At 73.4% G+C, this 57127-nt stretch carries 47 protein-coding genes and 1 riboswitch (2 of these 48 cut by a window edge); of the genes, 29 read left to right on the top strand and 18 right to left on the bottom strand.

The window, feature by feature from the left end; genetic code table 11:
- From ACZ6C1_RS06045 to ACZ6C1_RS06035, 3 genes are all read left to right on the top strand, one after another.
- A protein-coding gene (locus ACZ6C1_RS06045) for a DUF4247 domain-containing protein (RefSeq protein ID WP_469238109.1) crosses the window boundary here: on the top strand, nt 1-52 show its 3' portion. 362 nt of this gene lie to the left of the window's left edge; only the last 52 of its 414 coding nucleotides appear in the window; its start codon lies off the left edge, out of view; the stop codon is at nt 50-52.
- A 74-nt stretch (nt 53-126) separates the two neighbouring features.
- Nucleotides 127-564, top strand: a complete 438-nt coding sequence (locus ACZ6C1_RS06040) for a DUF350 domain-containing protein (RefSeq protein WP_469238107.1) — start codon at nt 127-129, stop codon at nt 562-564.
- A gap of 7 nt (nt 565-571) precedes the next feature.
- The gene (locus ACZ6C1_RS06035; protein ID WP_469238105.1) at nt 572-2173 is read left to right on the top strand and encodes a polyamine aminopropyltransferase; all 1602 of its coding nucleotides are present in this window, start codon (nt 572-574) and stop codon (nt 2171-2173) included.
- Nucleotides 2174-3056: 883 nt separating this feature from the next.
- Here the strand turns inward: ACZ6C1_RS06035 and ACZ6C1_RS06030 are convergent.
- The 6 genes from ACZ6C1_RS06030 to ACZ6C1_RS06005 all read right to left on the bottom strand — a co-directional run bounded on the left by ACZ6C1_RS06030 (nt 3057) and on the right by ACZ6C1_RS06005 (nt 14918).
- Entirely contained in the window at nt 3057-3944 is an 888-nt protein-coding gene (locus ACZ6C1_RS06030) for a peptidoglycan-binding protein (protein WP_469238103.1), read from the bottom strand.
- An 845-nt stretch (nt 3945-4789) separates the two neighbouring features.
- The gene (locus tag ACZ6C1_RS06025; protein ID WP_469238101.1) at nt 4790-5566 is read right to left on the bottom strand and encodes a transglycosylase SLT domain-containing protein; all 777 of its coding nucleotides are present in this window, start codon (nt 5564-5566) and stop codon (nt 4790-4792) included.
- Between the two features lie 4 nt (nt 5567-5570).
- Nucleotides 5571-5736: riboswitch (cyclic di-AMP (ydaO/yuaA leader) on the bottom strand.
- Nucleotides 5737-6356: 620 nt separating this feature from the next.
- Complete coding sequence (locus ACZ6C1_RS06020) at nt 6357-6998, bottom strand: helix-turn-helix domain-containing protein (RefSeq protein WP_469238099.1); 642 nt, start codon at nt 6996-6998, stop codon at nt 6357-6359.
- 79 nt (nt 6999-7077) lie between these two features.
- A complete protein-coding gene (locus ACZ6C1_RS06015; RefSeq protein WP_469238097.1) occupies nt 7078-9870 on the bottom strand; it encodes a SpoIIE family protein phosphatase in 2793 nt (930 codons plus the stop codon).
- A gap of 111 nt (nt 9871-9981) precedes the next feature.
- On the bottom strand, nt 9982-14472 hold the full coding sequence (locus tag ACZ6C1_RS06010; RefSeq protein ID WP_469238096.1) for a caspase, EACC1-associated type: 4491 nt from the start codon (nt 14470-14472) through the stop codon (nt 9982-9984).
- Nucleotides 14473-14474: 2 nt separating this feature from the next.
- A complete protein-coding gene (locus ACZ6C1_RS06005) occupies nt 14475-14918 on the bottom strand; it encodes an effector-associated constant component EACC1 (RefSeq protein WP_469238094.1) in 444 nt (147 codons plus the stop codon).
- 199 nt (nt 14919-15117) lie between these two features.
- Between ACZ6C1_RS06005 and ACZ6C1_RS06000 the strand changes: the two genes are divergently transcribed.
- On the top strand, nt 15118-16230 hold the full coding sequence (locus ACZ6C1_RS06000; RefSeq protein WP_469238092.1) for a S1 family peptidase: 1113 nt from the start codon (nt 15118-15120) through the stop codon (nt 16228-16230).
- A gap of 160 nt (nt 16231-16390) precedes the next feature.
- Here the strand turns inward: ACZ6C1_RS06000 and ACZ6C1_RS05995 are convergent, their stop codons facing one another.
- On the bottom strand, nt 16391-16564 hold the full coding sequence (locus ACZ6C1_RS05995; RefSeq protein WP_469238090.1) for a hypothetical protein: 174 nt from the start codon (nt 16562-16564) through the stop codon (nt 16391-16393).
- Between the two features lie 192 nt (nt 16565-16756).
- On the opposite strand from ACZ6C1_RS05995, the gene ACZ6C1_RS05990 reads away from it, so the two are divergent.
- On the top strand, nt 16757-18145 hold the full coding sequence (locus ACZ6C1_RS05990; protein WP_469238088.1) for a DUF3419 family protein: 1389 nt from the start codon (nt 16757-16759) through the stop codon (nt 18143-18145).
- On the opposite strand, the gene hpnR is transcribed toward ACZ6C1_RS05990, so the two are convergent.
- Nucleotides 18081-19592, bottom strand: coding sequence for a hopanoid C-3 methylase HpnR (gene hpnR, locus ACZ6C1_RS05985; RefSeq protein WP_469238086.1), 1512 nt, complete (start codon nt 19590-19592; stop codon nt 18081-18083). The two genes, ACZ6C1_RS05990 and hpnR, sit on opposite strands and share 65 nt — an antisense overlap.
- 225 nt (nt 19593-19817) lie before the next feature.
- Between hpnR and ACZ6C1_RS05980 the strand changes: the two genes are divergently transcribed.
- Together ACZ6C1_RS05980 and ACZ6C1_RS05975 are read left to right on the top strand one after the other, a co-directional pair.
- Entirely contained in the window at nt 19818-20594 is a 777-nt protein-coding gene (locus ACZ6C1_RS05980; RefSeq protein WP_469238084.1) for an alpha/beta fold hydrolase, read from the top strand.
- A complete protein-coding gene (locus ACZ6C1_RS05975; protein ID WP_469238082.1) occupies nt 20591-21832 on the top strand; it encodes a cytochrome P450 in 1242 nt (413 codons plus the stop codon). Before ACZ6C1_RS05980 ends, ACZ6C1_RS05975 begins: the two co-directional genes overlap by 4 nt.
- 12 nt (nt 21833-21844) lie before the next feature.
- Here the strand turns inward: ACZ6C1_RS05975 and ACZ6C1_RS05970 are convergent, their stop codons facing one another.
- The gene (locus tag ACZ6C1_RS05970) at nt 21845-22777 is read right to left on the bottom strand and encodes an AraC family transcriptional regulator (protein ID WP_469238080.1); all 933 of its coding nucleotides are present in this window, start codon (nt 22775-22777) and stop codon (nt 21845-21847) included.
- A gap of 101 nt (nt 22778-22878) precedes the next feature.
- Between ACZ6C1_RS05970 and ACZ6C1_RS05965 the strand changes: the two genes are divergently transcribed.
- Nucleotides 22879-23793 carry an MBL fold metallo-hydrolase gene (locus ACZ6C1_RS05965; protein ID WP_469238078.1) on the top strand — a complete coding sequence of 305 codons (915 nt, stop codon included), beginning with the start codon at nt 22879-22881 and terminating at the stop codon, nt 23791-23793.
- A gap of 17 nt (nt 23794-23810) precedes the next feature.
- Here ACZ6C1_RS05965 and ACZ6C1_RS05960 read toward each other — a convergent pair whose 3' ends face one another.
- The 5 genes from ACZ6C1_RS05960 to ACZ6C1_RS05940 form a co-directional block, all read right to left on the bottom strand.
- Nucleotides 23811-24578, bottom strand: coding sequence for a class E sortase (locus ACZ6C1_RS05960; RefSeq protein ID WP_469238076.1), 768 nt, complete (start codon nt 24576-24578; stop codon nt 23811-23813).
- A 375-nt stretch (nt 24579-24953) separates the two neighbouring features.
- Nucleotides 24954-25214 carry a WhiB family transcriptional regulator gene (locus tag ACZ6C1_RS05955; protein ID WP_469238074.1) on the bottom strand — a complete coding sequence of 87 codons (261 nt, stop codon included), beginning with the start codon at nt 25212-25214 and terminating at the stop codon, nt 24954-24956.
- Between the two features lie 97 nt (nt 25215-25311).
- Entirely contained in the window at nt 25312-26481 is a 1170-nt protein-coding gene (locus ACZ6C1_RS05950; RefSeq protein ID WP_469238072.1) for an anhydro-N-acetylmuramic acid kinase, read from the bottom strand.
- A 29-nt stretch (nt 26482-26510) separates the two neighbouring features.
- Nucleotides 26511-27833 carry an MFS transporter gene (locus ACZ6C1_RS05945; RefSeq protein ID WP_469238070.1) on the bottom strand — a complete coding sequence of 441 codons (1323 nt, stop codon included), beginning with the start codon at nt 27831-27833 and terminating at the stop codon, nt 26511-26513.
- Nucleotides 27834-27857: 24 nt separating this feature from the next.
- Entirely contained in the window at nt 27858-28601 is a 744-nt protein-coding gene (locus ACZ6C1_RS05940; protein ID WP_469238068.1) for a TetR/AcrR family transcriptional regulator, read from the bottom strand.
- Nucleotides 28602-28692: 91 nt separating this feature from the next.
- Here ACZ6C1_RS05940 and ACZ6C1_RS05935 point away from each other — a divergent pair, with 91 nt between their 5' ends.
- Together ACZ6C1_RS05935 and ACZ6C1_RS05930 are read left to right on the top strand one after the other, a co-directional pair.
- Entirely contained in the window at nt 28693-33381 is a 4689-nt protein-coding gene (locus ACZ6C1_RS05935; protein ID WP_469238066.1) for an aminotransferase class I/II-fold pyridoxal phosphate-dependent enzyme, read from the top strand.
- The gene (locus tag ACZ6C1_RS05930; protein ID WP_469238064.1) at nt 33378-34154 is read left to right on the top strand and encodes a class I SAM-dependent methyltransferase; all 777 of its coding nucleotides are present in this window, start codon (nt 33378-33380) and stop codon (nt 34152-34154) included. Before ACZ6C1_RS05935 ends, ACZ6C1_RS05930 begins: the two co-directional genes overlap by 4 nt.
- 54 nt (nt 34155-34208) lie before the next feature.
- Here ACZ6C1_RS05930 and ACZ6C1_RS05925 read toward each other — a convergent pair whose 3' ends face one another.
- Complete coding sequence (locus ACZ6C1_RS05925) at nt 34209-35309, bottom strand: glycosyltransferase (protein ID WP_469238062.1); 1101 nt, start codon at nt 35307-35309, stop codon at nt 34209-34211.
- Between the two features lie 84 nt (nt 35310-35393).
- Between ACZ6C1_RS05925 and ACZ6C1_RS05920 the strand changes: the two genes are divergently transcribed.
- Nucleotides 35394-35600: a hypothetical protein gene (locus ACZ6C1_RS05920; RefSeq protein ID WP_469238060.1), complete on the top strand. Its 207-nt coding sequence runs from the start codon at nt 35394-35396 to the stop codon at nt 35598-35600.
- A 541-nt stretch (nt 35601-36141) separates the two neighbouring features.
- Nucleotides 36142-38049: a glycoside hydrolase family 15 protein gene (locus ACZ6C1_RS05915; protein WP_469238058.1), complete on the top strand. Its 1908-nt coding sequence runs from the start codon at nt 36142-36144 to the stop codon at nt 38047-38049.
- Between the two features lie 12 nt (nt 38050-38061).
- Here ACZ6C1_RS05915 and ACZ6C1_RS05910 read toward each other — a convergent pair whose 3' ends face one another.
- Nucleotides 38062-39681: a hypothetical protein gene (locus tag ACZ6C1_RS05910; protein ID WP_469238056.1), complete on the bottom strand. Its 1620-nt coding sequence runs from the start codon at nt 39679-39681 to the stop codon at nt 38062-38064.
- Between the two features lie 276 nt (nt 39682-39957).
- On the opposite strand from ACZ6C1_RS05910, the gene ACZ6C1_RS05905 reads away from it, so the two are divergent.
- From ACZ6C1_RS05905 to ACZ6C1_RS05875, 7 genes are all read left to right on the top strand, one after another.
- Nucleotides 39958-40146 carry a hypothetical protein gene (locus ACZ6C1_RS05905; RefSeq protein WP_469238054.1) on the top strand — a complete coding sequence of 63 codons (189 nt, stop codon included), beginning with the start codon at nt 39958-39960 and terminating at the stop codon, nt 40144-40146.
- Between the two features lie 273 nt (nt 40147-40419).
- Nucleotides 40420-40608, top strand: coding sequence for a hypothetical protein (locus tag ACZ6C1_RS05900; RefSeq protein ID WP_469238052.1), 189 nt, complete (start codon nt 40420-40422; stop codon nt 40606-40608).
- A gap of 11 nt (nt 40609-40619) precedes the next feature.
- The gene (locus ACZ6C1_RS05895; RefSeq protein WP_469238051.1) at nt 40620-41318 is read left to right on the top strand and encodes a hypothetical protein; all 699 of its coding nucleotides are present in this window, start codon (nt 40620-40622) and stop codon (nt 41316-41318) included.
- A complete protein-coding gene (locus ACZ6C1_RS05890; protein ID WP_469238049.1) occupies nt 41315-42280 on the top strand; it encodes a DUF6895 family protein in 966 nt (321 codons plus the stop codon). Before ACZ6C1_RS05895 ends, ACZ6C1_RS05890 begins: the two co-directional genes overlap by 4 nt.
- Nucleotides 42277-43206, top strand: a complete 930-nt coding sequence (locus ACZ6C1_RS05885; protein WP_469238047.1) for a DUF6895 family protein — start codon at nt 42277-42279, stop codon at nt 43204-43206. Before ACZ6C1_RS05890 ends, ACZ6C1_RS05885 begins: the two co-directional genes overlap by 4 nt.
- On the top strand, nt 43203-44225 hold the full coding sequence (locus tag ACZ6C1_RS05880; protein ID WP_469238045.1) for a serine hydrolase domain-containing protein: 1023 nt from the start codon (nt 43203-43205) through the stop codon (nt 44223-44225). Before ACZ6C1_RS05885 ends, ACZ6C1_RS05880 begins: the two co-directional genes overlap by 4 nt.
- Nucleotides 44219-45019, top strand: coding sequence for a VOC family protein (locus ACZ6C1_RS05875; RefSeq protein WP_469238044.1), 801 nt, complete (start codon nt 44219-44221; stop codon nt 45017-45019). The genes ACZ6C1_RS05880 and ACZ6C1_RS05875 overlap by 7 nt, the downstream gene beginning before the upstream one ends.
- A 16-nt stretch (nt 45020-45035) precedes the next feature.
- Here ACZ6C1_RS05875 and ACZ6C1_RS05870 read toward each other — a convergent pair whose 3' ends face one another.
- Nucleotides 45036-46010, bottom strand: a complete 975-nt coding sequence (locus ACZ6C1_RS05870; protein ID WP_469238042.1) for a transcriptional regulator — start codon at nt 46008-46010, stop codon at nt 45036-45038.
- Nucleotides 46011-46091: 81 nt separating this feature from the next.
- Between ACZ6C1_RS05870 and ACZ6C1_RS05865 the strand changes: the two genes are divergently transcribed.
- The 6 genes from ACZ6C1_RS05865 to ACZ6C1_RS05840 all read left to right on the top strand — a co-directional run bounded on the left by ACZ6C1_RS05865 (nt 46092) and on the right by ACZ6C1_RS05840 (nt 53343).
- The gene (locus ACZ6C1_RS05865; protein ID WP_469238040.1) at nt 46092-47315 is read left to right on the top strand and encodes an MFS transporter; all 1224 of its coding nucleotides are present in this window, start codon (nt 46092-46094) and stop codon (nt 47313-47315) included.
- 127 nt (nt 47316-47442) lie between these two features.
- Nucleotides 47443-48420 (top strand): thiopeptide-type bacteriocin biosynthesis protein, encoded by a 978-nt coding sequence (locus tag ACZ6C1_RS05860; protein ID WP_469238038.1) that lies wholly within the window; start codon nt 47443-47445, stop codon nt 48418-48420.
- A 1-nt stretch (nt 48421) separates the two neighbouring features.
- Nucleotides 48422-51031 (top strand): lantibiotic dehydratase, encoded by a 2610-nt coding sequence (locus ACZ6C1_RS05855; RefSeq protein WP_469238036.1) that lies wholly within the window; start codon nt 48422-48424, stop codon nt 51029-51031.
- 20 nt (nt 51032-51051) lie between these two features.
- Nucleotides 51052-51210, top strand: a complete 159-nt coding sequence (locus tag ACZ6C1_RS05850) for a hypothetical protein (protein WP_469238034.1) — start codon at nt 51052-51054, stop codon at nt 51208-51210.
- Between the two features lie 90 nt (nt 51211-51300).
- Nucleotides 51301-52473 carry a lanthionine synthetase LanC family protein gene (locus ACZ6C1_RS05845; protein WP_469238033.1) on the top strand — a complete coding sequence of 391 codons (1173 nt, stop codon included), beginning with the start codon at nt 51301-51303 and terminating at the stop codon, nt 52471-52473.
- A 24-nt stretch (nt 52474-52497) separates the two neighbouring features.
- Nucleotides 52498-53343, top strand: coding sequence for an arylamine N-acetyltransferase family protein (locus ACZ6C1_RS05840; RefSeq protein ID WP_469238031.1), 846 nt, complete (start codon nt 52498-52500; stop codon nt 53341-53343).
- A gap of 56 nt (nt 53344-53399) precedes the next feature.
- On the opposite strand, the gene ACZ6C1_RS05835 is transcribed toward ACZ6C1_RS05840, so the two are convergent.
- Complete coding sequence (locus tag ACZ6C1_RS05835; protein WP_469238029.1) at nt 53400-54464, bottom strand: MGDG synthase family glycosyltransferase; 1065 nt, start codon at nt 54462-54464, stop codon at nt 53400-53402.
- A gap of 180 nt (nt 54465-54644) precedes the next feature.
- Here ACZ6C1_RS05835 and ACZ6C1_RS05830 point away from each other — a divergent pair, with 180 nt between their 5' ends.
- The 4 genes in view from ACZ6C1_RS05830 to ACZ6C1_RS05815 are tightly spaced (at most 33 nt apart) and all read left to right on the top strand, a layout consistent with a single transcriptional unit that may run on beyond the window.
- The gene (locus ACZ6C1_RS05830) at nt 54645-55472 is read left to right on the top strand and encodes an SDR family NAD(P)-dependent oxidoreductase (protein ID WP_469238027.1); all 828 of its coding nucleotides are present in this window, start codon (nt 54645-54647) and stop codon (nt 55470-55472) included.
- A gap of 5 nt (nt 55473-55477) precedes the next feature.
- Nucleotides 55478-56356, top strand: a complete 879-nt coding sequence (locus ACZ6C1_RS05825) for a DMT family transporter (RefSeq protein ID WP_469238026.1) — start codon at nt 55478-55480, stop codon at nt 56354-56356.
- Nucleotides 56350-57069, top strand: a complete 720-nt coding sequence (locus tag ACZ6C1_RS05820; RefSeq protein WP_469238024.1) for a polysaccharide deacetylase family protein — start codon at nt 56350-56352, stop codon at nt 57067-57069. Before ACZ6C1_RS05825 ends, ACZ6C1_RS05820 begins: the two co-directional genes overlap by 7 nt.
- A gap of 33 nt (nt 57070-57102) precedes the next feature.
- A protein-coding gene (locus tag ACZ6C1_RS05815) for an alpha-ketoglutarate-dependent dioxygenase AlkB (protein WP_469238022.1) crosses the window boundary here: on the top strand, nt 57103-57127 show its beginning. Its footprint extends 602 nt past the window's final position; only the first 25 of its 627 coding nucleotides appear in the window; its start codon is at nt 57103-57105; its stop codon lies off the right edge, out of view.

Here is a 57127-nt window from a genome sequence, read left to right as displayed (position 1 = left end):
GGACCCCGACAGCGCCGCGTTCCGCGGTGGGGGCCCCGGCTCCGGGAAGTGACCCCCGGCCGCCCGGCACGCCCTGATTTCCCACTTCCTCACGCATTCCCCGACGACGACCCCGAAAGGCACACCGTGGCAGAGATCTTCGAGTCGGCAGGCACCGCCCTGCTCTACGGCCTGGTCGGCTTCGTCGTGATGGCGGTCGGCTTCATCGCACTCGACCTCGTCACCCCCGGAAAGCTCGTCCACGTCGTATGGACCGAGCGCAACCGTGGCGCCGCCGTACTCCTCGCCGGCCAGACGGTCGCCATCGGCCTGGTCATCGAGCAGTCCATCCGCGCCAGCGAATCCGAGCAGGGCCTCACCGAGGGGCTGGTCAGCACCCTGCTGTACGGCCTCGCCGGAGTCGCCGTGATGACACTGATCTCCATCATCGTCGGTCTGCTGACCCCCGGCCGCCTGGGACACGCCGTGCTCGACGACAACGGCACCAGCCCCCACCCCGCCGCCTGGGTCCAGGCGGCCATGTACCTCGGCACGGCCTTCATGGTCGGCGCCGCCGTGTCGTGACCCCCTGATGAGCACCACCGTCCTGGACCGCACCCCTCCGGCCGCAGGCCCCCGGCCGCCGCGGGCGCACGCACGCGGAACGCGATTCCTGCTGCTGCTCGCGGTGTTCGTCTGCGCGGCCTGCGGTCTGGTCTACGAGCTGGCGCTGACCGCTCTCGGCAGCTACCTCATCGGCAACTCCGTGATGCAGACCTCCGTGGTCATCTCCGTCATGGTCTTCGCCATGGGCATCGGTTCCCTGGCCGCCAAGCCACTGCAACGGCGCGCGGTCGGGGCCTTCGCCCTCGTCGAGATCCTGCTGGCGCTCGTCGGCGGCCTGTCGGTGCTCATCCTGTACGTGGCGTTCGCCTGGCTGCGCCTCTACATGCCGGCCATGGTGGTGGTCTCGTTCGTCGTCGGCCTCCTCGTGGGCGCCGAGATCCCCCTGCTGATGACACTGCTCCAGCGGATCCGGCGGCAGGAGGCCGGCAGTGCCGTGGCCGACATGTTCGCCGCGGACTACGTCGGAGCGCTGGTCGGCGGCCTGTGCTTCCCGCTGCTGCTCCTGCCCGCCTTCGGCCAGCTCAAAGGCGCCCTGGTGGTGGGCGCGGTCAACGCGGTGGCCGGGGTCGTCGTCGTCCTGTGGATCTTCCGCCGCGAAACCCGTCCGATGGTTCGCAACGGGCTGCTGGCCGGGGCGGCAGGCGTCCTCGCCGTCCTGGCCACGGTGTACGTCCTGGCCGACGACATCGAGGTCACGGCGCGCCAGCAGCTCTACCGCGACCCCATCGTGCACGCCGAGACCACGCCGTACCAGGACATCGTCGTCACCCGCTCCACCGCCTTCACCGGACAGCCGGACACCCGGCTGTTCCTCAACGGCGACCTGCAGTTCTCCTCCGTGGACGAGTACCGCTACCACGAGGCGCTCGTCCACCCCGCACTGTCGGGGAAACGCTCCTCCGTACTGGTCCTGGGCGGCGGGGACGCGCTGGCCCTCCGCGAGGTGCTCGCGTACGACGACGTGGACACGGTCACCCTGGTCGACCTCGACCCGGCGATGACACGACTGGCCCGCACCTTCGCCCCGCTGGTCGACCTCAACCGCCACGCGCTGAACGACCCGCGGGTGACCGTCGTCCACGCCGACGCCTTCACCTGGCTGCGGGACGCCACCCGGCGCTACGACACGGTCCTCATCGACTTCCCGGACCCCGACACCGCCGCCCTGGCCAAGCTCTACAGCGTGGAGTTCTACCACCTGCTGGGCCGTGTCCTCACCCCTGACAGCCGGGTCGTGGTGCAGGGCGGGTCGCCGTTCTTCGCGCCCAAGTCGTACTGGTCCATCGCCGCCACCATCCGTGAGGCCGGCTACGCGACCACCCCGTACCAGGTCGACGTCCCCAGCTTCGGCAACTGGGGCTTCATCCTCGCCACCCCCGGTGCGGACGGCCCGCCGCCGGTTCTGCGCCTGGCGGCCGACGCGCCGCCGCTGCGCTTCCTCGACGACGACGTCCTGACGGCCGCCACCGTCTTCCCGGTGGACCGCCGCCCCCAGGACGTACGGGCGAGCACCCTGATGGACCCGGTGGTGCTGGAGTACACCCGCCACGAATGGCAGAACTACTGAGCGGCCCCGCCGAACGGCTTCCTGAACCGGCGCGTCCCGGCCCGAGCGGGGACAATCCGTCGTAGGCCAGGTCCTACCGCAGGGAGTGCCAGTGACCCGTGTTCTTCTGGCCGAGGGGAACGGGCTGCTGCGCGGGCGCTCACCGCGCTCCTGAACCGCGAGGACGACATGAGGGTCGTCGCGGAGTCCGGCGGAAACGGACACATCCTCGCGCGAGCGCTGTCGCACCGCCCCGATGCGGTCGTCATCGACGTCGACGCCCACCAGGACAGGGGTCGCGCCGCGGCCGGCGAACTCGGTGCCGAAATCCCAACGCGCGGCGGCCGCCGGCCTTGTTGGGTCATCCACGGTCCCGTCGCTGGCAGGTGGGGCACGGTTTGTCGTGACCGTGGGAATCGATCACGGTTCCCCATTCGCCGCAGTCGTGGCAGTCGCGGGCCAAGGCGATGTTGATGCGGAGAGCTGGGGTGGGAGTAGTCGAATCGGCTTCGTGGGCCATGCGGGGAAACTCCTCGTACAACGCGGTACGGGCGAGTTTGTCATAGTTCGTATATCTATGCAATTGGATGCGCCGACTCGTGCTTGGTCTTCCCCGCCTGGAACGGCCCGGGCCGTGACCGCTGCCGCCGGCGCTCCGCCCCCGGTGCAGCGAAGTGGTAGCAGGGGGTGACGAGGCGGAGCGCCGGCCGTTCAGGTAGCCGAACTGCGCTCGTGCGCCCGGCCGGGCTCGGGCAGCACGGGCCGTCGATGTCGTGACGTCCGTCGCCCTCCGCCGCGGCCGGTCCTCCACCAACGCCTTCAGTGACGTCTTCCGCCGCGCCTCCCGCCACACCCCCGGCGCCCACAACGCCGTACCTCGGCCCGTGGGCCCCGGGGGCCCGGCTCAGACGTTCGGCACCTTCAGTCTGTCCCAGCTCGACTTCCCCGGGATGCCGTCGGCGTCACTGCCCGCATAGCCGAGCTTGCGCTGCCAGGCGGCGTAGGACTTCCGGTCGGCCTCGCTCCACTCGGGGCCGGGGCCCACCTCGTACCGCCCGCACCCCTCCGCCACCAGCCGCTTGCCCATGGCCGTGATGATCGCGCTGCGCCGGCCGGGGGTGAAGAACGCGGCGCCGGGGAACGGCTCGTACGATGCCGGGGGCTTCGGCGCCGGGGGCTTCGCCGGGCCGTCCGGCGCTGCGCCGAGCCGCTGTCCGATGCGGGCCCGCATCGAGTCCATCGTGAACCCGCGCGGGTCGATCTTCCCCGGCTGCCACTCCTTGTGCCCGATCACCGAACGGTGCGACCAGCCGTGCGCCCGGCAGAGCGCGGCCGCCGCCTTCTCGATCGCCTCCAGCTGTGCCGCCGGCCACGGGTCGGTGCCGTTGCCGAGGTTGACGCACTCGAACCCGTAGAAGTACCGATTGCCGTCGGTGTTGGCCTCGTTGTCGGCGGGCAGCGACGGGCGTTCGTCGATCACCGCCCGGAGGACCTCGTCGTCACCGAGACCGGCGTGGTTGGCCCGGCCGTGGCCCACGAGGTGGACCGACCCGTCCTTGGCGATCACCCCGTGACACAACGGCCCCGGCAGGCTCGAGTGGCCGTCGTAGCAGATGTTCACGGAGTTCTGGGTGCCCGAGGTCACGGTGTGGTGGATCATCACCCCGTGCACCGGACCCCACGGGCCCTTGTGATTGCGGTTGTGCGTACGCCAGTTGCGGTGCTCGACGACCTGGAGGCCCTCGTCACGAAGGGCCTTGAGAAGCTTGGACGCGGACAGCGGCGTTGCCATCGTGGTGATCCTTTCCGGTTGGATGGTCCGGTGGGGATGGTTCGTTCAGTTCTCGCCCTGCGCGGGGGGACCGGCCGGCGCACCGCCCGTCTCGGTGGCCTTCGCCTCCTCCATCGCCGCGGCGGGGGACCGGACCGGACAGCGGCCCGAACGCCAGGCGTGGATCGGACACCGAGCTCTCGCCGAACACCCAGGCCGGCGGCGCGTGATGCACCTCGATCCCGCTCGGAGCCGGCAGATCTCGACACCGTCCTCCAGCGGCAGCCAGCGGCCCTCCTCGATCCGCAGCACGCCGCCCCGGGTCTTCAGCGCGCCTGGTGACCCCGGCCGCCCGCGACCCGGTGGTCCCGGCGCCGCAGGAACGGGGCGGAGGAGCACGCGTGGATCATGGAAACGAGCGCCGCGTTTTCAGGTCTTTCCCCCGTCACACACCCCGTGCGATATCGGTCTCGCAGGGCCATTGGCATACGCGTCTGCTTGTGGCTCCTGATGCATGGGTGCCTGTGGGGAGTCTCGTTCGGCGCGGAGTCACGGTCAAGGCACCCTTTCGGTCAACGGGTGCTTGCGGTATGCGGAGTTCGGCTGAAGCCGTTCGGCGAGGTCAGCGGGACAGTGAAGATCGATATGGAGACCCCGTTCGCCAACGTTTCACAAGAAAATTCGGTGAGGGGTGGTAAACAAGCCGAATGGCAGACGGCTCGGCGCGCCGTCTTGTGTCCGATTGGCGAGACATACGGCATTGCTCCCGCGGAACTCCACCGGACTCCCACGGGAAATGCGAGGGCCGAACGCCGCTGGGGCCGGCCGCGTTCGAGCGGCCGGCCCCAGCGGGGAAAGCGTGTGGATCAGTAAGGACCGTTGACGTTGTCGATGGAGCCGTACCGGTCGGCCGCGTAGTTGCAGGCGGCGGTGATGTTGGCGACCGGGTCGTAGGGGTCCGTCGCCGTGCCGGGCACGTGGTAGGCCTCGAACGTCGGCGCGATGACCTGGAGGAGCCCCTTCGAGGGGGTCCCGTTCACGGCGTTGATGTCCCAGTTGTTGATGGCGAGCGGGTTGCCCGAGGACTCACGCATGATGTTGCGGTGGATCCCCTCGTACGTGCCGGGGATGCCGTGCTTGGCCATGATGTCCAGCGACTCCCGGATCCAGCCGTCGAGGTTGTCCGGGTACGTCGCCGCCTTGGCGGCGGCCGGTGCGGCCTTCCGCTCGGCGGACCGGTCGGCTCGCTCGGGCGCCGAAGCGCGCTCGGCCGCCTTCGCGCCGATCGTCAGCTTGAGGCCGGGGCGGATCAGGGACGGGTCGGCCCCGATGGCCTTCCGGTTGTCCTCGTAGAGCTTCTTCCAGCCACCGCTCACCTTGTGCTCCCGCGCGATCTTGGAGAGGGAGTCACCCGCGACGACGGAGTACGTGGTGGGCGCGGCCTTCTTGGCGGCGGCAGCGGTGGCGGCCGGGGCCGCGGCCGGGACGCCGGCGGTAACGGAGTACGCCGCGCTGGGCGCCGCCTCGGCGGCGGTGGCGCCCATCAGGGGCAGCGCGAGTGCGGCGCCGCCCGTGCCCGCGGCGACGAAACGGCGGGCGAGCGGACTGTTCTTGGGACGACGGTGCTTACCCTTTGCGGGCATGGCGAATTCCTCTCCGTCGCCTGCGAGGTGAGCTGTCGGGTTCGGGCTGGAGATGCCCGGTCGCGGTATCAGCGCGACTTCACCCCTAGCCGATCCGGTGTGCTCCGGGTCGGCGGCTTACCTGGGTCCCCCGCTCCTGCCGTACGTACGTGAGTGGGTGTGGGGTTTCCGGACGGCGGCAGGATTCGGCGGTCCATCCGGATTGAGGGGACCGTAAGCGAGACGGGCCTGGCGGAACAAGGCGTGAATTTCACGGCCCGACCCGCTTTCCACCGCCTTCCGGCCGGTGGTGAACCGTCAACTTTGCTGCAAACAACCGGGAATCAGGCCTGAAGAGCCCCTGTGTGCCAGTCCTGCGCGGTGATACTTATCACGCGTGATAACCAGAGCCCATAAGTGACGCATTTTCCCCGCAATGTGAGCAGCAAAGGCGATTGCCGCCAAACCTGCATAACGGAGAAAAGGGACGCAAGGGTCTCGTGGTGTGCCGACGCCGACCCGGCCGCCGGTTGCTCCCAGGTGGCGGGCCCGGGCGCGCCGGACGCAGTGAAGTCCGGCCCCGCCGACCTCGTGCCCGCCCGGTGGCGCGACCGCGGGCGTATGCGTGCACAACTCGTCCATCACCGTGGCCGTACGACGCCGCGGAGTGTGCGGAGCGCGTCCGCCGGCACGGACGCGGCACTGTTCGGCGCGTTGCGCGACGGGCCGTGGGGGAGGGCCGTCGAGATGGACACGCGCGTCATCGGCCCGGCGTTCGGTCGCGCAGCCTCCGGCCCCCGGCACCGGATGATCACGCGGACGCGGACGACCGGCCGCGTGTGGCCCCGTTCCCCTCCGCCGCGCCACCCGCGCGGCGCGGCCTGGCGCGCACGTGCATCCGCTCGCCCTGCCGGCCGAAGAGGCTGAGCACCTCGACGGGGCCGTCCCCCGTGGTGCCGAACCAGTGCGGCAGCCTGGTGTCGAACTCGGCCGCCTCGCCCGCCCCCAGCACCAGATCGTGCTCGGCCAGGACCAGCCGCAGCCGCCCGGACAGCACGTACAGCCACTCGTAGCCCTCGTGGGTGACGGGCTGGGGGGTGTTCCGGTCGGCGGGGAGCACCATCTTGAAGGCCTGCTGCGGGCCGGGTTGCCGGGTCAGGGGCAGCACGGTGTTGCCGTGCACGGTCCTGGGCGTGAGGCGGACGCGCGGGTCGCCCACCTCGGGCGCGCCCACGAGCTCGTCCAGCGGAACCTGGTGTGCCTGGGCGATCGGCAGTAGCAGCTCCAGGCTGGGGCGGCGCAGGCCGGACTCCAGACGGGACAGGGTGCTCTTGGAGATCCCCGTGGCCGCCGACAGCGCGGCCAGGGTCACGCCGCGCTCCGTACGGAGGCGCTTGAGGCGCGGGCCCACCTGGGTCAGGGTCCTGGCGATGGCGTCCGACTGCTCTTCCATGCCGTTCATTGCACCGCGCCCCCGCCGCCGACGGCAACAAAGTTTGCTGTTCCGGCACCGTCCGACGGACCCGCCGAGGTCACCAGGACACGTCGTCCAGCAGCAGCTCCGTCGGCATCCGGGCCCCCGCGGTGGGGGACTGTTCGGTCCACATCACCTTCCCGGTGGGGGTGTACCGGGTGCCCCACCGCTCGGCGAGCTGGGAGACCAGGAACAGTCCCCGGCCGCCCTCGTCCGTGGTCGCCGCGCGCCGCAGGTGCGGGGACGTACTGCTGCCGTCCGACACCTCACAGATCAGGCAGCGCTCGTACAGCATCCGCACATGGATCGGCTCGGAGCCGTAGCGGATGGCGTTGGTGATCAGCTCGCTGAGCATCAGCTCGGTCGTGAACCCGACCTCCTCCAGTCCCCACTCCTCCAGCTGACGGCCGCACGCGGAACGCACACGTGCGACGGCGGAGGGGTCCCTGGGCACGTCCCAGTCGGCGACCCGGGTGCGGTCGACCAGATTGGTGCGGGCCACCAGCAGCGCGATGTCGTCCCGGCGGTGCGGCGGCAGCATGGCGTCGAACACGGCCTGGCAGGTCGCCTCCGGCGTACGGCCGCGATGGCCCGACAGCGTCTCGCGCAGCAGCTCGAGGCCGGCGTCGACGTCCCGGTCCCGGTGCTCGATCAGACCGTCGGTGTAGAGGACGAGCTGGGAACCCTCGGCGAGCTGGATCTCGGCCGTCTCGAACGGCAGGCCGCCCAGGCCCAGGGGCGGGAAGACGGGCACCTCGGGGCAGTCCAGGGTGCCGTCGGGCAGGACGACCACGGGGGCGAAGTGCCCCGCGGTGGCCATGCTGCAGCGGCCGGACACCGGGTCGTAGACGGCGTACAGGCACGTGGCGCCCGTGATGCCCTCCCCGTTGCCGTCCGCGCCCTCCTCCTGGTCGATACGGGTGACCAACTCGTCCAGGAGTCCCAGCAGCTCGTCCGGCGGCAGGTCCAGCGCCGAGAAGTTGTGCACCGCCGTCCGCAGCCGGCCCATCGTGGCGGCGGCGTGCAGTCCGTGCCCCACCACATCGCCCACCACCAGGGCGACCCTGGCCCCGGGCAGCGGGATGACGTCGAACCAGTCGCCGCCCACCCCCGCCTGCGCCGGCAGATAGCGGTACGCGATGTCCAGCGCGCCCTGCTCGGGCAGGACGCGGGGCAGCAGGCTCCGCTGGAGCGTGACCGCCATGGCGTGCTCGCGGGTGAAGCGACGGGCGTTGTCGATGGCTACGGCGGCCCGGGCGGCCACCTCCTCCGCGAAGGCCAGGTCCTCCTCCTCGAACCGTTCGGCCCGCTCCGAACGCCAGAAGTTGGCCATGCCCAGGACCACCCCGCGCGCCTGCAACGGCACCGTCACCAGCGAATGGATGCCGTACGCGAGAGCCTCGTCGGCCCCCGCGGTGTCCTGCGCCCGCCATCCGTGGGCCACGTTCAGGTCGGCCTCCAGCACCGCGTGCCCGCTCGCCAGGGCCGCCGCCATCGGCGTCGTGGGAACGGCGAACCTGATGAGGTCGCCCACCGGCTGGAGGGGGTGGTCGTCGTGGATGCCGGCCACCGCCGTGCGCCGCATCTCCGTGTGCCTGCCCGACGGCTCCTCGCCGCGCAGGACCGGGTCCAGCAGCTCCACCGTGACGAAGTCCGCGAACCCGGGCACCGTCACCTCCGACAGCTCCTCGGCGGTCCGCACCACGTCCAGCGTCGTCCCGATCCGCACCCCCGCCTCGTACAGCAGCTTCAGCCGCTCCCGGGCCACCTCCGCCATCCCCGACACCGCCCGCAGCTCGGTGGTGTCGCGGAGCGTCGCGACCGTGCCGGTCGCCCCGCCGTAGGGGGCCGTGGGCCGGGTGTTGACGGCGAGCAGGCGGTCGCCCGCCAGGTGCACCTCGTCGGTCACCGCACGGCCCGAGCTCAGCAGCTCCGCCGTGTCCTCGTCCAGACCGAGGTCGCTGACGGCGCGCCCCTCCGCGTCGGGGGGCAGGCCCAGGAGCCTGCGCGCCTCGTCGTTGGCCAGCGTCAGCCGGCCGTCGTCCCCGATGATGACCACACCCTCACGCGCCGCGTGCAGAACGGCGTCGTGGTGTTCGTACATCCGGGTCATCTCGGTGGGGCCGAGGCCGTGCGTCTGGCGGCTCAGCCGCCGGCTCACCAGCGCCGAGCTGCCGACCGCCAGCGCGAGCGCGGCGGCGGCGGAGCCCAGCAGCACCGGCAGGTGGCGGTTGAACGCGCCCCCGACGTTCTCGATCGTGACACCGGCGCTCACCAGTCCCACCACCGAACCGTCGGCGTCGGTGACGGGGACGACGGCCCGGGCGGCGTCGTTCGGCGCGCCCTCGAAGATCTCCGTGAACGCGGTACCCGCCGCGGCGCGCTCCACGTCCTCGGCGCGGCGGCCGATCAGCGACGCGTCGTTGTCGGCGACGCGGTTCCCCTCGGGCGTCATCACGGCGATGAAGTCCACGCCGGAGCCGTCCCGGGCCTCGAGCACCGACGCCTGGAGCGCGGCGGTCGGATCGGGGGCCTTGAGCGCCGCCACCGTGCCCGGGGCGTCCGCGAAGGACTCGGCGGCGGCCAGCGAGCGGTTCTGCGCGTCCCGCTCGCCGTCGTAGCGCGCCTGGAACGCCAGCCCCACCACGGCCACGGTGATCAGCAGCACCGCGACCACGATCTGGAGCAGCAGCACCTGACCGGCGACCGTGCGTACGCCCAGCAGCGACCGCACACCCTCCGGTGGCGGGCGCCGTGCCTTCATGGTGCGGGCCCGGTCCGGAGCGCCCGGCACACGTCCCGGGTCCGGGCGGCCCGACGCTCGCCTGGTCCGTCCGAGACGTCCGCTCATGCCCCATTTCTAACATTGCACCCTCTTCCGGAGCGACCCACGCCCTCCCCGGCCCACCCCCGGCCCGCCCCCCGGGGGTTCCCGGGAGGCAGCCGGCCGTACGCCCTGGTCTCAGTCGCAGGAACGCCTGTAGGAGAGGTGCGGGAGCAGGGCCTTCCAGCGGGCCTCGTCGACGCTCAGCGGATGGGTCTGGCACAGCCGCCGGTGGATCCTGTCGGTGTCGTGGTCGAGGAGGTAGGTGTTCTCCGAGCCGTAGGCGACTTCGCGCTCCCAGCTCGGCACGACGGCCATGAAAGGGCTCTTCCGCGGAAACAGCCGTAGCTCCCTCGCGACCTCCAAGGTGGCGAGGGCCGGCGTGCGCCATCTGCCGTCCTCCTCCGCCTCCCAGATGCGGTACGGCTCACTGGTCACCACCCGCGTGCCGTCAGGAGCGGGCCTGATCTCCTCGATGGTCCGGTCGAACCGCATCTCGGGCAACTCCCGTGGCTTGTACGGGTCGTCCACGTTCCAGAAGCGCACCGTTCCGTCGAGCAGCGACGTCGCCAGCAGCCCCTTGCCCGCCGGCTGGTACCCCCCGGACGTGGCGGGCAGCTTCGCGGCCTTCCGGGGCCTGCGCATGTCCCGCATGTCCCACAACTGCGCGCTCTGAGCGCTGTCGTCCGTGATCATCAGGCGCGCCGAGGGGAGGTAGGCCGCCCTTGCCTCGGCCACTCCCTCGAGTCTGCTGCCCCTGACCGGCTTTCCCGGGTCGGTCAGATCCCAGATGCGCAGGTCCGCCGAACGGCCCGGCGTCTCGCCGTCGCCTTCCACGATCGCGAGGGCGTGCTCACCCATGAAGAAGAGGCTCTCCGGCTCGATCGACGGTGTGACGGGAATGCTCGTGCGACGGACGGGCTTCCGGGCGTTCCGCAGGTCCCACACGTCCGCCCTCGTGCCCTTCGAACCCGCCACCACCAGCAGCCGCCCGTCCCGGGACACGGCGGTGCGCACGTCGGGATCCCGGAAGGGCATCTCGGCCCCCGGCACGGGCGGGCCGGACCCGCTGAGGTCCCACAGCCGGAACGCGTGGTTCCTGGTTCCCTCCTCCCACCGGTGCCCCAACAACAGCGGACCGTCCCTGCCCGGCAGGAAGAAGCGGGCCTCCCAGCCCTCCGGCAGGGTGAAGCGCAGCCGGGGATCCGCCCCGTCGGCGGTGTCCGCCGTGGTCACGTCCCAGACGCGGGTCAGTGTCGAGCCCCTGGTGACCATGAACCGGCCGTCGTCGCTGATCGGACTGGTGCCCGGGGAGGGCTGCGCCATCCGCCCGGCCAGCCGCGGCGCGGGGGCCCGCTCGGGCCACGCCCGTACGTTGCCTCCGACGTCACCGACCGCGAGATGCGCCCCGTCCGGGCTGTACGCCACGGCCTGAGCGGGTTCTCCACCCGGGAGGGTTCCCTCCTCGGCGGGGCTGTTCAGGAGCTCCGGGCCCTTCTCCGTGGCGTCCCGGAGCTTCGCTCCACCCTGCGCGCCGTTGTCCGCGGCGGCGAGCCGTCCTCCGTCCGGACGGAAGCTCAGTGAGGGCAGTCCCTTGCTGTATCCCCATTGCCTGTCGTACGTGTCCTCCGGTTCGATCTCCACGAGGCGCCGCCGGTCCTCGACCGTCCACCACGCCATGTTCGCCTCTCCACCCGTCGCGACGACCAGGTCCCGCCGGGGATGGAACGCGACCGCCATCACGGACGCCGTCGTCGAGGTGTCCAGCAGCCGGGGCCGCGCCGGATCGTCCACCCGCCACAGGCGCACTTCCGCGGCGGTGCCCCGACCCTTTCCACCGCCCCTGCCGTTGCCCGTGACGAGCAGACCGTGGCGGCCGAACGCGAGCGAGATCAGGTCGGCGGCCGCGACACGGCGCTCGTGGCGCAGCCGCGGGCCCGAGGGCTCCGACACGTCCCACAGCCGCAGCCTGCCCCGTTCGCTCCCCGACGCCAGCGTCCGGCCGTCGGGGCTGAAGGCGAGTGTGTAGGTGATCCCCTTCGCGATGCCGTGGACGGCCAGCCGTTTCGGCTCCGCCGGGTCGGCGACGTCCCACAGGGTGAGTTCGGTGGCCGTCTGCGCGGCCAGCAGCCGGGCGCGCGGATGGAACGCGATCGCCGCGCTGCCCTTCAGCCCCAGATGCGCCGCTCTCACGGGCGCGTTCCTCCGGGAGATGTCCCACAACTGCACACGTCCACCGCGCTGGCTGGTGGCCAGCACGTCACCGTCCGCGCCGAACGCGATGCCGAGGACCGGTGCCCGGACGGCTCCCGGCAGTTCCACGGGCGCCTTCGAGAGATACGCCTCATACAGACTGGTCCGGGTCTGGGGTGTCTCGGCCGCACGGTAGGCGGCCAGGCTGAGACGCAGGGCGGTCTGCGGGTCCCGCTCACGCAGCGAGTCCGCCTGGGCCGCGATCTGGTTGGCGATCAGTGTCGTCTCCCGGCCCTCCGCGTCCCGCTGGGCGTCACGGGCCAGTACCGCGAGGACGCTCGCGAGAACGGCCAGCACCGTGACCACGGACACCGCTGCCCTGCGCACGTTCCTGGCGCGTCGCTCGGCCCGGCCGCCGGCGTCGAGGAAGTCTTGCTCCACCGGCCGGATCGGCAGCACCCGGCCGCCCAGGGCGAGCTGGGCCCGGGCCGCGGCCAGCTGGTCACCGCTGTACAGACCGCTGGCCGGCCGTCCCGCCTCGTGCCACCCGTCGGCCGCGTCGCCCAGCCGGCGGCGTACCAGCAGACCGACCCGGTCGTCGGTGATCCACTCGCGGAGCCTGGGCCAGGCGTACAGCAGCGAGTCGTGACAGAGCTGCGCCTCGCCCCGGTCGACGACCACGAGCCGGGCCTCGACGAGCCGGTCGAGCAGGTCGGCGACACCGGCCAGCTCACCGGTGGGAACCCGGCGGCGTACGGCCTGCCCGTCTCCGTCCGCCAGCACGACCATCCGCAGGAGCAGCTCCCGGAGCCTGCGCCTGCCGTCCTCGTCGAGCGCGTCGTACACCGCGTCGGCCGCTCGCGCCACGGACGTACGGATGCCGCCCGCGGCCTGGTACCCGGCGAAGGTGAGGCAGGCACCACGGCGTCTCGCCCACGTCTGCTGGAGGGCGTGGGCCAGGAAGGGCAGCGCGACCGCGTCTCCGTCGACGGCCCGCTCCTGGCGCAGTTCACGCAGCAGGTGCTCGGCGAGCCCCTCCTCCAGCCGCAGTCCGGCCTGCCGCGCGGGCTGTTCGACCGCCGAGCGCAGCTCGTCGTCCGACATGGCCGCAACGGTGAACTGTCCGTTCCGCACGACCCGCGCGAGCCGTGCGTCGTTGAGGCACTGGCCGTAGAAGTCGGCGCGCAGACCCAGCACGATGCGAGGGCCCGCCGCCGGCGACCCGGTGATTGCCCGGATGAACAGCTCCCGTTCCTCGACGTCCCGGCACTGGGTGAAGATCTCCTCGAGCTGGTCGACCACCAGGACATCGGGTCCGCCGTCCCCGAACCGCCCGGCGCCCAGCCCGGTCTCCACCTCGGCGAACGGCCGGCCCCGCACGCCGGACCACAGCTCCGCCAGCGTACGGAACGGCTGGGCGCCGGCACCCGGCACCAGCAGTACCCGGTCCCGCTCCAGTGCCGGCACCAGTCCCGCCCGGAGCAGGGAGGACTTGCCGGCCCCCGAAGGACCGACCAGGACGACCGGTCCTCGGTACCCGTCACCGGTCACCCGGTCCACGAGCGCGCCGGTCAACTCCTCACGGCCGAAGAAGAGATGGTGCTGCTCAGGCAGGAACGGCCGCATGCCCGGGTACGGGCACGGACCCTCGCTCTGTGCGACGGCGGTGTCCGGCTCGGCGGAACCGGCCGCCCGTCCCGGGTTCGGAGCGACGACGATGTCGGCGGCCCGGCCGACCCCGTCGGAGTGGGGGCGCGCCGGACCGCCCTGGAAGCGGTGGTCGAGGATCCGGTACAGGTCCAGCAGGGTGAACCACGCGGGTCCTCCCGCGTCGCCCTCGTTCAGCAGCCGCAGCAGTTCGCCGCTGAACAGGGTGTGCCGCTCGCCCGCCGGTGCGAACGACGCGGCATAGTGCGTCGCCGACGTCAGCAGGAAACTGCCCTCGGGGCGGGCGGAGGTGAGCAGGTCACGGTACGACTCCTGCGGCGCGGCCTCCGCGAGACCCGAGAAGCAGCAGTCGAGGACGACCACCGGACTGGCCGCCGCGTCCGCGAGACGTTTGCTGACCTGGTCGTACGGCACCGCGTGGACGGTGTCGTCCGCCGACCGGGTGCCGGAGGTGGCCAGGTACAACTGCCGTCCCGGGCCCAGCAGCCCGTGCCCGACGAAGCAGAAGAGCACCACCCCGCCCTCCGAGGCGTCGATGGCGGCCTGCACGGCCGCCAGCACCTCGGTCGGCCCCTCCGGATCGATGATTTCGGTGACGCGGCCGTCCATGCCGCACTTCTCGCGCAGCGCCCGCGCGAGGTCCCGCGCCGAGTGAGCGGCGCTCGGCAGAGGGGCGAGAGGCACTTTGCCGCTCGTGCCGTACCGGCCCGTCCCCACCACCACCGCGTGACAGTCGGCCCCCGTTAAGTCACCCCGCCGTTCCGTCATGGTCAGGCGCTCTCCGACTCGGCCGCCGGTCTCGTCCCCTCGGCCCGGGGCAGGGGTGGTGGCCCCTGCTGGGCGTGCGGCGGGGACTGCGGCTGGAGGGCTTCGGCCACGCGCTGCGCCAGGTCCCCCGTGCTCTCCGCGGTCCGCCCGTCGATCCGCTCCGACGTGACCGTGACCTGTGTGCCGTCGGGCCGGGTGATCGTCACCGTCTGGTTGACCCGGCGGCTCTGCAGCCACGCGACGACCGCGGCCGCGACGGCGGCGGTCAGCCCGCCCGGAGCCAGCAGGAGCGTGATGAGTTCCGGGGCGCCGCCGCTCATGGTTCCGGGCTCCGGTGGACCGGGCGTCTCCCGGCCGACATGGCCGCGCAGCCCCGGGTCGCGCCGCAGCCACCGCCACAGGTCGTCCGCCTCGACGGGTCCGCCGGCGTCCAGTGTGATTCTCACAGTCCCTCCGCGTAGGGAATCGACCACAGTGCGTCCCGAGGGTAACGGGGCTCGATCGTCCCCAACAGGGCCACGTGGCGCGGGAATCGGAGCCGGTGCGAAGTGAACACTTCCGCCGCGCCGTCCGTACCTAGGGGCGGACGCGTCCCCCGGTCGCCGCCGGCCACCGGAGTCCGAACCACCAGCAGGAGCAGCGGAGTTGAGTCACAGGCGCATACCCAAGCGAAAAGCCGTCCTCGCAGGAGCCGGGGCGGTCGGCATTGCCGCGGCGGCGATCCTGCTGCCCAACGCCAATGCCTCCCAGTCCGGAACCGACCGGGAGCAGGTCACCGCCACGACCATGAGCGCCGCGTCCGCCGCGCAGGTGGCCAGGCAACTGGGCCAGTCCCTCGGCGACTCCTACGGAGGGGCGTACTACGACACGGCCAAGCGGCAGCTCGTCGTCAACGTGGCGGACGGTGACGACGCGGAGAAGGCGAAGGTCGAGCGGGCCGGCGCGGTCGTCCGGCCCGTGCAGAACAGCACCGGTGAGCTGACGTCGGCCACGCGGACGCTGTCGCAGAAGGCGGGCATCCCCGGGACGGCGTGGGCCGTCGACCCCAGAACGAACCAGGTCCTCGTCACCGCCGACCGCACGGTCACCGGGGACCGCTGGAACACACTCGAGTCGGCGGTCGAGTCGCTGGGGCCGGGCATGGCCCGGATCCAGAAGTCCAAGGGGCAGTTCAAGCCGTTCGTCGACGGCGGTGACGCCATCTTCGGCGGCGGCTCACGCTGCTCGCTCGGCTTCAACGTCACCACACAGGACGGTCAGAAGGGGTTCCTCACCGCCGGGCACTGCACCGCCGCCTCGCAGGCGTGGGCGGACGAGAACGGCGCGCAGCTCGGTTCGGTGCAGGAGAGCGTCTTCCCCGGCGAGGGGGACTTCGGTCTCGTCACGTACGACGATCCGGGAGCCGAGGCCCCGAGCGCCGTCGACGTGGGCGGCGGGCAGAAGCTGGAGATCCGGCAGGCGGCCGAGGCGGCGGTCGGGCAGCAGGTGTTCCGCATGGGCAGCACCACCGGGCTGCGGGACGGACAGGTCACCGGCCTGAACGCCACCGTGAACTACCCGGAGGGCACCGTCACCGGGCTCATCCAGACCAACGTGTGCGCCGAGCCCGGCGACAGCGGCGGCTCACTGTTCACCCGGGAAGGGGATGCGATCGGCCTCACGTCGGGCGGCAGCGGCAACTGTGACGTGGGCGGCGAGACGTTCTTCCAGCCCGTCACGACCGCACTCGCCGCGGTCGGCGCGCGCATCGGCGGCTGACGCCCGCGGCTCGCTCTCCCCGCACCGGTCGGTGCGCCCGTGCCACAGCGGTACGGGTGCACCCTCCGCGCGGGGGCGGGGTCTTGGCGCCGGGCGGCGCGCTTCGGGGCGGCGGGTTCTCGCCGCGGGCCGCGAGGCCTCCCCGCCCGGTGGCGCGGGCTTACGCACCCGGGATGAGGAGCAGCGGCATCCAGCGCCTTCCGGGGGCGTCCCGGCCGGCCGGGGGGCGGGCGGGGCGCTGCCGGCCCCGCATCAGCACGGTGAGCGTGGCCAGGGTGACCACGGTGCCGGCCAGGCCCAGGGGTGTCACCGCCGGCCGTCGCTGTCGTTCCATCGTGTTTCCTCCCTCGCGCGGTCCATCCCGACAGCGTCGCCCCGACGGGCACGCGCGGCAGCCGCACCGGTCCGGGCGGGTTCTCCCAACCCCTCGCCCGGGCTAGTGCGCCACCGCCCCGGGTTCGGCCGGGCGGGGGAATCCGGGTGTCTCCGCACCGGCCGGAGCGCTCGATCCAGCAAGGTGAGGGGCATGCCCTCGTACCCCTCCGCCGACGTGACGCCGGTCGCCGCCCCCTCCCCGGCGCTGCCGGGGCCCCGCGCGGGCACCCCGCTGGCAGGGCGGATGTTCAGCGCCCTGCACGACCGGAAGCTGGTCTACAACGCCTGCTGGGAGGACCCGGCGCTCGACCGCGCGGCCCTCGGTATCGGACCCGACGACCACGTCCTGGTCATCACCAGCGGCGGCTGCAACGCACTGGACTACCTGCTCGCCGGAGCCGGCAGGGTCACCGCCGTCGACGTCAACCCCCGGCAGAACGCCCTGCTCGAACTGAAGACGGCCGGCATCCGGCGACTGTCGCACGCCGAGTTCTTCGAACTGTTCGGCGCCGGACGCTCCGTACGGGCCCACGAGATGTACCGGGACGCCCTGCGCCCCGACCTGTCGCCCTTCGCGCAACGGTACTGGGACGGGTACATCGAGGCCTTCGCCGGGCGGGGCTGGCGCAACTCCTTCTACTACCGGGGGACCTCCGGCTTCCTGGCCAAGGGCATGATGCTCGTCATGGGCGGCTTCCAGGGCCTCGGCCCGCACCTGCGGGAGCTGCTGGCGGCACCCACGCTCACGCGGCAACGGCACATCTACGAGTCCCGGCTGCGCGACCGGCTCTGGACGGCGGCGCGGCTCGGCGCCCAGCCGCTGGCGCTGAGCTTCGCCGGGGTGCCGCCGCAGCAGCGCCGCGAGATCACCGAGGAGTACCCCGGGGGCACGGCCCAGCTCATCCACGACGGGTTCGACGCGATCTTCGGCCGGCTGCCCATCGCCGACAACTACTTCTGGCGCGCCTACCTCGTACACGCCGACCTGCTGTCCCCAGTACCTGAAGGCCGCCAACTCGGCGAGCCGTGTCCCGGCGCGCACCGCCGCCGGATCGTCCACCGACGTGCCCGCCCCTGCCGTGGCCACCAGCGTCACCGTCGGGCTTCCGCCGCGGAACGCCGTGGACAGTGTGTGTTCCGCCCGTGCCCACTGAGAGCCCGGCGGCGTCGTACCGCCGTGGTGCAGGTTCTCGTTGACGCACACCGCCGCCACCGCCGCCATCAGCAGCGCGCAGCCGGTCAGCACCAGCGTACGGACGGGAAAGCGCAGGACCAGTTCGGCGAGGGCGCCCAGCGGGTCGCCCGGCAGGAGACTCGGGCGCCGTTTCACGATCCCGGACCGCACATGTGTCTCCTGACGCCTTCACCCCGGAGCCGTCACCCCGGCCGCACTCGGACTCCTCAACCTTCCACACCGGCCGCCGGTACGGACCGTGCGACCCGGTCGGTGTACTCGGACGGCGGAAGAGCCGGACTCAGACGCCGTCGGGCTCCGGGTCGGCCTGCGGGCGGGCGTGCGAGGCGGCCCTGGTGTGGATGAACAGGTCCTGCCGGCCGGGCGGCGTGGCCCGGTGCTGGGGCAGCGGCAGCTCGTAACGGACCTGTCTGCGGTGGTCGGCCATCTGCCGCTGCACGTTGTAGACGCTGCCGAACTTCCACAGCATGCGCGCGAAGTTGGTCTGGCCCCGGGCGAGGTTGCGGCCCAGCACGCTCATGGCTCCGACGGCGTTGCGCAGCCCCAAATGCTTGCGGTTCAGCACGGCCTGGGTGCGCACCAGCTCCCGGTAGAACTCCTCCAGCGGGAGCGTGGTGGGCACGACGGCGTGCTGGATGTCGAACAGGCGGTAGTCACGGGTCGTCAACTGGCGGGCCTCGGTGTGCCAGATCTCCGTGCCCGGGTACGGCGTCATCACCGTCAGGTGCACGATCTCGGGCACCGACAGGGCGAACTCCCTTACGAGGCGGAAGCGTTCCGCGTCCCAGGCGGGGTCGACGATCAGGTTGATGGCCACCATGATGCCCAGCCGGCGGGCCGTCTCCAGGGCCTTGAAGTTGTCGTCCGGGCTCACCCGCTTCCGGTAGAGGTCCAGGCCCTCGGCGTCCAGGGCCTCCATGCCCAGGAACATGTAGCGCAGGCCGAGCCGTGTCCAGCGGGCGAAGACCTCCTCGTTGCGCAGCAGGACGTCGCTGCGCGTCTCCAGGTAGTACTGCTTGCGGATGCGCCGGCGCTCCAGCTCGGCGGCGATGCCGTGCCCGTGCTCGGGCCGGATGAAGGCCACGTCGTCGACGATGAAGACGTTCGGCTCCCGGATCGAGGCCATCTCCTCCGCGGCCGCCTCCGGGGACGCCTTGCGGTAGCTGCGCCCGTAGAAGGTCCACGCGGAGCAGAAGGAGCAGTCCCAGGGGCAGCCGCGGGTGAACTCGATCGAGGCGCACGGGTCCAGTTCCCCGATGAAGTAGCGGTTGCGCTTGCGCATCAGATCGCGCGCGGGCCGGGGGCTGTCCAGGCTGTCCAGCAGCTTCGGGGCCGGACCCCGGCCCTGCGCGCAGACGATGCCCGGCACGTCCTTCAGCCCGCCGTCGCGCGCCGCCGCCAGCAGCGGCTCGACCGCGGGCTCGCCCTCGCCGCGTACGATCGCGTCGACCGCGCCCTCGGCCTGTTCCAGCACGTGTTCGGCGATGAACGAGACGCTGTGGCCGCCGAGGAAGACGAAGCACCCCGGGGACGCGGCCTTGGCGTGGTGGGCGATCTCGATCGCCTCGGGGATGTTGGCCAGGTAGTTCAGCGAGATGCCCACGGCCTCGGGCGCGAACGACTCCAGTTCGCGGTCGAGCAGACCGCGCGAGAGGACCTGGAGGTCCACGACCCGCACGTCATGACCGGCGTCACGCGCTGCCGCGGCCACCCGTTCCAGGCCCAGTGGCTCGAGTCGCAGGAAGATCTCCGAGTACATGAGGGCACTCGGGTGAATCAGCATCACGCGCATCTCAGTCTCCAGCCGACGGCGGCACAGGGCAGCTACGTGTACCATTTCTGCCCCTTTGCTTATATTTCTTGCTGGAGCCACGCCGGGGCGGGACCGGGTCGCCCCGTGGGCCCGAGCCCCCGGCCGCCGGTGCCGCGCGGCGGGGGAGCGGTGGCGCTCTTGTGGCGCGCGCCGGTACGGGCCAAGGTGAACGCGACCGGCCGACCCCTCCCGATCGGAGCGACCGTGGCCCCCTTCCTCCTGCCCCACCAGCTCATTGGCGACGGACCCCACCGCGTCCTGGCCGTGCACGGCTGGCTCGCCGACCGTGCCGCCTACGCGCCCGTCGTCCCCGACCTCGACCGCACGGCCTTCAGCTACGCCCTCGTGGACCTGCGCGGCTACGGCGAGGCCATGGGCGTGCCCGGCGCGTACACCACCACGGAGGCGGCGGACGACCTGCTCGCCCTCGCCGACCGGCTCGGGTGGGACCGGTTCTCCGTCGTCGGGCACTCGATGGGCGGCAGCGTCGCCCAGCGGGTCCTGGCCGCCGCACCGGACCGGGTCCGCAGGCTCGTCGGCATCTCCCCGGTCCCGGCGGCGGGGCTGCTCATGCCACCCGAACAGTGGGACCTGTTCGCCGGGGCCGCCGAGAACCCCGGCAACCGCCGCGCCATCCTCGACGCCACCACCGGCGGCAACCGCCCGGACGCCTGGCTCGACCGCATGGTGCGCCGCTCCGTGGAACGCAGCGACCCGAAGGCCTTCCGTGCCTGGCTCGACTCCTGGGCGCACGAGGACTTCCACGCCGAGGTCGCCGGCAGTGACGTACCCGCCCTCGCGGTCGTCGGGGCACTCGACCCCGCCCTCGGCGCCGAGCTGATGCGCCGCACCTGGCTGCGCTGCTACCCCAAGGGCCGGGTCACCGAACTGCCCCGCGCCGGGCACTACGCCATGGACGAGACGCCGCTGGAACTCATCCGGGCCGTGGAGGACTTCCTGCGCGCGGACGGGCCCGCGTGACCGTCCCGCTTCCACCGGACGTTTTCGACCCCCGGCTGTACGCGCGCGGCCTCCCGCACGACGCCTACCGCGAGCTGCGCGACCGGCAGCCGGTGGCCTGGCAGGACGAGTACGAGGTGCTGGGCTGGCCCGCCGGACCCGGCTTCTGGGCGGTGACCCGCCACGCCGATGTCGTAGGAGTCCTCCGGGACACCCGCGCCTACTCGTCCCACCTGGGAGCAACGCAGATCCGCGACCCCGACCCGGCCGACCTGCCGTTCATCCGGCGCATGATGCTCAACCAGGACCCTCCCCAGCACGGCAGGCTCCGGCGCCTGGTCAGCCGCGCCTTCACACCCGGCCGGACCGACCGTTTCGAGGCGGCCGCCCGCGCCAGGGCCCGCGAGCTGTTTTCCGCCGCCCACGCCACCGCCCGCGACGGGGACGGCGAGGTCGATGTCGTCCACACCGTCACCGACGAGTACGCCCTGCTCAACCTCACCGACCTGCTCGGCGTACCGGTGAGCGACCGCGGGCTGCTGCTCACCTGGACCGAGCGGGTCATCGCGTACCAGGACCCGGACGAGCCCCCGGTGCTCGGACCGGACGGCACGCCCGTCAATCCGCGCTCGCCCGCCATGCTGAAGGAGATGTTCGCCTACGCCCAGGACCTCGCGGCGTACAAACGCGACCACCCGGCCGACGACGTCCTCACCTCCCTCGCGCACGCCGACCTGTCCGACGGCGAGCTGGAGATGTTCTTCTTCCTGCTCACCGTCGCCGGGAACGACACCGTCCGCAGCGCCGCCCCCGGCGGGCTCCTGGTGCTGGCCGAGCACCCGGACGAGCAACGGCGCCTGCGGGAAGGAGAGTTCGCCGTGCCGGAAGCCGTGGAGGAGCTCCTGCGGATGCACCCGCCCGTCCTGCACATCCGCCGCACCGCTGCCGAGGACCGCGTCCTGCACGGGCAGCGCATCCGGCGCGGCGACAAGGTGGTCGTCTTCCACGCCTCCGCCAACCACGACGAGCGGGTCTTCCCCGAGCCGCACCGCCTGGACCTGTCCCGTTCGCCCAACCCGCACGTGTCGTTCGGCGACGGCCCGCACATCTGCCTCGGCGCGCACTTCGCCCGGCTGCAACTGCGGGTCCTGCACGAGGAGGCGCTGCGCGTCCTCCCGCCGTACGAGCCGGCCGCCCCGCCCCGGCGGCTGGTCTCCCACTTCATCAACGGCCTGAAGTCACTGCCCCTGCGCCTGTGAGCCCCGCGCGAGTCACCCCTCCGCCGGTGAGTCCTCCGCCGTATCCGCCCGGTACCTGCCCGGGGTCGCCCCGAACTCCCGCTTGAACGCGTGCGAAAAGGCGTACGGACTGGCGTAGCCGACGCGGCGGGCGATCACGGCCAGCGGGTCCGAGGTGTCGCGCAGCAGCGTGGCGGCGCGCGTCAGGCGCCACCAGGTGAGGTACGCCATCGGGGGGCGGCCCACCAGGGCGGTGAAACGACGGGCCAGGGTGGGGCGCGAGACACCCGCCTCGGCGGCCAGGAGGTCGGTGGTCCACGAGGCGGCCGGACGGGAGTGCAGCGCCCGCAGCGCGGTGTGCGTCACCCGGTCGCTCAGCACGGCGGGCCAGGCACCGGTCGCGCTCTCGGTCATCCACGACCGGATCATGTAGACGAGCAGCAGATCCAGCAGGCTGGGCACCGCGATGCTCGCCGCCGGCCGCTCCGCGCCCAGCTCCCGCCCCAACAGGTCGATGGCGGCGCGGAGTTCGGGATGCCTGCCGACGCGGTTCGGCAGATGGACCACCTCCGGCAACTCCGCCATCAGCGGATGCACCCGGTTGCGGTCGAGGCGGTACTTGCCGCACAGCACCTCCACCTCGCCGCGTACGGCCCGGGGCCGCTCGGAGGGGGCGCCGTCGGTCCGGCCCTCGAACGGCACCGCCCGGCCCACGGTCGCCGCGTCGGCCGGAGCATCGGCGATCACATGCCCCGTGCCGTGCGGCAGCAGCACCGCGTCCCCCGTGCCGAGGGAGACAGGGGCGCCGCCGTCGGGCAGCAGCCAGCAACTGCCCTCCAGTACTACGTGGAAGCCCGCGCCGTCGTACGGCTCCAGCCGCGTGCACCAGCCCCCGCTCACCCGCACCCGGTTGGACGACGGCCGCCCGATGCGGACGGCGGCGATCGCATCGCCCACCACATCCATGGGCACAGCGTATCCCCCGCCACACGCCATGAGCGGGACGCGTATTCCGGTGAGCCTGGCGGACATTGAGCCGCTCACCGGCCCTGCCTAGGGTCGAGGGCATGAGCGAGAAGAAGCGGCGAAACATCGTCCTGGGGGACGTCGAAATCATCCGGGTCGTCGAGTGGCTCGGGCCGTTCGCGCCCGCCCGCGGCATCATCCCGGAGACCGGGGCCGAGGTCTGGAAGGACAACGAGGACTGGCTGGCGCCGGACCACTGGGAACCGGACAGCGACCGGGCGGTGATGGCGCTGCAGAGCTGGGTGCTGCGCAGCGGCGGGCGGACCGTCCTCGTCGACACAGGGGTCGGCAACGGACGGGAGCGGCCCGACACCCCGGAGTTCCACCACTGGCAGGGCGACTTCCTCGGGGACCTGGCACGGGCCGGCATCCGCCCCGAGGACGTCGACGTCGTCGTCAACACGCACGTCCACGGCGACCACGTCGGCTGGAACACCACCGGCTCGGCGGGGGAGTGGGTGCCGACCTTCCCCAACGCCCAGTACCTCATACCGGCCGCGGACGACTCCTACTTCGGCCCCAGCAACGCGTACGGAAACGGCCTGCGGGAGGACGACCGGCTGGTCTACGAGGACAGCGTCGCGCCGGTCCACCGGTCCGGTCAGGCCGTGCTGTGGGACGGTACCCACCGCATCGACGAGCACCTCACGCTGGAGTCCGCCCCCGGCCACACCCCCGGAACGTCCGTGCTGCGGCTGGCCTCGGGGACCGACCGGGCGGTCTTCGTCGGCGACCTGCTGCACAGCCCCGTGCAGATCCTCCACCCCGCCTGCAACAGCTGTTTCTGCCTCGACCCGGGACAAGCGGCCGCGAGCCGCCGCAGGGTCCTCGAACGGGCCGCGGACGAGAGGGAGCTGGTGGTCCCCGCGCACTTCGGCGGAGCGGGCGCCGTGGAGGTCCGGAAGGAGAACGGCGGCTTCACCCTCGGCCGGTGGGCCGACTTCGACGCCGGATAGGCGCGTCCGGCCCGGAGTCAGCCCCGCGCCTTCTCGGACGAGACCAGCACGCCGACCTTGTCGATCCGGTGCTCGGGGTTGCCCTTGGCGTCCCGCCAGAAGTTGCCGGCCGCGTCGTCCTCGGGTGTCGCACACGTCGAGACGGTGATCATCGCCTTGGTGGGCCGCTCGCCCGGCTTCCCCGGGACCGCGGCGCGCTGCTCGGCGAGGGAGCGCTCGGAGCGGAACGACGTCTTACGGGTTTCGGTGATCCGGTACTCGTGGACCGTGCCACCGGACGTCACGAACACCGACTCGCCCACCTCGAGAGCCGGCAGATCGCGCAGGGGGCCGCCGGCGGAGAGGCGGTGGGCCGTGACGAGGTAGTTTCCGACCTCGCCCGGGCCCACACCACCGTGCGGGCCGTAGGGGCTGGCGGCCACGCCTCGGTCCTGGATCTTCGTGCCCGGCCAGTCGTCGGTCGTCCCCTCGTACGGCACCACCCGCAGATCCTCGACACCGATGGCCGGGATGGCCAGCACGGCGGTCCGGGTGCGGGCCGTCTCGCTCGGCGACGGCTCGGGCGACGGCGCGGCGGGAACGACGGCCGGGGCGCTGGGGGCGACCGGTGGCGCCGGGGCCGCGGGCGTCGCCGGGACCGCGGCGGTCACGCCGGCCGCGGGCACCGGGTCGGCGACGGCCGCCGCGGGACGCTCGGCCGCGCCGCTGCCTCCCGCGCCACAGCCGACGAGCACCACGACGATCGCGCTCGTGAGCGCGGCGGAAGCGGTTCGGGCGATGTGCATGGGGCTCCGGGGGGATCGCCTTGGACAGGGGCGGCCACTCCAACGTAAACCGGACACACGTTCCCTGAACAGACCCGTCGACGGACCGTGAGGCACCGTGCGCGTACCGTCACTACACGGCCTTGGCCGACCCCGCTCCCGTGACCGCCCGGCGGCTGCCCGGATGCGGTCCACGTCCCCGCGCTCCGCCGGGGCCGCCGGGGCGCCGGGGCGAGCGCGGCAGCGCTCGGCCGGATCGACCACGTGATCGGCGAGTTCGCCGAACGCGCCGAGGACGGGCGTGGCCGGGCCGCCCCGAGAAGCAGCGACGGAGGTTGCGCCCAGGGCCTCGGCCGCCCCCCACCGGGCGGCCGGCCCGTCGGCGTCCGTGCCGCCTCAGCCGGTGCCCCGCGCGGCCCGGCGGGCGGCGCGGCGGCGCTTCAGGGCACGCCGTTCGTCCTCGGTGGTGGCGCCCCAGACGCCTGCCTCCTGGCCGGATTCCAGCGCCCACTCCAGGCACGGTTCCCGCACGGGGCAGCGGCGGCACACGGATTTGGCATCCTCCGCCTGGAGAACCGCCGGGCCCGTGTTCCCGATCGGGAAGAAGAGGTCGGGGTCCTCGTCGCGGCAGACCGCCTGCTGGCGCCAGTCACTCATGGAACTCTCCCAGTCCGTCGAATGGTTCGGTCGAATGGTTCGTTCCTTCCGGGTCGCCGCGAGGAGAGGAGCTGAAACAGATCGACGCCGGACGATGTCAATTGCCGGACAACCGCAGCCGCACCGGAGTGGTCCCCGCCGGCTCCGGAAGACACCACCCGTGCCGTCCGGGTGTGAGCGAGCCGAGGACGCTCGGGTGGCGGGCGCCGGTGCACGCGGGCACCGTCCCGGCGAGCCCATGAACGGTCAGAAACCCGAGCACGGCGAACGCGTACGCCTCCTTGGCGGCCGACGGCAGCCCCAGCGCGTCCGACACGCGCAGCGGGACACCGCCAAGTTCCGTACGCAGCACCGCCATCAGCACCGGGTTGCGCGTACCGCCGCCCGAGGCGACCACCTCGGTGGCCCCGACTGAACGGGCGGCGTCCGCCACGGTCCGTGCGGTGAGCAGGGTGAGGGTGGCCACGACGTCGTCGGCGGGCAGTGCCTCGCGCCCGGCGAGAGCCGCCCGCAGATACGGCAGGTGGAACAGCTCCTTGCCCGTCGTCCTGGGCGGCGGCTGCGCGTAGAACGGATCGTCCAGCAGCCGCCGCAGCAGCGCCTCGTCGACCCGGCCGCGGGCGGCGAGGGCCCCGTCCTCGTCGTACCCGAGCCTGCCGTCGGTGAAGTGCTGCACGGCCGCGTCGATCAGGGCGTTCGCCGGCCCGGTGTCGTACGCGACCGGAGGGCCGCTCCCACCCACCGTGATGTTGGCGATGCCGCCGAGGTTCAGGGCGACCGGCACCCCTGGGCGTCCGCGCAGCCACAGCACGTCCACGATGCTCACCAGCGGAGCGCCCTGACCGCCGGCGGCGACGTCCCGGGCGCGGAGGTCCGACACGACGGGGCGGCCGGTCGCCTCGGCGATCCAGGCGGGCTCGCCGAGCTGGAGGGTGCCGTTCACCGTGCCGTTCTCGGACCAGTGGTAGAGGGTCTGCCCGTGCGAGGCGACGAGGTCGGCGCGCCCGCCGCACAGCTCCTCGTCGGCCCGTACGGCGAGGGACGCGAAGGCCTGGCCGATACGGGTGTCGAGGCGGCACACCTCCTTCATGCCGGTGGCCGCCGGGGGCAGGGCCGCGGCCAGGGCGGCACGCAGCTCGGCGGGGTAGGGGGCGCTCACCATGCCGAGGGGCGCCAGAACCAGCGTGTCGCCGTCCAGCTCGAGATCGGCGGCCGCGGCGTCGACGGCGTCGTACGACGTCCCCGACATCAGCCCGATGACCCGCAATGGTCCTCCTCGCTCTGTCGCTCAGTCGCTCAGTCGCGCAGCGCGCGGCGGTGGTCGTCGCCCCGCAGGGTGGCCAGGGCGAGGGCGCTGACCGCGCACGTGGCCGCCACGTAGTACGCGGGGATGTCGACGTCGCCCGTGCGTTCGACCGTCTCGGTGATGATGAGGCCCGCGCAGCCGGAGAACACGGCGTTGGACAGGGCGTACGCCAGTCCCAGACCGGTGTACCGGACGCGGGTGGGGAACATCTCGGCGAGCATGGCGGGCCCCGGCCCCGCCATCAGGCCGACCACCGCGCCCGCGGCGCACACGGCGAGACCCTTGGCGGCCGTCGGGGCATCCGGGTCCTGCAACAGGTTCAGCAGCGGGAACGCCAGCAGGGCGGCCACCACCGCGCCGGACAGCATCACCGCGCGCCGCCCCAGCCGGTCGCTCAGCGCGCCCGCCGGGAGGATCGCCGCCGCGAAGCCCGCGTTGGCCAGCACGGTCGCGATCAGCGCCTGCCGGAACGTGGCGTCCAGCACGCTCTGCAGGTACGACGGCATCACGACCAGGAAGGTGTAACCGGCCGCCGACCAGCCCATCACCCGGCCCGCTCCCAGTGCGACGGCCCGCACCGTCTCCCGCGCGGGTGCGGCGACCGCCTCCGGTTTCCGCCGCCGGAACGACGGCGTCTCGTCCAGCCGCAGGCGCAGCCACAGGGCGGCCAGCCCCAGGGGCAGCGTCAGCAGGAACGGCACCCGCCAGCCCCACGACGCGAGCTGCGCCTCCGACAGCACGGTGGCGAGCACGGCCGCCACCCCGGCCCCACCGAGCAGCCCGAGCGCCACGGTGAAGGACTGCCACGCCCCGTACAGGCCGCGCCGGCCCGGCGGGGCGAACTCCGTCATCAGGGACACCGCGCCGCCGAACTCCCCTCCGGCCGAGAGCCCCTGGACGATGCGCAGCAGCGTCAGCAGCCAGGGCGCGGCGGCGCCGATGGTGGCGTACGAAGGCAGCAGCCCGATCAGGGTGGTGGCGGCCGTCATCAGCAGCACCACCAGGATCAGTGTGGGGCGCCGTCCCAGGCGGTCGCCGACGCGCCCGAAGAGCGCCGCGCCCACCGGCCGGAAGAAGAAGGCCAGTGCGAACGACGCGTACGTCCTGACCAGCGCCTCCGCGTCGCTTCCGCCTTCCGGGGTGAAAAAGGTGGCGGCGATGACGGTGGCGAAGTAGCCGTAGACGCCGAACTCGTACCACTCGATGAGGTTGCCCACCGAGCCCGCCACCAGCGCCCTGCGCGAGCGCGGCGGCCCTGTGGGCCCCGAGGGGCCCGCGGCCTCCTCTGCGGGGCCGTGCACGGAGGTCGTCATGCGGTGCCCTCCCGGCGTTGTCGACTACGTCATCGCTTCCCTTCCCGGTGTGTCGAGGAAACGATCCAGCAGTGCGTCCAGGCCGACGGCGAGGACGTCCTCGCCCGCGCGCTCGGCAAGGGCGGGCAGGGTGGCCCGCAGCTGGGGGAGCTCGTGCACGGGCATGCGGTGCAGACCCAGACGGATCGCCGGTTCCGGCTCGTCGGGGTCGTCCACCACGGCGGTGAGCTCCACGAAGACGTAGCCGAGGGCCCACGCCGTCACGGCCCGGTACGCCAACTGCGTACGGTGGGCGTCGAGTCCGGCGCGGGAGAGCAGCACCAGGACGCCCTCCTGTGTGCGCAGCACCGCCCGGGGGCGGCGGGACAGCGGCACGGCGAGCATCCGGGTGGCCAGCAGGGGGACCACGTGGGGGTGGCGCAGGGAGGCCCGGTGCATCTCACGGACCGTGCGGTGGAGTCCGCTGCGCCAGTCCTCGGCGCCGGCTGCCGCGGTCCCCGTGCCGCCGCCGGTGCCGTCCGTGGGGCCCAGGGTGTCCAGCAGTTCCGTGAACACCGCCTCGACCAGCCCGTCCAGCAGCGCGTCCTTCCCCGCCGCGTACCGGTACAGCGCCATGGCCTCCACGCCCAGCTCCGCCGCCAGCCGCCGCATGCTCAGGCTCGACAGGCCCTCGCGGTCGACCAGCGCGAGCGCCGTGGCCAGTACCAGGTCCCGGCTCAGCCGGCCACGCCGGCGTTTTCGCGGCCCGGAGCCTGCCTGCTCGGGCATCCCTTGACCTTCGTCCTATATCGGAGCAAAGTGTATGTATACGATGTAAATATAACTCTTTAGGACCTATCCAGAGCAACCGGCGGTCAACGTGGAGCCGAACACCCGTCTCGAGAAGTGGCTGCGGCCGAACGGCGGACAGGCACCGCACCGGGACGCCGCCCCGGTCGCGCACCGAAAGCCACCGGTCTCCCCCCACCGCTTGATGCTGATCTACGTGCTCTTCGTGACCCCGTTCACCGTCGTCTACCTGACGGTTCCGGCACACCACACGAGCATGTGGGCCGTGATCGGACTGACCGGGGTCGCGGCGATCCTCATCGGCCTCCGCATCCACCGCCCCGCGAGGCGCTGGCCGTGGCTGATGCTCGCCGCCGCGAACCTGACCTTCGCGGCGGGAGACACCACGTACAACCTCCTCGAACCGGTCTCCGGGCAGACCAGCCCGTTTCCCTCGCTCGCGGACGTCTTCTACCTGCTGACCTACCCCCTGTTCGCCGCCGGGTTCTTCGGATTCATGCGGTACCGGACGGAGTCGCGCGACTTCGCCAGCCTCCTCGACGCCCTCATCCTCACGTCCGGGCTCGCCCTGCTGTCGTGGGTGCACCTGATCAATCCGCTGACCATGGCCGGGGGCGAGACCTGGATCCAGCAGGCGGTCGCGATCGCCTATCCGCTCGGGGACGTGCTGATCCTCGCCATGCTCGTCCGGCTGCTCACCCTCGGCGGAACACGCGAGCGGTCCCTCCAGCTCCTCGCTCTCGGCACCTTCGGCATCCTCACCTCGGACGTCCTGTACGGGCTGCTGCAACTCCAGGGCACCTGGCGGGTCGGCACCTACATGGACCTCGGCTGGGTGGTGTTCTTCACCGCCTGGGGCCTGGCCGCACTGCACCCGTCCATGGTCCGGCTCACTGAACGGGTGCCCCGGCCGGGGCCCGGTATCGCCAAGCGCCGCCTCGCCGTCCTCGCCGTCGCGTCGCTCATCGCGCCCGTCATGCTGCTGGTCGAGGCGCTGCTGGGCACGGTGCGGGACGCCGCCGTCATCGCCGTGTTCTCCGCCGTGATGTTCCTGCTGGTCATGGCCCGCCTGTGGGAGCTCGTCTCCGAGCACCGCCGGGCCGTCACCCGCGAGCGGAGCCTCCGTGTCGCCGCCGCATCGCTCGTCGGAGCGGTGACGCCCCGGGACGTCGCACGCTGTGTCGAGGCGGCCGCGGCGACCCTGTTCGGCCAGGGCGTTCAGCACGAGGCGGTGCTCCTCGAGGTGGACGCGGGCCGACGGCTCCGTCCCGTGACCACGTTCGGCCGGCCCTGGACCCGCAACATCGACATCCCCGCCGACGTCCTGGGCACGGTCGGCGCCCCGAGCTCGTCCACCACCGGCACGGCCCCCGAAGCGGCCCCTCCGCCCCAAGCCGGTCCGCCCGCCGGGGACGAGGCGGCACCCGCCGGGCAACCGGCCGGGACCGCGCAGGCCGGGGCCCCCCGGGCCGGGACCGCGCAGGCCGGGACCTCGCCGGCCGAGCCGCCGACTGCCCCGCCGGGCGGCCGGCTCGTGGACGGGACGCGGCTCGTCGACGTGGCCGCGCTCGGGCCCGAGGCGGCGCTCACACCGGCGACGCGGGTGATGCTCAGCCCCCTGACACTCGAAGCCCCCCAGTCGGTCAACCCGCTGATCGGCGCCCTCCTGGTGGCCGGACCCCGCCGTCGGCTCGAGCAGCTCGGCCTGTCGGTCGAGTCCCTCGCCTCCCAGGCCGCCCTGGCACTCGAACGCGTCGGGCTCAGCGAGGAGATCAACCGGCGCCGGAGCGAGGCGTACTTCCGCACCCTTGTGCACAACGCCTCCGACGTGATCCTGATCGTCGACGACGACGACACCGTCCGCTACGCCAGCCCTTCCGCCCAGGGCATGTTCGGTGGCACCCCCCTCGGTGGCACCCCCCTGGCCCGGCTCGTGGCCGAACAGGACCGCCTCCGTGCCGCCCGCACCCTGCGGCGCGTACGGGCCGGGGACGCCGGGGACGTCCACGACGACTGGCGGGTGCTGCGCTCCGACGACCAGCGACTGGACGTGGAGGTCCGCTGCAGCAACCTCCGCCACGAGCAGACCGTCCACGGCATCGTGCTCACGCTCCGGGACGTCACCGAGCAGCGGGAGCTGGAACGAGAACTCACCCACCGCGCCTTCCACGACTCACTGACCGGCCTGCCCAACCGGGTCCTGCTGCTGGAACGCATCGAACGCGCCCTGCTGCGCGGCCGCCGCGACGCCACGCTCACCTGCGTGCTCTTCGTCGACCTCGACGACTTCAAGGTCGTCAACGACATGATGGGCCACTCCGTCGGCGACGAACTCCTCGTCGCCGTCGCCCGCCGCCTGACCGCCGCGCTACGGCGCACCGACACCGCCGCCCGGCTCGGCGGCGACGAATTCGCCATCCTGATGGAGGGCGCCAGAGGACCCGAGGACGCCGAAGGGCTCGCCACACAGGTCGTCGAGGCCCTCGATGAACCGTTCCGGCTCACCACCGGATCGACCAGTGTGTCGGCGTGCGTGGGCGTGGCCACGGCCCGCGACAGCGACGAGGCGGAGGAACTGCTCGGCCACGCCGACCTCGCGCTGTACGCCGCGAAGACGGCAGGCAAGGGCCAATGGCAGCGCTACCGGCCCGACCTGCACGCCGGCATGGTCGAACGGCACGAACTCCAGGCGGGACTGGACAGCGCCATCAACGACCAGGCGTTCGCCGTCCGCTACCAGCCGATCGTCGAGATCAACGGCGGCGCGGTCGCCGGTTTCGAGGCGCTGATCCGCTGGCCGCGCCGCCGCGGCCTCGTACCGCCGGACCAATTCATCAGCCTCGCCGAGGAGACCGGGCACATCATGCCGCTCGGCGCGTGGGTGCTCGAACACGCCGCGAGCGACGTGGCGCGCTGGCAACGCGAGCACCCGCACACCCCGCCCCTGCACCTCAACGTCAACGTGTCCGCACGCCAGTTCATCGACCCCGCCTTCGTCGAGGACGTGCGGCGCGTCGTCGACACCTCGGGTCTCGAGCCCGGCTCCCTCGTCCTGGAGATCACCGAATCGGTCCTGATGCGCCGCGACGAGCAGATCAGGGCAGCCATGCGGACGCTCAAGCGCCTCGGCGTCTCCATCGCCATCGACGACTTCGGTACGGGGTTCTCCTCGCTGAGCTACTTGCGCGAGTTCCCCATCGACGTCCTCAAGGTCGACAAATCGTTCATCGACGACATCGTCACGGACGGCCAGCAGGTCGCGCTCGTCGAGGGCATCGTGCGGATCGCCGACGTCCTCGGCCTCAGGGTCATCGCCGAAGGCATCGAGAACGCGGGCCAGCGCGACCTGCTCGGCGCCATGGGCTGCCGATTCGGCCAGGGCTACCTCTTCGCCCGGCCCATGAACGCCGACGAGGCCCGGCGGTTCCTCCAGATGTCCGGCGAACGGCAGGCGTCGCCCCTCGTCGGCAGGCGCGGCGAGAACCGGACCGTCACCCACCCCGCGGCCCGGGGCGAGCAGCGTGTCGGCGACCTGGCACGCCTGCAGAAGACCAGCCGCATGTGCGACGCCGTCATCGACGAGGTGCACGGCAGGCGCATCCGCTGCGGCGACCGCTGGCTGGCCGACTTCGCCTCCTGCAACTACCTCGGGTTCGACTTCGACCCCGAGATCATGGACGCCATCGCCCCCCACGTACGCCGCTGGGGCACTCACCCCAGCTGGTCGCGGCTCATCGGCAACCCCCGCCTCTACACCGACATCGAGGAACGGCTCGCCGGCCTCCTCGGAGCACCGGACACGCTGCTGCTGCCGACCATCACCCTCATCCACTCCTCCGTGATCCCCGTCCTCGCGGGAGGCGGCCAGGTGTGCGTGGAGGCCCGTGCCCACCGCACCATGTACGACGGCTGCCTGGTCGCCCGCGGCCAGGGCGCGTCGGTACGTCGCTTCCAGGCCGACCGGCCCGACGAGCTGGAACAGCTCCTCGCCTCGGCCCCGCCGGGCGCCACCCGCCTGGTCTGCGTCGACGGCGTCAACAGCATGACGGGGAACCTCCCCGACCTGGCCGGCCTGGCCGCCATCTGCCGTGCCCACGAGGCGCTGCTGTACGTCGACGACGCCCACGGCTTCGGCATCATCGGCGAACGCGCCCCCGACGAGACCTCGCCGTACGGCTCCAAGGGCAACGGCGTCGTGCGCCACCTCGCCGAGTCGTACGACGGGATCATCCTGGTCGCCGGGTTCTCCAAGGCGTACTCCTCGCTCCTGGCGTTCGTCACCGCGCCCCCCGACCTCAAGGCGCACCTCAAGGTCGCGGCCGGGCCCTACCTGCACTCGGGGCCCTCGCCGACGGCCTCGCTCGCGACGGTCCTCGCCGGACTCGACGTCAACGACCGGCGCGGCGACACCATCCGCGCCGACCTCCACCGCAAGACACGGCGCGTCCTGGACCATGTGCGCGACCTGGGCGTCGCCACCCCGAACACCGACGGTCTGCCCATCATCGAGATCCCGCTCGCCGACAGCTGGGACCTCGACGCGGTCGGGGACTTCCTGTGGGACCACGGCATCTACGTCACCCTCGCCGGCTACCCGCTCGTGCCGCGCAAACAGATCGGCTTCCGGGTCCAGGTCACCGCGCTCAACACCGACGAGGAGATCGACCAGCTCAACGACGCGCTCACCGAGCTCGCCGACCGGTTCCCGCTCCAGCAGAGCCTTGCCCCGGCCGAGCCGCCCGAGGGGTGGTCACCGTGACCGATCCCCGCTACGACGACGGCCGGCCGGCCGGTCACCACCGCCACAACGCCGACGCCGACTGGGACCAGTGGCCCGTCAACGACTACCTGGCCGAGAACTACCGGCGGATGCACGCCTCCGACGCGACCGTCATCCGCCACCACGCCGGCTTCTACCAGGAACTCCCCGCCGACGGGCTCGGACGCTCCCTGGAGTTCGGCGCCGGGCCGAACCTCTACCCGCTGATGCTCGCCGCGGCGGTCGCCCGCCGCATCGACGCCCTTGAACCCAGCGCCGCCAACGTCGCCTACCTGGCAGGGCAACTGGAACGCCCCGACGACAGTTGGGACACGTTCTACGCCCTGTGCCGCAGCCTCGACCCCCGCCTGCCCGTGAGCCTCACCGAGGCCCTCTCCCGGGTCCGGGTGCTGCACGCCGACGCGACCGCCGTCCCGGCGGGGACCTACGACCTGGCGTCCATGAACTTCGTCGCCGAGAGCGTCACCGAGGACGCGGACGAATTCGCCGAGCTGTGCGGCATCTTCATCCACTCCGTACGCCCCGGCGGGTACCTCGTCGGCGCGTTCATGGAGAACATGCCGAGCTATCACATCGGCGCCGGCCTGGCCTGGCCGGCCTTTCCCGTGGACACGGCGACGGTACGGCACGTCTTCGCCCCGTACACGGAGAGACTCCAGGTCACCCGCGTCGACAAGGACCCCACGCTGCCGGACTACGGGGACACCGGCATGGTGCTGCTCCAGGCGGTGAGGATCCCGTCCGACGAATAGCGAATAGCGAGTACCGACGAATAGCGAATAGCGAGCCGGTGAGGGCAGGCCGCTTCAGTCCAGCAACTCCCGGTAGAGGCGCGAGTACTGCGCCGCGAACCGTTCCGGCCCGAACCGGTCCTCCACCGTGGCCCTGCCCTGCTCCGAGAGCACCTGCCACCAGTGCGGCCGGTCCAGCAACTGGCGCAGCAGGTGGCCGGTGCGGCGCGCGTCACCGACCGGCGCCCTCAGCACGGTGTCACCGAGCGCCACGAACTGCGGGTGGTCGCCGAGGATCACGGGACGGCCGGTGCTGAGCGCCTCCAGAACCGTCAGCGGCACCTCCGGCCGGACGTCCAGTACACGTGGCACGAACAGCAGCACGTCCGCCGACGCCACCACGTGCCGCATGTCGGGCACGTACCCGAGAACCTCGACGTCCTCCAGTCCCTCCCGCTCCGCGAGCGCCAGCACGGACGACTCCGGCGCGTTCACGCGGTCGCCGGGGCGGGATCGCAGCGCCACCGTCAGCCGGAAGCGCGCCCCCGCCCTGATGGCCACCGCGGCCGCCATGACGGCCTCCTCCACGCCTCCGCGCGGGCCGGGGTAGCCGACCACCAGCACCTTGGGCGTGGGGCCCGACGGACGCGGCGTGTACGGCCAGCGGTCCAGCCGGACCACCGGCGGGACGACCAGCACATGGCCGAAGCCGGCGGCACTCAGGTCCCTGGCGGTCGCCGACGACAGTGCCACCGTGTGGCCCAGCGGCCGTGAACGGAACGGCAGCCTGGGATCCCGTACGCCCGGGACCGTGTGCAGGACCGGCTTGCCGCGCAGCAAGGGCGGCCACAGCCGGGAGAGCAGCGGAAAGACCTCGTCGACGGGCAGTACCGCGTGGACGAGGTCGACACGGCGGGCGACCAGCGCGCCGGCGAAGGCCATCAGGAGCCGTTGGAGGATCCGGGGCATGCCGTCCACGGCGGGCAGTGGCACCGGCCGACCGCCCCCGACGGGACGCGGGCCGCCCCGGCGCGGCCACCGGGCGAACCAGGTGAAGTCGACGTCCGTCACCGCGTCCGCGACGGCCGCCGCAAGCTGGGTGTCCACGTCCTCGTGGAAGTCGAGTGGGCCACTCGCGAGCAACAGCACGCGCGGACGGCGCGTTCCGGCGGTCATGGCCGTTCCACGGGTCCGACGGTGTGCCCGACGGCGTTCCCGGACCGGTGGGGCGAGCACCGGACCGGGAACGGCCGCGGCGCGATGCCGAGCGCCGTGGGCGTGCGGGCGTCGCGAGGCACCTGCGCGTACGCCGGCAGCGGCTCCACGACCCGTCTCGGCATCGCTTCCCTGGGAAGGGTGACCGCGGGGCGGGGCGTCCGCATCCGCCCGCTGCCCCGCGGCCACCCGAGGAACATGGTCACGCGGCTGCGCCGCCCCACGCCGGGGGCGGGGGCGACGAGCACGTGAAAGAGGGCGAACACACCGAATGGCGTCGCCCGGTACGGCCCACGGGCCGTGCGTGAAGGATCAGCGGATGCTGGACCGCCGTCGGAATCGTCGTCGCGGCGGCGTGCCGTGGCGTGCGAGGCCACGGGGTGCCCGCGTCGGCGGCGGGGTGCGGCACACGGCCTGCGCACGCCCACACGGCGTCCGGTCGCGGCGAGTGCGAGGCGGTCGGAGCCCCGGCGTACGGGATGCCGCCCGGGCCGGGCGGGGGCGGGGGCGGTGCCGGCGGCAGGCCAGTCCGTCACCCGCCGCAGCGGGTGCGGGGCAAAGGGCGCCGGATCACGGCTTGCCTGGACGGAGGACACGGGAACCTCTTCCTGGGGCGTGTCTGCCAGGAACTGGCCTGCTGATGTCAATCCGTAGCACAGCGCCGATGGCCAGTCAATGGGGAAGTGGAAATGCATGGAAAGCGCCGGGAAGTTATTCCGTGCCGAAATGGATCCGGGGAACCGGCGGCTGCTGCCCGCGCATCGGCCACTGGGAGGGGACTAGAATTCTTGGCATGGCCGGGCGAATCGAGGACTACGCTCTTATCGGAGACCTTGAAACCGCGGCCCTCGTCGGCGAGGACGGGGCGATCGACTGGATGTGCGTGCCACGTTTCGACTCGCCCGCCTGCTTCGCCGCGCTGCTCGGGGGCGAGGACAACGGCAGCTGGCGCATCGCGCCCGCCGGCGCGGGGACCTGCGCGCGGCGCTCCTACGTGCCCGACACCCTGGTGCTCGAATCGGTCTGGGAAACCGTCGGCGGTTCCGTGAAGGTCACCGACTTCATGCCGCCCCGCGGCGGGCTTCCGCAGGTCGTACGGCGGGTAGAGGGCATGTCCGGACGCGTCGACATGCAAGCCGACCTGACGATCCGTTTCGACAACGGGCGGATCGTCCCCTGGACCCGGACGGTCGACGGACGCACGGTGGCCGCGGTCGCCGGGCCGGACTCGGCGTTCCTCCGGGCCGACGCGGCCGTCGACATGTCCGTCACCAAACCCCGTACGTCGTGTGCGTTCTCCGTGCGCGCGGGCGAGCGGGTCACCTTCGTTCTCCGCTGGAGCCCTTCACATATTTCCCCGGTCATGGGAGGGGACACCGAGGAGGTCCTCGCCGGAACGCTGGAATTCTGGCGGAATTGGGCCGCGAAATGCCTGTACCAGGGGCCGTGGCGCGATGTCGTCGTACGGTCCCTCGTCACCCTCAAAGCGCTCACCTACGAACCCACCGGAGGCATTGTCGCCGCCGTCACCTCCTCCCTCCCCGAGTTCCTGGGCGGAGAGCGCAACTGGGACTACCGCTTCTGCTGGCTGCGTGATTCCACCTTCACCCTCTCGTGCCTGCTGCGTTCCGGATACCGCGAGGAAGCCGTCGCCTGGAAGGACTGGCTGGTGCGCGCCATCGCGGGGGAGCCCTCCGACCTCCAGCCCCTGTACGGCGTGGCCGGACAGCGGAGGCTCCCCGAGACCGTCGCGCCCTGGCTGCCGGGCTACGAGGACTCCCGGCCCGTGCGGTTCGGCAACGCCGCCACGGGCCAGCTCCAGCTCGACGTGTACGGCGAGGTCCTCAACACCATCTACTCGGCCCTGCGGGCCGGAGTCACCATCGACACCCAGGTGTGGCGCCTGATCGCCTCGTTCATGGAATACCTGGAGAAGCACTGGCGCGAACCGGACGCGGGCCTGTGGGAAGTGCGGGGCCCCCGGCGCCATTTCGTCCACTCCAAGGTCATGTCGTGGGTCGCCGCCGACCGCGCCCTGCGCATGGCCAGGGTCGCCGGTCTGCGCGGCTCGGCGGAACGCTGGCGCGCGATGCGGCAGGAGATCCGCAAGGACGTCCTGAGCCACGGCTGGGACGACGAGTCGGGCTGCTTCGTGCAGTACTACGGCTCGCGGCGGATCGACGCCTCCGCGCTGCTGATGCCCCGGCTCGGCTTCCTCCCCTCGCACGACCGCCGGCTGCGCGGCACGCTCGAGGCGGCCCGGCGGCTCGACCACCACGGCTTCCTGCGCAGGTACGCCGACACGGGGGGCGCCGACCGGATCAACGAGGTGGACGGACTGTACGGCGGCGAGGGCACGTTCCTGGCCTGCTCGCTCTGGTTCGCGGACTCGCTGGCCCTGACCGGGCGCCACGCCGAGGGGCGGGAGCTGTTCGAACGCGTCCTGGACGTACGCAACGACGTCGGGCTCCTGTCGGAGGAGTGGGACCCCGTGTCGGGACGGCAACTGGGCAACCTTCCGCAGGCTTTCAGCCATGTGGCCCTGGTCAACACGGCGTTCGCCCTGCACGGCACGCGCACCGGCAGCCGCAACGGCAACGGCAACGGCCGGCACGGCGGTGAACACCGGCGCGGTGGCGAGTACGGACACGGCGACGGGAGCCGCGCGGAAAGCGGCTCCCGTGCCAGGGCGGCCCACTGAGGGCGGGGCCCGTCATGTGCCGTTGGCCGCGTCGGGCTCTTTCTGCCGGCGCAGCAGCGCCGAACCCGCCAGGAGTGCCGTGACCATCGCGCACGTCACGGCTGCGGCGCCCGACCAGGCCCACGACCGGCCGAGACTGCTCTCCAGCAGGGCGAACCCGCTGCTTCCCGCGATCCCGTGGAGCGACACCACACCGATGGACGTCGCGGCCGCGAAGCCCCACACGCGAGGGGAGTCCCGAACGATCAGCCATTCGCCGATCACCAGGCAGAGCACGGTGACCACGAGCGCCAGGACGTCGGCGTACCCGCCGGACCGCAGACCGCTGAAATCGGTGGGCAGGTGGATGATGCCGCAGGCGAACAGGGCCGCCGCCGCGGGCCAGCGCAGTCCCGACCGGGGGGTGGCGGGAGAGGCGCTCCCGGAAGCCGGTTCGGGCTCGAGAACCTTCGGCTCCGGGGCCGGTGCCGCCGCGCCGGAAAGGGACCGGGGCGGGCGGACGTTCGGGTTCTCGGGCACCGCCTGGACGGGGCCGGCCGGTGCCGCCTCGCCCGGCACGGGGGGCGGGCTCTGTTCGTCGCCGGTGCCCAGGATGCTCACGAGCTGGACGACGTCCTCGATCGGCCTGCCGACGGCCGCGGCGCGCAGCGTCGTATCGCTGTCGTCGAGCGTGTGACCGGCCTCGTTGAGCATCGCGACGAGCTGCCGGACCTCCTCCAGCGGCCGGGCCACGGCGGCCGCGCGCAGCGCCTCGTCCGCGGGACTGTCGACGGCCTTGGTGTGCTTGAGCTGGGTCACCAGCGCGGCGACCTCCTCCAGCGGGCGGTAGGTGGCGGCCGTCCAGATCAGCGTCCGTATGCGCTCGTCGCTGTCCTCGTCGTCCGCCTCGGTACCCGAGGTCTCACCGAGCACGGCGTCGACGAGCGCGGCGTCGACCGCCGCGTCGGTCTCCTCGGAGTACCCCCGGGCCCGGGCCGGGTCGGCGTCCGGGCTGTCGGTGCCGGTCGCGGCGGTGGTGTCGGTGCAGGGGTCACGGTCGAGGGTCCGTACGTCGTCGGCGGGCGCGGTGTCGGGAGACACCGGCTCCGCGTGCGGGCGACCCGTGGGCCCGCCCTCGCCGTACGCCGACTCGTCGTAGGCGACTTCGTGGAACGCGGCGTCGCGGTACCCGGCGTCGTGCTGCGGGGCTTCACCGTACGCGGCGCCGTCCGGCACGCCGCCGGGGGCGTCGGCCGTGGCCGGCGCCGTGTACGCGGGGGCTCCGTCGGCCCGCGCGGTGCCGGCCGGCCCGGGCGGCGGGGTGTGCGCGCTCGCTCCGTTCGGGGGAGTGGCTTCGCGCGGCGCCACGTGCGTGTACGTGCCGTTCGTGTGCGTCGTCCCGGCCGGTGGCGCGGCGGGCGCGGGCGGGGGCGCGGTACCCAGGCGGACGGCCTCGGCGTGTGCCGCGTCGACGGGCACCGTGCCGAAGGGCGACGCCTCGGTGTGCGCCGCGCCGCCGGGCGCTCGGGTGGTGGCGCGCGCTCCGGGTGGGGCGGGTGCGCCGGTCGGGACGGGCGGGTCGGGCGGGTGGGGCGGCTTCGCCCGGTCAGGGCCGCCCGCCGCGGGGCGAGTTGTGGGGTCATCGGTGGTCATGGCGTGGCTCCGTTCGCCGGACTCCGGTGAGGCACACACCGTGTCGGTCGTCGTGCGCCGACTTGGGCGCGCGGTTTGCACCATCTAATGGGTAATGCGGTCAATTGCGCCATCCGGGATGGGCAGATGGGCGACCCCGGCCGGCCCCACCCGACCGGTGGTCGCCGCGCGGTTCCTGTACCACAAAGCTGGATTCCCGCCATTTGCGCCCCGTGCCGTACTGCGGTCCACTGGAAGCGGAAGAAGACATTCCTTTCCGCATGAAGGGATGGCGGCATGACGTCAACCGAGCGTGAGCTCCGGGGCCGGACGAAGGTCCTGGAGGGCGACATCGAAGAAGTCCTCAACCCAGGCGAGGCCGAAGGCTTCTACCGTGACACCCGCGAGTGCGGGATCCTGGCCCTGGAGGCCGGCGCGGGCAAGCTGCTGCTGTCGCCGCCGACGCCGCGGCCGAAGAAGGGTTGAACGGTCAATCGAACCGAGCGGCCCGGCACTTCGGCCCGACCGGCCGACTGAGGCCGGTACGGGCGACCGCCGGAGCCCGCCACCGATCAATGTGGCCCCCGCCCCCGGAGGCGGGGGCCGCTCCCCGTTCGCAAACCCCAGCGCCTTCGTCTCTTCGCAGGCCATCGCCGATATGCCCCGAAAGAGGATGTTCCTGCCGTTTGCACCCTGTGCCGGACTGGGTTCCACTGGAAGTGGAAGAAGACATTCCTTTCCGCATAAGGGGATGGTGGTATGACCTCGACCGAGCGTGAACTCCGGGACCGCACCAAGGTTCTGGACAGCGACATCGAAGCGACTCTGAACCCGGGCGAAGCCCAGGGCTACTACCGCGACACGCGTGAGTGCGCGGCCCTGGCCCTGGAAGCGGGGGCGGGCAAGCTGCTGTTGTCGCCGCCTACGCCGCGGCCGAAGAAGGGCTGAAGGGTAACTGAATGGAGCAGCCCAGCACTTCGACGCCCCTGACGGACGCGGTGCGGGAGCTCGCAACCCAAGTGGTCTCTGCTCTGACGAGCGGGGGCCACTCCCCAGTGCCCGCCGCACCGGCGGTCACCACAGGGGACGACGACCTCGGCCTCGCCGCCGTACGCGTCGTGGGAGCGGACGTCCTGCTGCCGAGCGTCCTCCACCGCACCCCTCCCGCGCCCGTCGACCTGGCGGTCTGCGAGAAGGCCGCCCTGGCCTACCCTCCCGGCCCCGACGCCTCGGCCACCTCGCGCTGGGGCCATTGGGCCATGACCCGCACCCTGCGGGACCTGGGCGCCCCGGCGGTGGCCTCACCCGACGACGCCGAGCCGGACGCCGGCTGGCTCGACGACCTGCCCTGGCAGGCCCTGACACACCAGCTCGCCCTGCTGGCCGCGCTCGCCGTGCCCGCCGCCGACAGCGCGGTCGCCCGCGCGGCGGCACGCCGCACCCTCGACGTCGCCCGTGGCTTCGTACGCGCGGTCCGGCGCCGCGGCTGGCTGCAGGCGGCCGGCGCAGGCCGCTGGCTGGCCGCCCTCGACGGCGTACCCGACACGCTGGGCCTGGACGCGGGCCTGGAGTTCGTGGCGCACATGGGCGGTGACGACCCACGCGTGGCGCTCCACCTGCACGCGGCCCGCCACCTGCGATCCGGAGCCCCGCTGTGACGGCTGACGCAACCGCGACGTCCACGGACGTGGGCCGGGTCGCCGAGGCGGCGCTCGGCTGGCTGTCGGACAACCGCGCCGGATTCCGGCTCGGTGACGACGCGCTGGAACCGGAGGCCGACGTCAACGCCTCCTGGAAGCCCCTGGGCGAACTGGCCCAGACGTGCGTCTGCGTCCGCCGGCACACCCCACCCGGGAGCGCCCCCTACGACACCGCCACCGACCTGCTCGACCACGCCTGGCGCGAGACACGCCATGGGCAACTCTTCCTCGACCTGCAACGCCTCGAACCGTGCGCCACGTACCCCCTGGAGGTGTACGCCGCATTCGCCTCGGGCGGCCTGCGGCACCCCGCGTACGAGGACTTCGCCGCCCACCTCACCGGCACCCGCAGCTGGCGGACGACCGAACTGCTGCCGAACCGGCTGCTCAGCATCCTCAACTCGGAGCGGCGTGCCGGACTCACCCCCCACGCGGCGGCCCCCGACGCGCTGCGACGCACCTGGCTGGGCGGTCTCCCCGAGCCGTGGACGTTCGAGCGAACCGCCGGGTACACGCTCACACACGTCGTGTTCCACCTCACGGACTGGGGCCACGACGTCGACGGCGTCCCGGCGGACATCGCGGCCTATCTCGGCACCTGGCTCCCGGCCTGGCTCGACAGCTGTGTCGAGACCCGGCACTGGGACCTGTGCTGCGAGCTGCTCGCCGTGGCCGCGAGCCTGCCCGAACCCCCCGCCCCGGAACTGACCGAGCACGCCTGGGCGGCGGTCGTCGAGGCCCAGGACGACACGGGCGCCCTGACGGAGGTGGGACGCGGCCCGCGCGGCGAGGACGTGCTGCGGGTCTTCGCCAACTGCTACCACTCCACGCTGGTCGCGGCCTTCGCCGCCACCCTGACCGCCGCCCGCCGCGCCGACGACCGGAACACCGCCACCACCCACCGAGGAGTGCCGGCATGACCGCCGCCAGTACCCGCCTCGTCCACACCGTCGGCGTCGGCGCCATCGAGTGGCTCCACGCCCACCGCGACGGCTTCCGGCTGGAACCGGACGTCGACCCGGCGATCGGCTTCCTGGAACGTTTCAAGCCGGTCGGCGAACTGGCCTTGATCTGCAAGGTCCTCTTCCGCGAAGGGGTGGCCGGCTCCCGCCAGGCCGACCTCGCCCGCCGGCTGCTCGACCACGCCTGGCGCGAGGTCCTGGACGGCGGCCGGGCGCTGGAGCGCGGCCAGCGCATCGAACCGACGTCACCCATCCCCTTCGAGGTGTACGTCCCGTTCCGCGAACTCGGCTACAGCCGGCCCGAGCTGGAACGGGCGATCCGCATCAACCACCGGCTCACCGGCTGGGCGGCCCTCGAAGTGCAGCCCGTCCGGCGGCTGGGCCTGAGCGCCTTCGAACGCCGCTTCGGGCTGGCCCCCAGCCTGTCCGAGGACGAAGCCCTCTCCCGCACCTGGCTCGGCCGCACACCCGAACCGTGGACCGTCAGCCCCCACACCGCGTACGACATCACCCACACCGTCTTCCACCTCACCGACTGGGGCGAGAACCCCGCCGGCCTGCCGCCCCACATCGCCGACCACCTCGAACGGTGGCTGCCGGCCTGGCTGGACGACTGGCTGGACCTCGAACGCTGGGACCTGCTCGGCGAACTCCTCGTCGTCGACGCCTGCCTGCCGCGCCCCACGCTCGACGCCGCCGCCTGGGAAGGCTTCGCCGCCGCCCAGCAGCCCGACGGCGCCATGCCGGCCCTCGGCCCGATGCCCGAGGGCGACCCCGAGGACGTCTTCGACATCGTGTACCACCCCACGCTGGTCGCCGCCTTCGCCTCCGTACTGGCCACCTCGCGCGCCATGGAACGACTGGCCGCCGAGGCGCCCGCATGACGACCGGCGACGAGGAACTCCTCGACGAGGCCGTACGGGCCGTCGACGCGCCCGACGTCGTCTTCGCGCTCTCCCGCGACGGCCGCCGCACCGTCCGCGGTGGCGGCACCGCGCCGGCCACACCCGCACCGCGCGAGAGGCTGCGGTACGAGATCGGGTCGGCCTCCAAGACCTTCACCGGCCTGCTGCTGGCCGACCTCGTCGCCTCCGGCACCCTCTCCGGCAACGACCCGGCCGCCGCGCTCCTCGACCCGGCCAGGCCCCCGGGGCGGCGCCCCATCACCCTGACGCACCTGATGACCCACACCTCCGGACTGCCCCCGCTGCCCGCCGACTTCTACCCCCAGGCCCTGCCGCGCTGGACCACCAACCCCTACGCCCACTACCCGCCCGAACGAGTCGTCCGCGCCTTCCTCCGCGCCCGCCCGCGCCCCCGGCCCGGCACCCGGTGGCGCTACTCCAACTTCGGCGTCGCCGTCCTCGGGCACACCCTCGCCGCGGCCACCGCCACCCCCTGGGAACGCCTCTTGACCGACCGCGTCCTCACCCCCCTCGGGCTCCACGACACCGCGGCGCGCCCCACCGGCCCCGGCACCGACGCGACCGGCCACCGGGCGGACGGCACCACCCCCACACCACCCCTGCACATCGGCGGGTTCCAGGCGGCCGGCGCCCTCCGCGCCACCCCGCACGACCTGCTCACCTTCCTGGAGACCCATCTGCGCCCGGACGGCTCCCCGCTGGCCGCCGCCCTGCGGGAAGTGCGCCGCCCGCTGCTGCGCCGAGGTCGCGGACACCGCGAGACACACACCTTGACCTGGTTCCACCACCCGGCCGAAGGCGGCGGCACCATGTACTTCCACATCGGGGCCACCAGCGGACAGACCGCCTTCCTCGGCTTCCGACCCGACACCGGCACCGCGCTCGTCGCCCTTTCCACCCGCCGCTACAGCCGCAAGGACGCCCTCGTCCCGACCGCCTACGCACTGCTCAGCTCATCGGAGGACCACCCATGCTGACCACCGACTTCGTCCCGGGCACCCCCAACTGGACCGACCTCGGCGCCCCCGACACCGACGCGGCCGTGGCCTTCTACGCCGCCGTGTTCGGCTGGACGTTCCAGTCGGCGGGCCCGGACGCCGGCGGCTACGGGTTCTTCCAGCGCGACGGCGGTACGGTCGCCGCCCTCGGCCCGCTCACCGAGGAGGGCGCGAGCCCCGCGTGGACGCCCTACTTCCACACCCCGGACGCCGACGCCACCACCCAGGCCGTGCAACAGGCGGGCGGTTCGGTGCGCGTCCCGCCCATGGACGTCTTCACCGCCGGGCGGATGGCCGCCTTCACCGACCCGACGGGCGCCGACTTCGCCGTCTGGCAGCCGGGCGACACCAAGGGACTCGACACCGTCATGGAACCCGGCACCCTGTGCTGGACCGAGCTCTACACCACCGACGTCACCGCCGCGAAGGACTTCTACCGTTCGGTGTTCTCCTGGGAGTACCAGGACATGGACATGGGCGGCGGCCTCGTCTACTCCGTCGTCTCCGTGCCCGGCGGCGGCAAGGGCGACGACCCCGGACAGGGCGGCATCATGCAGCTCCACGAGGACAACCTCGCGGCCGGCAACGACTCCGAGTGGCACCCGTACTTCGGCGTCACCGACTGCGACGCCACCTACGCCACCGCCACCGGGAACGGCGCCACCCCCCTGATCGAACCCACCGAAGTCCCCGGGGTCGGGCGGCTCGCCATGCTGAAGGACCCCGCGGGCGCCACCTTCGCCCTCATCAAGGGTGACCCGTTCACGACCTGACCCCGGGGCTGCCGCCTCAACCGCCCTCCTGGGCCCGCACCAGCGCCTCACCGGCATCCGAGCGGTAGTACAGCACCGACCGCCCGGCGCGCCGGCGCCGCACCAACCGCGCGTCCAGCAGCACCCGCAGATGGCGGCCCACCGAACCCAGGCCCTGCCCGGTCAGCGCCACCAACTGCGACGTGCTCTTCGGCGTGTCCAGCAGCACCAGCACCCCCGCCCGGCCCGCTCCCAGCAACACGCCCAGCGCCTCCGGCACGGCCGCCGCCCCACCCCCGTCCGCCAGCGCGCCCGCGCACGGGTACACCACCGCGTACCGGTGCGGGGCGTCCCACGAGCACCAGCTCTGACGGGGCGTGACCGGCACGAACATCAGCCGTGCCCCGGAGATCTCCCGCGGCGGATACGGCTGCGTACCGACCTGGAGCCGGTCCCCGCCCAGCCACCGCATCCCGGACCGCATGCCGCCCAGCGCCCCCGCCCAGCCGTCCTGGCTCAACCGCGCCGTACGCGCCACCACATCGGCCTCCAGGATCCGCCGCCGCCTCGGCCACTCGGGAAGGACCGTACGCGCCCACACCCACTCCAGCAGCCGGGCCGTCCGCTCCGGCAGGTCACAGCGGTGCAGCCGGGCCGGCAGCGGTCCGCCCAGCGACACGGTCAGATCCGCGCGGGCCGCCCCGGGAGGCCAGTCACGGATCCGCTCCAGCTCCTCCTCGAACACGGCCCCGCCCTCGCCGGAGGGCGTGGGCGTCAGGAAATCCGCGTTCCAGGTGCGTCCCAGGGCCGCCCGTACGAGCAGCGCCGTGACCGGGTCGGCGGCCAGCCGCTCCCGGTAGGCGGGAAGGTGGGCGTCCAGCCACCCCCGTTCACCCGGGTGCGCGGCCGTACCCCGGTCCAGCGTCTTCAGGCACGCGACGGCCTCGGCGAGCGGCGACACCACGAACCGGCTCCCGGCCAGCGTGTCCGCGTTGACCTGCCACCACCCCATGCCGGCCCCCTCCACCGCGCCACGTTTCGCGACAGCGCGAAACAGTAACGCCGCCACCGCACGGCCTTCGAGACTCCGGCCATGCGCACCTACCGCGAACTGTTCCGCACACCGGAGTTCCCCGCCCTCTTCCTCTCCTCCGCCACCCAGGTGGCGGCCCAGACGGTGAGCGGACTGGCCCTGAGCACCCTCGTCCACCGGGCGACCGGCTCCGCGCTGCTGTCCGCGCTCGCCATGTTCGGCCCGGCCCTCGCCCAGGTCGTCGGCGCGACGACACTGCTGTCGGCGGCCGACCGGCTCCCGCCGCGCGCCGCCATGACCGGGCTGCCCCTCCTGTTCGGCCTCGGCACCGCGACACAGGCGATCCCCGGCCTGCCCGTGGGAGCCGTCTTCGCGGTCCTCGCGGCCCTGGGCGTGCTCGCGTCCCTCGGCGGCGGAGTGCGCTACGGGCTCCTGAACGAGATCGTCGCCAAGGACGGGTACCTGCTGGGCCGCTCCCTGCTCAACATGTCCGTGGGCGCCACACAGATCTGCGGGTTCGCCCTCGGCGGCCTGCTCGTCGCCACCCTGTCGCCCCGCGGCACGCTCCTCACCGGCGCCGCGCTGTACGGCGCGGCCGCGGCCGTCGCCCGGTTCGGGCTCACCCGCCGGCCGCCCCGCGCCACCGGGCGCGCCTCGATCGCCGTGACCTGGCGTGACAACGCCCGCCTGTGGTCCTCACGCCCCCGCCGCCACGTCTACCTCGCCCTGTGGGTGCCCAACGGGCTGATCGTGGGCTGCGAGTCGCTGTTCGTCGCGTACGCCCCCGGGGACGCCGGACTGCTCTACGCCTCCGCCGCCGTGGGCATGCTGACCGGCGACGTCCTGACCGGCAGGTTCCTGCCCGTGCGGTGGCGCCGGACCCTCGCCGTGCCGCTGCTCCTGCTGCTCGCCGCTCCCTACGCGCTGTTCGCCCTCCGCCCGCCCCTGCCGGTGGTGGTGGCGGCCGTCGCGGTCTCCGCACTCGGCTACGCGGCGAGCCTGCCGCTCCAGGAGCGCCTGGTGGACCTGACGCCCGACCACCTCGCGGGACACGCCCTGGGGCTGCACACCTCCGGCATGCTCACCATGCAGGGCGTGGGCGCCGCGCTCGCGGGCACGGCCGCCGAACTCACCTCGCCGCCGACGGCCATGGCTGTCGTCGCCACCGCGTCCACCGCGGTCACCCTTGCCCTCGCGCGGGGTCTGCCACCCGGCGGCCGGGGGCGTCCGGTGTCCTGCGCGCCCGGGGGGCGTCGGGGAACCCGCTGGCGTGCGCGCCGGTAGGCGTGGGAGATCCAACACCGCGCCAGCGCACCTCAGTTGATAGTACGACTAGCTTTTGTCGTGCTTTCGGACGACGGCGGCCCGGACATCCACTGGGAGGAAGCGACACACCTCTGGAGGAGGCCGCATGGTGGACGTCGAGCGGCTGCTGGCCGACTGCCTGCAGGACGCGCGTACCGCACCCCTCGGCGCCCTGCCGCTGGCCGGGGAGGGCGCCGCGTACGCCGAGGCCCGCCGCACCTTCCTCGCCGCGGGCCTACGGGCCCTGCGCGACGACCTGCCGGAGTCCGGCTGGGTGCAGCTCGGCCTGGCGCCGTGGCCGGACGCCTGGCCCGCACTTTACCGGCGGCTCGCCGAGGCCGCCCACGAACTCGTCGGATGCGGCTGGGCGAACGACTTCTTCTTCATGCACAAACCGCCCGGCCTGCGCATCCGGTTCCACGCCACCCGCCCGGCCGGCGTGGCCGCCCTGCGCTCCGAACTGCTCCGCCGCTTCGACCGCCGCGACGGCGCGTGGACGAGCCCCACGGACGGCGTCTACGAGCCGGAGACCTACCTGTTCGGCGGCCCGCGCGCCATGCCCCTGGTCCACGCCCTGTTCACCGCGGACTCGCTGGCGTGGCTCGACCACCACGCCGCACCCGGCAAGCAGGCCCCCGCCGACTGGCGGGTGTCGCTCACCCTGCTGCGCGCCGCCCTCGACGGCCTGGGCATCGTGGGCTGGGAACACCGGGGGGTCTGGCAGGTGGTCCGGGAGGAGACCGGACGCCGCCTCGTCGACGGCCTGCGCGACGCGTCCCGGCAGCGGGCCGCCGCCGGCATCCGCGCGTACTGGGACCTGACCTGCGAGGAGCAGCTCGCCGCCCTCCCCGAGGGCCGCCGCGACGGCCTGCGGGACCACCAGGAAGCCGTACGGCGGGCCGCGTCCCGGTGGCGCGCCGACTACTTCGAAGCGGGGGACGCGGTCGTCGGCCCCCGCCGGGCCGCCGCGCACTACGCCGTCTTCCACTGGAACCGCGGCCGCTTCTCCCTGGCCCGCCAGAGCCTGCTCGCCGAGGCGCTGGTGTCCGACGGCCACGACGACTGCCGCGAAGGGACCGGCTGACATGGCCGGCGCGGACGAGGGCACGCACGTCACGGTGCTGCTGCGGATCGCGGGCATGCCGGGTGAGGTCTGGGCCCGTGCCGGCGACCCCGCCCTGTTCGACCGGGTCGCGCGGCACGCCCGAGCCGGTGAACGGCGGACCGCCCGCTCCCGCGTACTCGCCGAACGGCTCGGCGTGAGCGCCGTACCGCACCCCGGCCTGACGGACCCCGACCGCCGAGCCGTACTGGCGCTGCGCAGGCGCCTGCACGCCGGCCGGCCGCCCGGCACCGCCGACCTGGACCTCCTGGACCGGCTGCCCCGCCACGCCGTCCCGGCCGGCCTGGCCACCGAAGCCCGGGCCCTGGCGCGCGAGGCGGAGCAGGCCCGCACCGAACGGGCGGAGCTGGAACGGGCGGTGGCGGACGGCCACGTCCGGGCCTGCGCACTGGCCCAGGACATCGCCCGCACGCACCCCGTCCTGCGGGACCTCGTGGACAGCGCGGCCCCCGGGCTCCTCACGGACGTCGAACGACGCCTGGCCGACGGCGAGTCCTGGGCCGACAAGAGCCTACGCAAACGCGCCGCGTACCTCTGGCGCGTCCTGGGCCGGGCGGCCGCGAAGACCACCCCCAGGGGCTGGGCAGGCCAACTCGCCACCGCCCCGCTCCTGACGGACGCCCCGGGCACCGGCCTGATCGCCCCCGGCGCCACGCTCGGCGCCCTCGCCGCCACCTGCACCGAGAACGTCCACCTCGTCCGCTCCCGGCCCCCCGGCCCGCCCGACCTGCGCACCGCCGACCCGGGCACCCTGCTGGCGCCCGCGCCCCTGCACTTCACCGACCCGCCCGACTCCGTACGGGCCTACGTCGTCGACCCGCGCGAACCCGGCCGGCTGCGCCACGTCGTCCTGCGCCGCACCCGCGCCCTGCACACCGTGCTGAATCTGCTCGCCGACGGCCCGCGCCCGCTCGGCGAACTGGAGAAGACCCTGCTGGGCGCCGCGACGTCCCGGGGCACCGCCGACCCGGCCGTCCTGCGCGGCTTCCTCCAGCACCTGCACGCCATGGGCGTCCTCCAGGTGTGCACCGCGCCCCGGCTCCGCCACGGCGCGTGGACCCCGCCCGAGGACGTGACCCGGCACGGCACCCTCCCACGGCCCTTGAGCCCCGCGGACGGCGAACCGGACGGCTGGTTCCTCGACTCCTACCGCGCCCCGGCCTCCCCGGTGCCCGCCGCGGCCGCCGAGCGCGTACGGCGCGGGCTGCTCGTCGCGGCACGGATCGCCGCCCTGCGCGACGCCGACACCGCCACCGCGCAGGAGGCGCCCGAGCTCGCCGGGATCACCGAACGGCCGCGCCCCGTCAGCGAGATCCTCACCGGCCTGCTCCCCCTCACGGGCGGGGACCCGCGCCCGGCGACGGGAGCGCGGCACCGGTACGGCGGCTGGCCCGTACCCACCGACCCCCACTCCGGCTACGCACGGCTGCTCGCCCACCTCGCCGCCCACACCGGGCCCGGTCACGCCGACGTGGACGACGCCCTGCTGGACGCTCTCGGCGCCCCGACCGCCGGCCACGCCCTTCCACCCTGGCCCCTGGACTGCCTTCTGCGCCCGCTCGCGGGCCCGGCCACCGGCCCCGTCGCCGTGCTGGAGACCGCGTCCGCCGCCGGGGTGCTCGACGCCCGGTTCGCCGACGGCCTGCACGCCCGGTACGGCGGCCACAGCAACGCCGACGCCCACCGCGCCTTCCTCACGGCCGTGGAACGGCACACCGGCGTACGGTTCGTGGAACTGCTCGTACCCCCGCTCGGCGAGCGCGCCGCCAACGCCGTACGCCGCCCCGCGACCACCGGGTGGTGGACCGGCGACCCCGACCCGACGCCGTACTACGGGCCTTCCGGAGGCGGCGCCCGGTACCTCCCGCTGGACCGGATCACCGTACGCCGCCACGGCGGGCGGATCGTCGCCGAGGCCGACGGGCGGCGCCTCGTCCCCGTCCACCACGCCACCCGCACCCCCGCCCCGCCCTACGACCTGCTGCTGCGGGTCCTGCTCGCCGCCGGTCACCCCGCCGCCTCCTTCCTCCTGCGCCTGGACGGCCTGGACGGCGCCCTGCCCGGACACACCCGGCTGCCCCGGCTCACCGCCGGCGGCGAACTGGTCCTCGCCCCGGCCACCTGGCGGCTCGACCGCGCAGAGCTGTGGCGGCCCGGCGACGACGCCCTGCACAAGGTCCGCGCCCTGGCGCTCCTGCGCCGCGCGCACGGCCTGCCACGCCACGCCTTCCTCCGCACCGCCGCCGGCGCGAAACCCGTCCCCGTGGACCTCGACGCGCTCACCGCCCTCCAGGTCGTCGACCGGCTGTGCGCCCAGCAGCCCGGACCCGAGCTGCTCGTCGAGGAGATGCTGCCCGCCCCCGGCGACCTGCCCCTGCGCGACCCCCTCCACGGCGGCGCGGCCGTCGCCGCCCAGATGCTGCTGAGACTCCCGTACGACACCGGCGCCGACGCCGTCGAACGGCTCGCGGCATCCGCCGCCGAAGCCCTGCTGCGCGGCGCCCCCCCAAACGTCCCCGACGGTCCGCCCGCAGCCGGCGGACGGCCCCTCGGGGCGGCCATCGCCCACTAGCGCGAAGAAGGGAACCCACCATGCCCGGAACCATCGAACTCACCGACCTCGACGCCCTCATCGACGACCTCGACGAGCGCATCACCGACACCGAACTGGCCGAGGCCCACCCCTCGACGGCAGGCTGCAGCGGCCTGTGCACCATCGTCGTCTGCGCGACCGTCGTCATCTGCGCCTGACGCGGACGCGCCCGCGCGGCGCGCCCGCCCACCGAGGAGCCGCCCGGCACGTCCGGGCGGCTCCGTCCCGCCCGTACCGGCAGGAGCCCGATGGACACCGCTCACGACCCGGGCGTCGGCCTCGCCCTCACATACCTGGAGAAGTGGACGGCCCAGCCCCCGTCCGGGCCCTCGCCCTCCGACCCCGGCATCCCCGTTCTCGCCCACCTCGTCGCCGCGACCGGCGGTCCGGAGGCCACCACCACGGCGGCCCGCGCGGTCGCCGCCTGGGCCAGGACGGCGGGGCGCGGCCCCGGTCACCCGGGCCTGTACGACGGCGGCCTGGCCGGCACGCTCGTCGGGCTGCGGCTCGGCGCCCGGCTCCATCCGGTACTGCACCGCGCCGCCGACCGGCTGCGCGACCACCTCACCACCACCGCCGCCGCCGGACGGCGCCGGCAGGACGTCGCCTTCCCCGACTACGACCTCATCACGGGTCCCGCGGGGATCCTGCACGCCCTGTGCGTGGGGACGGATCCGGCCGCCGGACAACTGCACGACGGAGTACGTCACTTGGTGTCCCTGTGCGACCACGCCGACCTGCGGCGGCTGCGCATCGGGCAGTACGCGGACCACCCTCACCTCTCCTGGACGCAGGGGCGCGTCAACACCGGTATGGGCCACGGCCTCGCCGGCGTCGTCACCGCGCTCACCGCCGCTGTGCGCCGCACCGCGGACCCCGCGACCGCGGCGGCGCTGCGCCGCGCCACCCGCTGGATGGACGCCCGCTCCCACGTCGACGAGCGCGGTGTCCGCACCTGGCCCGGCGCCGGCCTCGACGGACCGCCTCCGACACGTGCCGACCCCCGGCAGGCGTGGTGCTACGGCACCCCCGGCGTCGCCTGGGCGCTGTGGGACGCGGCCGACGCGCTGGACGACCGCGAAGCCGCGCACCGGGCGGCCACCGCGTTCACCACACTCGCCGACCGGTACGACGAGGACTTCCACCTGTTCGGCGACACCCCCGGCGACCTCCTCGGGCTGTGCCACGGCGCCGCGGGCGTCCTCGCCGTGGCCGACGCCTTCGACCGCCACGCCCGCCTGCCCGTCGCGGGCGCCCTGCGCGCCCGCCTCACCGAACACCTCCGGGCCCGGCTCCCCGAGGCGCTCGGCACGCCCTGGCGACCGCCGGGCCTGCTCGGCGGCCCCGAGGGCGCGCTGAGCGCCCTTCTCACCGCCGGTGGCGCACCGCGTGACTGGCTGCCCTGCCTCGGTCTGCGCTGAGGGCACTCGTTAGGGTGAACGGTCATGAGCGTAAAGGGTTTTGAGGGTTACCTGGCCCGCCTGGGCATCACCGACCCCGGTGAGCCGTCCGCGGAGGCGCTGAACGCGCTGCAACGTGCCCATCTGGAGCGCGTGCCCTACGAGAACGTCGACATCCAGCTCGGCCGGCCGCCCGGTATCGAACCGGAGCTGTCCGCACGCCGGTTCGCCGCCGGGCAGGGCGGCTACTGCTTCCACCTGAACGGCGGCCTCGCCGCGCTGCTGGAGGCGCTCGGCTACGACGTCACCCGCCATGTCGGGGGCGTGCACCACGACCCGGAGGGACGCGGCGCCAACGGCAACCACCTGGCGCTGACGGTGCGCGTCGACGGCGAGGCCTGGTTCGTCGACGCGGGCCTCGGCGACGGGCCCCATGAACCGCTGCCCCTGCGGGCCGGAACGTACCGGCAGGGCCCGTTCACGTACCGGATGGAACCATCGGTCACCGAACCGGGCGGCTGGACGTTCCACCACGACCCGAGCAGTGCGTTCCCCGTCATGGAGTTCGCCGCACGCCCCGCATCCATGGCGGACTTCGCCGACGAGCACATCCGGCTGTCCACCGCTCCGGACTCGCCCTTCCTCAACTCCTTCGCCGCCCTGCGCCGCGACGCCAAGGGGGTCGACCTGCTCCGGGGCCGCGTCCTCACCCGCGTCGACGCGGCCGGCCGCGCCGAGCGCACGCTGGACACGGCGGAGGAGTGGTTCACCGCGCTCGCGGACGTCTTCGGCCGCGACCTGGACGTCCTGGACACCGCCGACCGGGCCGCCCTGTGGGAGCGGGTGACACGCGCCCACGAGCAGTGGCTGGCCGACCGGGCGACGACGTAGGGCACGTCGTCCGGATCGCGCCGGGCTCGTGTGCCCGGCAGGCACATCCGCCGCACTCACCCGGCCAGGTCCGCGACCAGACGGGCGGCGTCGGCCCGGAACACCGCCGAGCCGCTCGCCGTCCGCCGGTCCCGCGCGTCGCCCGGCCGGGCGAGTTCGCCGACCGCCGCCAGCAGCCCGGGAAGGTCCTCGGCGAACGTGGTCAGGCCCTCCGCCGCCATCTCCCTCACCCCCACGGCGCCATGCCCGGGGATGGGCCGGTAGCCGACGACCGGCACCCCGGCGGCAAGGGCCTGCACCGCCGTCTGGCCCGCCGCGTTGTCGACGAGGACCCGCGCCGACGCCATCAGCCCCGGCATGTCGTCCGTCCAGCCGAGCGCACGCACCCCCGGCAGCCGCGCGGCGCGCCGGCGCAACCGCTCGTCCCGACCACAGAGCAGCACCGGCAGGAAGCCGTGCCGGGCGAGCGCCCCCGCCGTCCGCAGCAACCCCGGCCCCACACCCCACGCCCCGCCCGACAGCAGCACCACCGGGCGCGCCTCCGCCGGGGCCGCCGCATCGGCCCCGAGGAACTCCGGCGGCACGACCGGGCCCGTCGCGACCGCCGCCCTGCCCGTGCCGTCCCGCGCCGCCCGGGCGGCGGTCTCGCTGACGCACAGGTACAGGTCGTTCCCCGGGTCCAGCCAGGCCCGGTGCACCGCGAAGTCGGTCACGAAGACCGCACACGGCACCCGCAACGCGCCCCGGCCACGCATCCGGCCGGTGATCTGACCCGCGAGGTGGAAGGTGGACACGATCACGTCGGGCCGCCACCGCTCCACGAGCGCCCCCAGCCCCCGCTCGGCGAGCGCGGCCATCGGCGACACGTCCAGCCCCCGGCCGGGACGCGGGCGGGGGGCCAGGAACAGCGCGTAGATCGCCGCGTACACCGGGGGCAGCCGCCGCACCACGAACCGGTAGAAGCCGCGCATCGCCGCCCCCGCGCCGGGCGGCAGCAGGGTCAGCACGTCCCGTACGAGGACGTCGTGCCCGTCCGCGCGCAGCCGGCGTGCCAGCTCGCCGGCCACCGCGTCGTGGCCCGCGCCCATGCTCGCGCTGAGGACCAGGCATCGCCGCCCCATGTGGGCCTCCGTTCCGTGCCGTTCCATCGTGTTCCGTCCGGCGTCCCGACGCGGCCCGGAGGGCGGCCGAATCGGACTGTTCGGGTGGATCGGCGGGCGCGGTGGCGGGTGCCGGGAGGCGAACCGGCGGGAAACCGGGAGGCTGGAAGAGCACGGTCGACGACAGTCCGGAGGATCCCCATGCCCCCTACGCCCCGTCACGAGGCAGCGCCCCGTCGCGAGGCCGGACCGGGAAGGGCGCGGCCCGGTGCCCGCCCGGCCACCCGCCCGGTCGTCCTCGTCACGGGCGCGTCCTCCGGCATCGGCGAGGCGGTCGCCGACCGGTTCGCCGCCGACGGCCGCTGGCGGTTGCTGCTCGGCGGGCGGGACGAGGAACGGCTCGCGGCGGTGGCGCGGCGGACGGGCGGCGGCGCGCTGCGGGCGGATCTGGCGGAGCGGTCGGGGGTGGAGCGGTTCGCCGCCGACGCCCTGGAACGGGAGGGCCGCGTGGACGTCCTGGTCGCGGCGGCTGGCATCGGCTGGGCGGGGCCGTTCACCCGGATGCCCGCCGACGCAGTGGACCGTCTGATCGCGGTCAACCTCACCTCGGTCGTCCACCTGGTGCGGCTGGTGCTGCCGCAGATGGCCGAGCGGGGGGTGGGGCACGTGGTGTTGATCGGGTCCATGGCGGGCCGCGTCGGGGTGGCCAACGAGGCCGTCTACGCCACCACCAAGGGCGGGCTGCTGGCCTTCGCCGACAGCCTGCGCTACGAACTGGCCGGCACCCGGGTAGGCGTGACCGTCGTCCTGCCGGGAGCGGTGGACACCCCGTTCTTCACCACCCGCGGCGTCCCCTACCACCGCGAACATCCGCGCCCCGTGCCCGCCGCGCGGGCCGCCGACGTGGTGTGGCGCGCCGTCGTACGCGGCCGGGACGACGTGTTCGTCCCGGCCTGGCTCGCCATGCCCGCCCGGCTCCACGGAGCCGTGCCCGGCTTCTTCCGCGCCATGGCCAAGCGGTTCGGCTGAGTCCGGTGCTGGCACTGTCGATCTGCCTCGCGCTGCTGGCCGCGCTGGGCAACGCCGGGGCGTCCGTGCTCCAGCGGCAGGGCGCGGCCGCCACCGGCCCCGAACCGCCCTCGGCGCGGCGGGGTTCGTGGATGGCGGGACTGGTGCACCGGCGGGTGTGGGTGTGGGGCGCGGCGCTGCTGGCCGTGTCGGGCATCCTCCAGGCGCTTGCCCTGGCCACGGGGCCGCTGTCGGTGGTCCAGCCGGTGATGAGCACGGAGCTGATGTTCACCCTGGTGGTCGGCGGCATGGTGTTCCGGCGCCGCCCGGACACCCGCACCAAGTGGGCGTTCGCGGCGATGGCCCTGGGCCTGGCCGTCTTCCTGGCGATGGCCGACCCGTCGGGCGGCCGGTCCACGGTGCCCCTGGCGGACTGGGGGTGGACGGCGCTCGGCACGGGGCTCTTCGTGGCGCTGATGGGCGTGGTGTCCCTGCGGCTGTCCCCGGCGCCCCGCGCAGCGGTGCTGGGCACGGCGACCGCGACCGGCTTCGCGTGCACCGCGGCGCTCCTCAAGGACGCGCTGGGCCGGCTGCCGGACGGCGTCGGCGCGGTCCTCAGCACGTGGCAGCCCTACGCGGCCGTCGCCGTGGGGCTGGCCAGCTTCGTCCTGCTCCAGGTGACGCTGCGGGCCGGCTCCCTGGTGGCCTCGCAGCCCGCGCTGACCCTGGGGGACGCCCTGCTGAGCGTGGTGCTGGGCGTGACGCTGTTCGCGGAACGGGTCCATCTGGGCTGGCGGGTGGTGTTCGAGGTGCTGGCGCTCGTCGTCCTGGTGGCCGGCTGCGTCCAGCTCGCCAGGTCCCCGCTCGTCACCAGCGACCCGGAGCGGCCGGAGGAGAGATGGTGACCGCCCTCCCGGCGGCCACGGTCCTGGGCGCGCTCGCCGCGTGCCACATCGGGCCCGCGGCGACCTGGCTGCCCGGTGCCCGGGCCGCGCTGTGGCCGGGGCTCGACGGGCGCGGCGATCCGTCGCACGTGGCCCTGACGTTCGACGACGGCCCCGATCCGGTCAGTACGCCGCAGTTCCTGCGCGTCCTGGACGCCCTGGACGTACGGGCCACGTTCTTCGTGCTGGGCGGCCGGCTGCGGCGGTACCCGGAGCTGGGGCGGCTGATCGTGACGGAGGGGCACGAGCTGGCCGTGCACGGCTGGCGGCACGACCGGCCGTGGTGGCCGCGCCCGCTGCGGGACGCCCACGACCTGGCACGGACGGCGGACCTTGTCGCCGACACGGCCGGGCGACGGCCGCTGTGGTACCGGCCCGCGTACGGAGTTCTCACCGGCGGCCGGTGGGCCGCCGCCCGCGCCGCCGGGCTGCGCACGGTGCTGTGGTCGGCGTGGGGGCGCGACTGGACGGCCGAGGCGACGCCGCGGAGCGTGTACGCGGAGGTGACGAGGACGCTGCGGGGCGGCGGGACGGTGCTGCTGCACGACTCCGACGTGGTGAGCGCGCCGGGGGCGTGGCAGGCCGCGCTGGGAGCGCTGCCGGAGCTGGTCGCGGAGTGCCGCCGGCGCGGTCTCCGGGTCGGACGGCTGGACGCCCACCATCCGATCGAATAGCTCAAACATTCGATTTTCTCGTACGCTGGAGGCATGGCAGCACACCTGCAAGGGTCAC

The organism is Streptomyces sp. NPDC041796 (assembly GCF_055590785.1).
Note: the sequence above shows the minus strand (reverse complement) of the source record. Positions and strands in the feature narration are given on the sequence as shown.

Excerpts from the sequence above, each read along its gene's own strand:
- ACZ6C1_RS06035 (WP_469238105.1), top strand. The coding sequence starts at position 572 with ATGAGCACCACCGTCCTGGACCGCACCCCTCCGGCCGCAGGCCCCCGG.
- ACZ6C1_RS06030 (WP_469238103.1), bottom strand. The coding sequence starts at position 3,944 with ATGGCAACGCCGCTGTCCGCGTCCAAGCTTCTCAAGGCCCTTCGTGAC.
- ACZ6C1_RS06025 (WP_469238101.1), bottom strand. The coding sequence starts at position 5,566 with ATGCCCGCAAAGGGTAAGCACCGTCGTCCCAAGAACAGTCCGCTCGCC.
- ACZ6C1_RS06020 (WP_469238099.1), bottom strand. The coding sequence starts at position 6,998 with ATGGAAGAGCAGTCGGACGCCATCGCCAGGACCCTGACCCAGGTGGGC.
- ACZ6C1_RS06015 (WP_469238097.1), bottom strand. The coding sequence starts at position 9,870 with ATGAGCGGACGTCTCGGACGGACCAGGCGAGCGTCGGGCCGCCCGGAC.
- ACZ6C1_RS06010 (WP_469238096.1), bottom strand. The coding sequence starts at position 14,472 with ATGACGGAACGGCGGGGTGACTTAACGGGGGCCGACTGTCACGCGGTG.
- ACZ6C1_RS05995 (WP_469238090.1), bottom strand. The coding sequence starts at position 16,564 with ATGGAACGACAGCGACGGCCGGCGGTGACACCCCTGGGCCTGGCCGGC.
- ACZ6C1_RS05990 (WP_469238088.1), top strand. The coding sequence starts at position 16,757 with ATGCCCTCGTACCCCTCCGCCGACGTGACGCCGGTCGCCGCCCCCTCC.
- hpnR (WP_469238086.1), bottom strand. The coding sequence starts at position 19,592 with ATGCGCGTGATGCTGATTCACCCGAGTGCCCTCATGTACTCGGAGATC.
- ACZ6C1_RS05970 (WP_469238080.1), bottom strand. The coding sequence starts at position 22,777 with ATGGATGTGGTGGGCGATGCGATCGCCGCCGTCCGCATCGGGCGGCCG.
- ACZ6C1_RS05965 (WP_469238078.1), top strand. The coding sequence starts at position 22,879 with ATGAGCGAGAAGAAGCGGCGAAACATCGTCCTGGGGGACGTCGAAATC.
- ACZ6C1_RS05960 (WP_469238076.1), bottom strand. The coding sequence starts at position 24,578 with ATGCACATCGCCCGAACCGCTTCCGCCGCGCTCACGAGCGCGATCGTC.
- ACZ6C1_RS05955 (WP_469238074.1), bottom strand. The coding sequence starts at position 25,214 with ATGAGTGACTGGCGCCAGCAGGCGGTCTGCCGCGACGAGGACCCCGAC.
- ACZ6C1_RS05945 (WP_469238070.1), bottom strand. The coding sequence starts at position 27,833 with ATGACGACCTCCGTGCACGGCCCCGCAGAGGAGGCCGCGGGCCCCTCG.
- ACZ6C1_RS05940 (WP_469238068.1), bottom strand. The coding sequence starts at position 28,601 with ATGCCCGAGCAGGCAGGCTCCGGGCCGCGAAAACGCCGGCGTGGCCGG.
- ACZ6C1_RS05925 (WP_469238062.1), bottom strand. The coding sequence starts at position 35,309 with ATGACCGCCGGAACGCGCCGTCCGCGCGTGCTGTTGCTCGCGAGTGGC.
- ACZ6C1_RS05920 (WP_469238060.1), top strand. The coding sequence starts at position 35,394 with ATGCCGAGCGCCGTGGGCGTGCGGGCGTCGCGAGGCACCTGCGCGTAC.
- ACZ6C1_RS05915 (WP_469238058.1), top strand. The coding sequence starts at position 36,142 with ATGGCCGGGCGAATCGAGGACTACGCTCTTATCGGAGACCTTGAAACC.
- ACZ6C1_RS05910 (WP_469238056.1), bottom strand. The coding sequence starts at position 39,681 with ATGACCACCGATGACCCCACAACTCGCCCCGCGGCGGGCGGCCCTGAC.
- ACZ6C1_RS05905 (WP_469238054.1), top strand. The coding sequence starts at position 39,958 with ATGACGTCAACCGAGCGTGAGCTCCGGGGCCGGACGAAGGTCCTGGAG.
- ACZ6C1_RS05900 (WP_469238052.1), top strand. The coding sequence starts at position 40,420 with ATGACCTCGACCGAGCGTGAACTCCGGGACCGCACCAAGGTTCTGGAC.
- ACZ6C1_RS05895 (WP_469238051.1), top strand. The coding sequence starts at position 40,620 with ATGGAGCAGCCCAGCACTTCGACGCCCCTGACGGACGCGGTGCGGGAG.
- ACZ6C1_RS05885 (WP_469238047.1), top strand. The coding sequence starts at position 42,277 with ATGACCGCCGCCAGTACCCGCCTCGTCCACACCGTCGGCGTCGGCGCC.
- ACZ6C1_RS05880 (WP_469238045.1), top strand. The coding sequence starts at position 43,203 with ATGACGACCGGCGACGAGGAACTCCTCGACGAGGCCGTACGGGCCGTC.
- ACZ6C1_RS05875 (WP_469238044.1), top strand. The coding sequence starts at position 44,219 with ATGCTGACCACCGACTTCGTCCCGGGCACCCCCAACTGGACCGACCTC.
- ACZ6C1_RS05870 (WP_469238042.1), bottom strand. The coding sequence starts at position 46,010 with ATGGGGTGGTGGCAGGTCAACGCGGACACGCTGGCCGGGAGCCGGTTC.
- ACZ6C1_RS05865 (WP_469238040.1), top strand. The coding sequence starts at position 46,092 with ATGCGCACCTACCGCGAACTGTTCCGCACACCGGAGTTCCCCGCCCTC.
- ACZ6C1_RS05860 (WP_469238038.1), top strand. The coding sequence starts at position 47,443 with ATGGTGGACGTCGAGCGGCTGCTGGCCGACTGCCTGCAGGACGCGCGT.
- ACZ6C1_RS05855 (WP_469238036.1), top strand. The coding sequence starts at position 48,422 with ATGGCCGGCGCGGACGAGGGCACGCACGTCACGGTGCTGCTGCGGATC.
- ACZ6C1_RS05850 (WP_469238034.1), top strand. The coding sequence starts at position 51,052 with ATGCCCGGAACCATCGAACTCACCGACCTCGACGCCCTCATCGACGAC.
- ACZ6C1_RS05845 (WP_469238033.1), top strand. The coding sequence starts at position 51,301 with ATGGACACCGCTCACGACCCGGGCGTCGGCCTCGCCCTCACATACCTG.
- ACZ6C1_RS05840 (WP_469238031.1), top strand. The coding sequence starts at position 52,498 with ATGAGCGTAAAGGGTTTTGAGGGTTACCTGGCCCGCCTGGGCATCACC.
- ACZ6C1_RS05835 (WP_469238029.1), bottom strand. The coding sequence starts at position 54,464 with ATGGGGCGGCGATGCCTGGTCCTCAGCGCGAGCATGGGCGCGGGCCAC.
- ACZ6C1_RS05830 (WP_469238027.1), top strand. The coding sequence starts at position 54,645 with ATGCCCCCTACGCCCCGTCACGAGGCAGCGCCCCGTCGCGAGGCCGGA.
- ACZ6C1_RS05820 (WP_469238024.1), top strand. The coding sequence starts at position 56,350 with ATGGTGACCGCCCTCCCGGCGGCCACGGTCCTGGGCGCGCTCGCCGCG.